The organism is Streptococcus sp. 2154, assembly GCF_013277255.1.
Taxonomy (GTDB): domain Bacteria; phylum Bacillota; class Bacilli; order Lactobacillales; family Streptococcaceae; genus Streptococcus; species Streptococcus pseudopneumoniae.
On the sequence record NZ_VMMK01000018.1, the window covers coordinates 1 to 55,127 of the forward strand.

Here is a 55,127-nt window from a genome sequence, read left to right on the forward strand (position 1 = left end):
TTTTGATTTTAGTCCAGTATAAATACATTCAATCACGGAATAATGGAAGGTAAGTATAGGATATTTTATGTGCCTATTCAATCATGGGCATCTTTATCGATTACCATTTCATTTTCGGCTTAGAAAAGAAAGGACAAGGTTAAAACAATTTCTTCAATAAAGGAGTCAAGATTGGCTCCTTTCCTTGTCTTCTCTAACCAAGCATGTTATAATGAATACTGCTCAAGCGACCTTCAATCGTTAAAGCACACACGACCTTCAATCGTGAACTAGTCATTTCGCTTATCTTTTATTACGTCGTTAACTCGAAATGAGATTCAAGCTGAGCTTGTCTGATTTATAACCTCAATCAGTCTCCCAGACTAATTGAGCGAACTCAAGTTATGCCTGCGACTCGTTGCCTAGTCCTAAAAGCAAACGAAAAGACTATACTCGAAGAAATTCTATTGAAAGTCATAGTAAATAGAATTTTGAGGGGTATAAATAAACGAATAGATGGGAGACTTACCATGAGTGATAACTCTAAAACACGTGTTGTTGTGGGGATGAGTGGTGGTGTTGATTCGTCGGTGACGGCTCTTTTGCTCAAGGAGCAGGGCTACGATGTGATCGGTATCTTCATGAAGAACTGGGATGACACAGATGAAAACGGCGTCTGTACGGCGACCGAAGATTATAAGGATGTGGCTGCGGTGGCAGACCAGATTGGTATTCCTTACTACTCTGTCAATTTTGAAAAAGAGTACTGGGACCGCGTTTTTGAGTATTTCCTAGCGGAATACCGTGCAGGGCGCACGCCAAATCCGGACGTTATGTGCAACAAGGAAATCAAGTTCAAGGCCTTTTTGGACTATGCCATGACCTTGGGGGCAGACTATGTAGCGACTGGGCATTATGCTCGAGTGGCGCGTGATGAGGACGGCACTGTTCACATGCTTCGTGGCGTGGACAATGGCAAGGACCAGACCTATTTCCTCAGCCAACTTTCGCAAGAACAACTTCAAAAAACCATGTTCCCACTAGGACATTTGGAAAAGCCTGAAGTTCGAAAACTAGCAGAAGAAGCAGGCCTTTCGACTGCTAAGAAGAAAGACTCGACAGGGATTTGCTTTATCGGAGAAAAGAACTTTAAAAACTTCCTCAGCAACTACCTGCCAGCTCAGCCTGGTCGCATGATGACTGTGGATGGTCGCGATATGGGCGAGCATGCAGGTCTTATGTACTATACAATCGGTCAGCGTGGCGGACTCGGTATCGGTGGGCAACACGGCGGTGACAATGCCCCTTGGTTCGTTGTCGGAAAAGATCTAAGCAAGAATATTCTCTATGTAGGACAAGGATTCTACCATGATTCGCTCATGTCAACTAGCCTAGAAGCCAGTCAAGTCCACTTTACTCGTGAAATGCCAGAAGAGTTTACGCTAGAATGTACGGCTAAATTCCGTTACCGTCAGCCTGACTCTAAGGTGACCGTCCATGTCAAAGGAGACAAGGCAGAGGTCATCTTTGCGGAACCACAACGCGCGATTACACCAGGACAGGCAGTTGTCTTTTACGATGGCGAAGAGTGTCTAGGTGGTGGTTTGATTGACAATGCTTACCGCGATGGACAAGTTTGTCAGTACATTTAGATTGACAAATTTTCTCAATTTGCTACAATAATAACAGCAATAGAAATGATGGTCAAAGCTCATGGATGTTGCAGGCTTTTTTGTCCTGCACTTCTTTGTAGTTTTGACTGTTTTTGTGTCGTTTAAGGGAAAGGACAAGAATGACTCAACAAGACTTTCGGACAAAAGTAGACAATACGGTTTTTGGTGTTCGGGCGACAGCTTTGATTCTTCAAAATCGCAAGCTTCTAGTCACCAAAGACAAGGGCAAGTATTACATTATCGGCGGTGCGATTCAAGTTAACGAAAAAACGGAAGACGCGGTAGTCCGTGAAGTGAAGGAAGAACTGGGTGTTAAATCTCAAGCTGGGCAGCTAGCTTTTGTGGTTGAAAATCGTTTTGAAGTGGACGGCGTTTCCTATCACAATATCGAGTTTCATTATCTGGTGGATTTGCTTGAAGATGCCCCGTTGACCATGCAGGAAGATGAGAAAAGGCAGCCCTGTGAGTGGATTGACTTGGATAAGCTCCAGAATATCCAGCTAGTTCCAGCCTTTTTAAAAACAGCCCTACCAGATTGGGAAGGCCAACTAAGACACATTCATCTTGAGGAATAGGAGAGAAACATGACTTATCATTTTACTGAAGAATACGATATTATTGTAATTGGTGCGGGACACGCTGGGGTTGAGGCTTCCTTGGCCGCTAGCCGTATGGGCTGTAAGGTCCTGCTTGCGACCATCAATATTGAAATGCTGGCTTTCATGCCTTGTAATCCCTCTATCGGTGGTTCTGCCAAGGGGATTGTCGTGCGTGAAGTCGATGCCCTCGGTGGCGAGATGGCCAAAACCATTGACAAGACTTACATCCAGATGAAGATGCTTAACACAGGGAAGGGGCCAGCCGTCCGTGCCCTTCGTGCGCAGGCTGATAAGGAACTTTACTCTAAGGAAATGCGCAAGACGGTTGAAAATCAAGAAAATCTGACCCTTCGTCAAACCATGATTGATGAGATTTTAGTGGAAGACGGCAAGGTTGTCGGTGTGCGTACAGCTACCCATCAAGAATATGCTGCTAAGGCTGTTATCGTGACGACAGGGACGGCCCTTCGTGGGGAAATTATCATCGGAGATCTCAAGTACTCATCAGGCCCTAACCACAGCCTAGCTTCTATTAACCTTGCTGATAATCTCAAGGAACTGGGACTCGAAATTGGTCGTTTCAAGACAGGGACGCCTCCACGTGTCAAGGCTTCTTCTATCAATTATGATGTGACAGAGATTCAGCCAGGAGACGAAGCGCCAAATCACTTCTCATATACTTCACGTGATGAGGACTATGTCAAGGATCAAGTGCCATGCTGGTTGACCTATACCAATGGTACCAGTCATGAGATTATCCAAAACAACCTCCACCGTGCGCCTATGTTTACAGGTGTGGTCAAGGGAGTGGGCCCTCGTTACTGTCCGTCGATTGAGGACAAGATTGTGCGCTTTGCAGACAAGGAACGCCACCAACTTTTCCTAGAGCCAGAAGGGCGCAATACAGAGGAAGTCTATGTCCAAGGCCTCTCAACCAGTTTACCTGAAGATGTGCAACGTGAGCTGGTTCATTCTATCAAAGGTTTGGAAAATGCAGAGATGATGCGAACAGGTTATGCCATCGAGTACGATATGGTCTTGCCACACCAGTTGCGTGCGACTCTGGAAACCAAGAAAATCTCCGGACTTTTCACTGCTGGTCAGACTAATGGAACGTCAGGTTATGAAGAGGCAGCAGGCCAAGGGATTATCGCTGGGATCAATGCGGCTCTGAAAATCCAAGGTAAACCTGAGTTGATTTTGAAGCGCAGTGACGGTTATATCGGGGTGATGATTGATGACTTGGTGACCAAGGGAACGATTGAGCCTTATCGCCTTTTGACCAGTCGTGCTGAATACCGCCTCATTCTCCGCCATGACAATGCTGATATGCGTTTGACTGAGATGGGCCGTGAGATTGGTCTTGTGGATGATGAACGCTGGACTCGCTTTGAAATCAAGAAAAATCAATTTGAAAATGAGATGAAACGCCTAGACAGCATCAAACTCAAGCCAGTCAAGGAAACCAATGCCAAGGTTGAGGAGATGGGCTTCAAGCCGTTGACAGATGCAGTGACAGCCAAGGAGTTCCTTCGCCGTCCAGAAGTTTCTTACCAAGATGTGGTGGCCTTCATCGGACCAGCTGCAGAGGACTTGGATGACAAGATTATCGAATTGATTGAAACAGAAATCAAGTACGAAGGCTATATTTCCAAAGCCATGGACCAGGTTGCTAAGATGAAACGTATGGAAGAAAAACGCATTCCAGCCAATATTGATTGGGATGACATTGATTCTATCGCAACCGAAGCTCGTCAGAAGTTCAAACTCATCAATCCAGAAACCATCGGTCAAGCCAGCCGTATTTCGGGAGTAAACCCAGCAGATATTTCTATTTTGATGGTGTATCTGGAAGGTAAAAATCGTAGTATTTCTAAAACTCTTCAAAAATCAAAATGATACGTCGTCGGCTTCTTACGAATGAGTTCAAAGCTTGGCTTTGATTCATCTCCAACCTCCCATAGTTCCCCGAACTATGGGAGCTAACTCAAGTTATGCATTTTCCTAGCCTTCTGGTCTGATTTTCATTGAGTTTTAATCTCAAAAGAAAGCATAGAGAAAAACAGCTCCGAAGACGGGGCTGTTTTGTTGACTTGTACTCAATGAAAATCAAAGAGCAAACTAGGAAGCTAGCCGTAGGTTGCTCAAAGCACTGCTTTGAGGTTGTGGATAGAACTGACGAAGTCAGTAACCATATATACGGCAAGGCGAAGCTGACGTGGTTTGAAGAGATTTTCGAAGAGTATTATTCTTCATCTGGTGTGAGGATCATCGGGATGATAATCGGTTCACGTTCGGTATTTTCATAGAGGAAGGGGCGAATAGCGTTGACAATGGCACCATTGACAGATTGCACGCTAGCATCCTTGTTTTTCAGTGCGATACGAATGGCATTGAAGAGGATACGCTGGCTTTGGCGAATCAGGTCGCCAGACTCTCTCATGTAGACAAAGCCTCGGCTGAGGATGTCTGGACCAGATAGAATCATCTGCGACTTGAAGTCAACAGTTGCGACTGCTAAAACGACACCGTCTTCAGATAGATCACGACGGTCTTTGAGGACAGCTGCGCCGATTTCACCGATACGATTTCCATCGACATAGATGTCTTGGGCGTTGAAATGACCTGCAATACGAGCTGAGTCAGCAGTAAGGGCAAGCACATCACCATTACTCATGATAAAGATATTGTCCTTCTCAACACCAGTATCCACTGCTAGTCCAGCATGGACTTTTTGCATGCGGTATTCACCGTGGACAGGCATGAAGTATTTTGGCTTAATCAAGCGGAGCATGAGTTTTTGCTCTTGCTGGCCACCGTGTCCAGATGTATGGATATTGTTCACTTTACCGTGGATAACTTCGACACCAGCTTCAGAAATGATGTTAATCAGCTTGTTGACGCTAGTCGTATTTCCAGGGATTGGGCTTGAAGAGAAGATAACGGTATCACCGGGTTGGAGTTGTACCTGACGGTGGGTTCCGTTGGCGATACGAGAGAGGGCTGCCATAGGCTCGCCCTGACTACCTGTACAGAGGATCAGAACCTCGCCAGCAGGGTAGTCTTTGATTTCATTTGGCTCGATAAAGGTTCCCTTAGGAGCTTTGATGTAGCCAAGGTCGATTCCGTTGACAATGGCCTTTTCCATAGAACGACCAAAGACCGCAATCTTACGTCCAGTCTTAACAGCAGCTTCAGTTGCTTGCTGGAGACGGAAGATATTTGAGGCAAAGGATGCAAAGATGATACGTCCTTCAATGCCTTGGATAATCTTCATGATGGACTGACCAACGACTTTTTCAGAGTTGGTAAAGGTTGGCACTTCTGCATTTGTTGAGTCAGACAGAAGACAAAGCACGCCTTCTTCACCAAGGGCAGCCATACGATGCAAGTCTGCAGGTTCTCCAACTGGAGTAAAGTCGAACTTGAAGTCGCCCGTACAGATGATTTTTCCTTGCGGAGTATGAATGACAATTCCCAAAGGCTCTGGAATAGAGTGAGTCGTTCTAAAGAAAGTTGCCTTGAGATTTTTAAAGGTCAACTCAGTGTTGTGGTTTATTTCGTAAAGTTTGGCGTTGCGCAAGAGGCCGTGTTCTTCGAGTTTCCCACGGATCAAAGCCAAGGCAAGTGGTCCAGCATAGATAGGGACATTTGCTTGCTTGAGCAGGAACGGAATCCCACCAATGTGGTCCTCGTGTCCGTGTGTGATTAAAACAGCCTTGACGCGGTCGATATTGTCCACGATGTATGAGTAGTCAGGAATGACATAGTCGATACCCAGCAAGTCATCTTCTGGGAATTTAATCCCAGCATCGACGATGATAATCTCATCTTGGTATTCAATTCCGTATGTATTTTTCCCGATTTCTCCCAGACCACCGATGGCAAAAACGCCGACTTCTTCAGGTTTAAGAGTGTAGGCCATATTAGAACTCCGTAATTTCGAAGGCGCCAGTTTCTTTTTCGTAATCTAGCAATTTGTCAGACAAGAGTTCGATATACTCGATATTGTACTCTGGGCGATTTTCTTCGACAAGTTGGCGAGCAGCGATACGGCCCTCAAGTTCTGAGTTGGCATCGATGTCTAGGTATAGTGCGCGTGTTGTTTCACGACGTGGGCTACGTTCTTTTGTTTCTTGATAAAAAACTTTGTAAATCATATAGTTCCTTTCTATTTTACAGGTCAGCTTATTCCAAACTTTTAGCATAGATTTGCTTGATTTCATTCCATTTTGTGTCTAGATTGACCTTGATTCGTTACAATTATTTCAATTATACCACAAAATGAAAAATTAGTAAAAGACGGAAACGAGAAAGTCATGGGACGATTTCTTTGGTAAACGCTTGCAATATCAAAAAGTATATGCTATAATAATAGAAAGAAATAGTATAAGCTGGAAAGGAAATAATTCGGAAACTATATTGTTTAGTGCTATTGATATTATGTTTAACTTTATAGATACTTCTGAATTGGATAAAGTTACCGAATTGAATGAACATGCTTTCCCTGTAGTTAGATTAGATAAAGCAGAGGAGCTTGGTTTAGATAATGAAGCTTTGGAGGTAGGGCGTGTTTTAAACGAAATCGTAACGGATATAGAGACTAACGGAGAGTCAACTGATTTGGCTAGAATGGATCGCTCTCTTTTTCCTATAGGCTCTTATGGTAATTATTGTGGTTATGGGAAATAATGGATATTCTATTCCAGCTATTGATGATTTAGATATGGCTTGTTTCTATCATGATAAGTGTTTTAAGGGATTTTTAGCAGATAATAGAAGTTGCAATGCCGCATTCCTAATAAGATTATCTCCTATTGTAGCAAATAATGCTTGGAATACAACTAAAGGAGCATATGCAAGAGCAGCTGTGGTTCTATTTTCTAGATTCGTATAAGACCAAGTTTTTGTAAAATATGAGTTGTTACGTAAAAGTGTTGATATGAGTATTGGTGTCTATGAACAGAATCTTATCTTATAAGTTTTAACTTATCTTTTAAGGTTTCTGTTTATAGGCGCTTGTAGATGTGTTTATGTCTTTAAAAAATATATTTGCGATATTAAAAATGGATACTTATGCAATATTTCACTTTACTTATTAAGATAAATTTAAACTAAGGAGGTTGCTCTATGTATAACTTATTTGCTTTTGCTATCGGAGCTCGCTTGGTAGCTTTTATTGTTTTTGTTGCTTGCGTTTATGCGGGTAATCTTCTATTTACCAAACTGGAACGACGACAAACCAAGTTCTTGTGGAAAATTACCTTTGTGACTCTCTACTCGCTTTTTCTCCTCCTTGTAACCTATGTCGTTTGGTTTGTATTTTACTTTGGATTAAATGCTTAGATGCCCCGCTTATGCTGGGGCTTTTTGTTTGGTGGCAAAAGATAGTAAATTTATGACACGAAAATTCCACCCCATCTATCAAGATGAGGTGGTCTTTGCATTTTTCTAAAATGACATGACAATGGAATTTTCAGAGCTTATTATTTTTATGGGAGTCATTGTTCTGCTCAAAAATAGAGTTGAAGCATAAAAATAAAACAATACAAACAGATAGATCAATTGGTAAAGGGATAGTAGTCATGTTTAAATCATTGAGAATGCTGAGCAAACTGTAAGAGATGAAGACAATAAAATTTATCCTTCTAAAAATGTGTTTCTTATCTAGCATGACTTACCAAACTTTTTACGAAGGTCTTTTCCAATGGTATAACCTGCCATAAATAAAGCGATACCAACACCTACACCAAAGCCACCCTTTATTTCTTGCAATTCCTTAGTAGAAATTTCACAATAGTTGTTCAAATCTTTCATCATATTAATCTCCTCCTAAAAAATAACCAGCTGCCAAACCAGAACCTATAAGTGCTGTTCCACCTGCAATAGCTTTCCAAGATACTGCTACTCCAAAGATAACCAAGGGAGCGAGACCGCCATCAATATCTGATAATTCATTTTCAGATAAGGATAAAAATTGATTGTCAAGAACGTCAAAATTTGTCATTGAACTTTCCTCCTTTTTTCTTGTTCACTTTTATATTCGTAAAAGAAAAGGAAAAGTGAACATTTTTTTAAATTATTTTTAGTTAAGTGAGGGCACTCTTGTTTGAGGATAAAGAAAATTCCCATGTGCCAGCTTTTGTAGTATAATAGTAAGCAGACAAAAAGATAGGAATGTGTTATGAAAGTATTAGCTTTTGATACGTCTAGCAAGGCTCTTTCTCTGGCTATTTTAGAGGACAAGCAGGTTCTTGCCGAGACGACGATTAATATTAAGAAAAATCACAGTATTACCCTTATGCCTGCCATCGATTTTTTGATGGCAAGTTTGGATTGGACGCCCAAGGATTTGGACCGAATCGTGGTGGCGGAAGGGCCAGGTAGCTACACAGGCTTGCGAATTGCGGTAGCAACTGCCAAGACCTTAGCTCATACCCTGAACATCGAGTTGGTTGGTATGTCGAGTCTCTTGGCTCTGGTGCCCTACCAACAAGAAGGTTTGTTTGTCCCCTTGATGGATGCGCGTCGCAACAATGTTTACGCAGGATTTTATGAAAATGCCAAACCTGTCATGCCAGAAGCACACCTGCCCTTTGAGCGAGTGATTGAGCTAATCAAGGGTGCTAGCCAGGTAACCTTTGTCGGAGAAGTTGGCACCTTTGTGGAGCAGATTCAAGAACACTTGCCAAGGACTAATTTCAAAGAAACCCTGCCTAATGCAGCCAATCTTGCTCTTTTGGCCTGGGACAAGGAAGCAGACTCCTTACACGACTTTGTGCCTAACTACCTCAAGCGTGTCGAGGCTGAGGAAAACTGGCTCAAGAATCACACCGAGTCTGGCGAGTCTTACATTAAACGCCTATGATAGAAATCAAACGAATCCAACAACAGCCTGACTTGGCTCAAGCCATCTACGCTGTCATGGTAGCTGTTTACTCAGTCAGTCCTTGGGCACTGGAGCAAATCCAAGCAGACCTGGCTCAAGATCAGACTTGGTATGCTCTGGCTTATGATGGGGCAGAAGTGATTGGATTTCTAGCTGTGCAGGAAAATATCTTTGAGGCAGAAGTCTTGCAAATCGCTGTCAAAGGAGCCTATCAGGGTCAGGGAATTGCGTCAGCCTTGTTTGCTCAGTTGCCGACAGATAAGGAGATTTTCCTCGAAGTCAGAAAGTCAAATCAACGAGCGCAAGCATTTTACAAGAAAGAAAAGATGGCAGTCATCGCTGAGCGAAAGGCCTACTACCATGCCCCAGTCGAGGACGCCATTATCATGAAGAGAGAAATAGATGAAGGATAGATATATTTTAGCATTTGAGACATCCTGTGATGAGACCAGTGTCGCCGTCTTGAAAAACGACGATGAGCTCTTGTCCAATGTCATTGCTAGTCAAATTGAGAGTCACAAACGTTTTGGAGGCGTAGTGCCGGAAGTAGCCAGTCGTCACCATGTAGAGGTCATTACAGCCTGTATCGAGGAGGCGTTAGCCGAAGCAGGGATTACCGAAGAGGACGTGACAGCTGTGGCGGTTACCTATGGACCGGGCTTGGTCGGAGCCTTACTAGTCGGTTTGTCAGCTGCTAAGGCCTTTGCTTGGGCTCATGGACTTCCGCTGATTCCTGTTAACCACATGGCTGGTCACCTCATGGCCGCTCAGAGTGTGGAGTCTTTGGAGTTTCCCTTGCTAGCCCTTTTGGTTAGCGGTGGACACACAGAGTTGGTTTATGTTTCGGAGGCTGGGGACTACAAGATTGTTGGAGAAACACGAGATGACGCGGTTGGGGAGGCCTATGATAAGGTTGGCCGTGTCATGGGCTTGACCTATCCTGCCGGTCGTGAGATTGACGAGCTAGCTCATCAGGGACAGGATATTTATGATTTTCCTCGTGCCATGATTAAGGAAGATAATCTGGAGTTTTCATTCTCAGGTTTGAAATCGGCCTTTATCAATCTTCACCACAATGCCGAGCAAAAGGGAGAAAGCTTGTCCACAGAGGATTTGTGTGCTTCCTTCCAAGCAGCTGTCTTGGATATTCTTATGGCAAAAACTAAGAAGGCTTTGGAGAAATACCCTGTTAAAACCCTTGTCGTAGCAGGTGGGGTAGCAGCCAATAAAGGCCTCAGAGAACGCCTAGCGGCCGAAATCACAGATGTCAAGGTTATCATCCCACCTCTGCGCCTCTGCGGAGACAATGCAGGTATGATTGCCTATGCCAGCGTCAGCGAGTGGAACAAAGAAAACTTTGCAAGCTTGGACCTCAATGCCAAACCAAGTCTCGCTTTTGATACCATGGAATAAAATGGAGTCAGCTTAAGGCTGGCTTTTTCACCCTTTGAAATGTCAGAATATTTTGACAAAACTATAAAAATAATGATATAATATGCAAAAGCTAGGAGGTGGCAAGATGATTGAGAGAATGGAATTGGGAGAATTTTACAAGGAATTGCGCTTGGCTAGAAAGCTCAAGCAGTCAGATGTGGCTTGTGAGGGTCTAACAGCTTCTCAGCTATCCAAGTTCGAACTAGGGCAGTCTATGCTATCTGCAGATAAGTTGATCCTAGCCATCCAAGGTATAAATGTGACCTTTGATGAGTTTGGGCACAAGCTCAACAACTATCAAGAATCTCCACATATGCGAATCGGTCGAAAGGTTGTGGATCGCTTTGCCCACCAAGATATCGCTGGCTTAGAGCAACTATTGGAGAAAATCAAGCAAGAACAGATGGCAGAGACCTATCGTCGTTTGAATGCTATTGTAATCAAAGATGCCATCCACTCACTAGATAAAAGCTACCCACTAGCAGAGGAGGATAGCGAGTTTTTGACCACCTATCTCTATGCTATCGAGTCTTGGACCTGGTTTGAACTCTATCTCTTTTGCAATACTATGCCCTTCTTGAGCAATCAAGATCTGATCTTTTTATCAACCTCCTTACTCGAAAAATCCAAAGAATTTAAAGAGTTGGTACATAATAGACTGTATATGAAAAGTGGCTTTCTGAATATTATATCAGAGCTCATGGAGCGAAAACTTTTCTCATACATCCCAATCTTCGAAGCCGAGTTGGAGAGCATGTTGCGTCCGTACGATGTTTTTGAGAAAGTATCGTGGCAATTTTTAAAGAAAATGAGTATTTTTCTTCAAACCAAGGGAAGCAACCAAAAAGAGATTGAAAATTTTATCCAATCTCTGCAAGTATTAGAAAATCCACAATTGACAGCCCTTTTTGAATTGCGTTTGCAGCAATACAAAGAGTTTATCGATTAGTTAAAAACGGGATGACAATAACCCACTCCGAAATAAGCAGGAGTATCAGTTGTATTTTTCTTTTCTTCATCATTATATCCCTCCTTGTTAGTAATAACTTTATTATACCAGAGAAGTAATCAAATTCACCAAAATCGCAAATCTGAAATTTCTATAAGAAAAAATATCAAATATGCGATTTTCTAAAATAAGCCAATTTCCGTGTTATACTGTCCTTGTAAAACATTTGAAGCAAATCCTAGGTCGCAGAAGTGGTTTACAAATGAAGATAATTGAAGGAGTGTAAAAGATGTTAAATTTACAATTTGCAGAAACAATGGAATTGACAGAAGCTGAGTTGGAGACAGTTTATGGAGGGGAACTTGGGTATAATGCCGTTATCCCAGGTGGTAGTTGGGGAGGTTTAGGAACGTCTTGGTCAATCACTAATTTCTGGGAGAAATATTTTAACCATGATTCTTCCACTGTTAATCGTCGCCATTATTGATATTCAAAGTCCTTGCCTTTTTCTTGGGTAGGGGCTGTCTTTATTTCATAGTATAGGAGAAAATAAAATGGGAAAGATAACTTCAAGATACTACTTTTTTATAGCGATTCTACTCGTCCTTGCTTATCAGTACCTTAGTGGTCTGGTTTTATCTAGCGACTTTGCTCTTGTTCTATCTGACTTTGGTTATTATCTGTCGGATATGATGTTGCATTTTCTTGTCGTTTTTATTGCTTTTTTTGCTATGGTTAAGTCAGGCAAATGGCAGAAAATCAAGAGTAGAAAGTTTAAAGGATCCTATCTTTTCTATTCCTTCCTAGCTCTGCTTGCTTTTGTTGTTTGGAATTTCGTCACCTTTTTTCTTTTCCCTCCTACCAAAAATGAAATTGCTTATCAACTGGATGTTCCTACTTTTACAGGAGCTACAGCATTTTTGATGTATTTTTTCTATCCTGTTATAGCAGGTCCCATTTTTGAAGACATGATTTATCGGGGATTGGTGATGACAGCTCTGGAAAAAGGAAAGAAATGGGGACTAGATGTACTTGGTTCTGCTATTTTATTTGGGGTCTTGCACATTAGTAATCACGGTTGGGTTTTAACAGACTTTTTTGTATATATGGGTGGTGGCCTCATATTTGCCATCTTGTTTAGAGTAACCAAGTCCATTTATTGGCCTATTGGACTGCATATAGTCTACAATGGCATTGGTCAAATTTTACCGTTGCTGTAATTTTGGTTGTGAGTAGTATCGCGGTCTATTTCTGGGGAAAGATTCCCATTTGAACTTAAAAAGGAGTTATAATGAAAGTATTTCTTCAAAATAGAGATTTTAGGCAATTAACCATCAACCAGTGGATTTCAACGGTTGGGGATACGATTTTTTATCTGGCCTTTTTGAATTATGTGGCAGACGCCTCTTTTGCTCCTTTGGCGATTTTACTTATCACGATTTCAGAAACCCTGCCCCAAGTTCTACAAATCTTTCTGGGAGTTTTGGCGGATTTTCAACATCATCGTGTCTTGAAATATACAATTATTAGTTTTGCAAAATTTTTGCTTTACTCTATAGTGTCCTTATCGCTTTCAGGGCAGTCCTTTTCCTTAGTACTAGTAGCCTTTATTTGTCTGATTAACCTCTTGTCTGACACATTGAGTTATTTTTCAGGCGCCATGCTCACTCCGATTTTCATTAGAATTATTGGACAAGACCATCTGGCAGAAGCTATTGGATTTAAACAGTCAACTGTTAGTTTAGTGAAAACAATCAGTAATATTTTAGGAGGAGTCTTATTAGGTATTCTATCCATCCAGTTTATTTCCTTACTGAACGCTCTTACCTTTTTAATCGCATTTTTAGGTATCCTATTCATAAAAACTGACCTCTTGAAAGTAGAAAAAACGATTAGCTATCAAGAAGGACTCTCTGTAAAATCCTTTTGCCAGCATTTGCTCCAATCATCGAAATTGATATGGAATATGAATAAGGTGCTCTTAGTTTTGTTTATTATTTCTATTAGTCAAGCAGTGATAAATGTTACAGTTCCTGTTTCTACTCTGTTTTTGAGGAATCAACCCTTTTTGAATTTACAAACAGGTCAATCTCTTGCCTTGCTATCCACTTTTGAACTGTCAGCCCTGATTGTCGGAAGTCTTGTAAGTGGCTATCTGAAAAATACGATTTCTATAAAAACAGCTCTCTATGCCTCACTTGTCATCCAATTGCTTCTTCTAGTAGGATTTGCCACAGTTCGTTTTGACTGGATTCTTATCTTTAGTACCTTGGATGCCTTTTTCGCAGGTGTTCTCTCTCCTAGATTGCAAGAACTCGTCTTTAAACAAATACCTGAGGAGTCAATGGGAGCAGTTCAATCTTCTATCGGTGCTATTACGGTTGTTTTACCTAGCTTATTTACAATAGCTTTGGTAACCATTGCTACTAGCTTTGGAACTCTGGCAGTTAGCTTTGTTTTATTGCTATTTCTTCTAGTTGCCTTTGTCATGCTTCTGAATATCCGTGAAAGTATTTAGCGGAGAATTTGTTTAATATATGTTTGAGACTGGATTGCCAGTCTTTTTATGATGGTCAAAATCAGCAGACTTTTTTCTCTTTCCTGAATGTGTTATAATAGTCCATGCTGTGGCTGGAGCCTTTTCAGCCCATTTATTAAGACAATATGAGGAGAAAGATGAAAGAAAAAGGATTTTGGGAGGGGGCGCAGGCAGCCATGCCAACGGCCCTTGGTTATGTCAGTATCGGCCTGGCCTGTGGGATTATTGGTGCGCCCTATGTGACACCTGTAGAGATGGCCTTGATGAGCCTCTTTGTTTATGCTGGGAGTGCCCAGTTTGCCATGTTGGCACTGATTGCGGTTCAAGCTCCTGTGGCAGCTATTGCTATGACGGTTTTTCTAATCAATTTGCGTCTCTTTTTGTTGAGTTTGCATGCGTCGACCTATTTTCGTCATACCAGTCTTTGGCACAATATCGGTATGTCTAGTATCTTGACAGATGAGATCTATGGTGTTTTGATGGGAGAATTGGCCCATACAGACAAGGTCAATCCTATGTGGATGCACGGAAACAATCTCAACAGCTATGTGGCTTGGTTTGTGGGGACAGTAGCCGGAACGGCTCTGGGTGGTCTGTTACCAAATCCAGAAATCTTTGGTTTAGATTTTGCCCTAGTTGGGATGTTTATCGGTATTTTTGCTTCGCAATTTCAGATTATGCAAAGACGGATTCCTGTCCGCAATCTGCTCATTATCCTAGCAGTTGTTGCGGTGTCCTTCTTTTTACTCTTGACAGTGGTGTCTCAGTCGCTAGCTGTTCTCTTTGCGACGCTACTTGGTTGTAGCATGGGGGTGGTTTTAGATGGTCAGTAAGTATCTTTTATTAGCAGTTATTTTCTCTGGTCTTGTGACCTGGATTCCCCGTATGATTCCCTTCATCTTGGTCAAGTATAAGGGCTTGCCTGCGATCGTTGAGCGTTTTTTGAAGTTCTTGCCCGTCTCTATTATTTTTGCCTTGATTCTTTCAAGCGTAGTGGCAGGTAAGGTTGGAAGTTTGCCTCAAATCAAATGGCTGGACTTCTTAGCCGTCTTTCCAACAGCTTGGGTAGCCTTTCGCTACCGCAATCTAGTCGGAACAGTTCTCTTTGGAGTGGTCTTGATTGCCGTCTTGCGTTTGGTCTTTTAATACTCTCCGAAAATCTCTTCAAACCACGTCAGCTTTGCCTTTCCGTAGGTATATGTAACTGACTTCGTCAGTCTTATCTCCAACCTCAAAACAGTGTTTTGAGCAACCTGTGGCTAGCTTTCTAGTTTGCTCTTTGATTTTCATTGAGTATAAATCAGCCATAAAGAAAACTTATCACAGAGATAGATATCATATAATGGCGTAAATGGTCTTTTTCTGTTAAGATTATAAGGTATTCTATTTTGGAGGAAATGACATGAAAAAAATCGTTAAATACCCATCTCTTGCGGCCCTTGCTCTTGTTGCTGCAGGTGTGTTAGCAGCTTGCTCAGGTGGTGCTAAGAAAGAAGGAGAAGCAGCTAGCAAGAAAGAAATCATCGTTGCAACCAATGGATCACCAAAGCCATTTATCTATGAAGAAAATGGCGAATTGACTGGTTACGAAATTGAAGTGGTTCGCGCTATCTTTAAAGACTCTGACAAGTATGATGTCAAGTTTGAGAAGACAGAGTGGTCAGGAGTCTTTGCAGGACTTGATGCCGACCGTTACAATATGGCTGTTGCCAACATCAGCTACACTAAAGAACGTGCTGAAAAATACCTTTATGCAGCTCCAACTGCTAAAAACCCTAACGTTCTTGTAGTGAAAAAAGATGACCCTAGCATCAAATCGCTTGATGATATCGGTGGAAAATCAACAGAAGTTGTTCAAGGGACAACTTCTGCTAAACAGCTAGAAGACTACAACAAACAACATTCAGATAATCCAACTGTCCTAAAGTATACTAAAGCAGACTTCCAACAAATCATGGGACGCTTGAGCGATGGCCAGTTTGACTACAAGATTTTTGATAAAATCGGTGTTGAAACAGTCATCAAGGACCAAGGTTTGGACAACTTGAAAGTGATCGAACTTCCAAGCGACCAGCAACCTTACGTTTACCCACTTCTTGCTAAAGGTCAAGATGAGTTGAAAACGTTTGTGGACAAACGCATCCAAGAACTCTACAAAGATGGAACTCTTGAAAAATTGTCTAAACAATTCTTCGGAGGCACTTATCTACCAGCAGAAGCTGATATTAAATAATTTCTTGAAATCATCCATTCTGATTCAGATGGGTGATTTCTCAGTTCTTAGATATATAGTTTTAAACTATATATCTGACTATCTAATAACAATTTGTGAAATAAAACAAAGTATGAGATACTAGTACGGTATTATTTTTAAGGAGAAAGAATCATGAAAATCAAAAAATGGCTTGGCCTAGCAGCCCTTGCTACAGTCGCAGGTTTGGCTCTTGCAGCTTGCGGAAACTCAGAAAAGAAAGCAGACAATGCAACAACTATCAAAATCGCAACTGTTAACCGTAGCGGTTCTGAAGAAAAACGTTGGGATAAAATCCAAGAATTGGTTAAAAAAGACGGTATCACTTTGGAATTTACAGAGTTCACAGACTACTCACAACCAAACAAGGCAACTGCTGATGGCGAAGTAGACTTGAACGCTTTCCAACACTATAACTTCTTGAACAACTGGAACAAAGAAAACGGGAAAGACCTTGTAGCGATTGCTGATACTTACATCTCTCCAATCCGCCTTTACTCAGGTTTGAATGGAAGTGACAACAAGTACACTAAAGTAGAAGACATCCCAGCAAACGGAGAAATCGCTGTACCGAACGATGCTACAAACGAAAGCCGTGCGCTTTACTTGCTTCAATCAGCTGGCTTGATTAAATTGGACGTTTCAGGAACTGCTCTTGCAACAGTTGCTAACATCAAAGAAAATCCAAAGAACTTGAAAATCACTGAATTGGATGCTAGCCAAACAGCTCGTTCATTGTCATCAGTTGACGCTGCCGTTGTAAACAATACCTTCGTTACAGAAGCAAAATTGGACTACAAGAAAGCACTTTTCAAAGAACAAGCTGATGAAAACTCAAAACAATGGTACAACATCATTGTTGCGAAAAAAGATTGGGAAACATCACCTAAGGCTGATGCTATCAAGAAAGTAATCGCAGCTTACCACACAGATGACGTGAAAAAAGTTATCGAAGAATCATCAGACGGTTTGGATCAACCAGTTTGGTAATAAGAAACAGGGAGGTGGGAGAGAAAATTCCACCTCTTGCTTTTGTATAGAGCATGGATTGTCAGGAAGAGTAGTTCATAGAAAGGTAGAGAGAATATGGTTTTTCCTAGTGAACAAGAACAGATTGAAAAATTTGAAAAGGATCATGTAGCCCAGCATTATTTTGAGGTTTTGCGTACCTTGATTTCTAAGAAGTCGGTCTTTGCCCAGCAGGTTGGACTTAAGGAAGTCGCAAACTATTTGGGTGAGATTTTTAAGCGTGTTGGGGCTGAAGTGGAGATTGATGAGACTTATACAGCGCCCTTTGTCATGGCGCATTTCAAGAGTTCGCGTCCAGATGCCAAGACCTTGATTTTCTATAACCACTATGACACTGTGCCAGCGGATGGGGATCAGGTCTGGACAGAGGATCCCTTTACGCTTTCGGTCCGCAATGGCTTCATGTATGGGCGTGGGGTTGACGATGATAAGGGTCATATCACAGCTCGTTTGAGTGCTTTGAGAAAATACATGCAGCACCACGATGACCTGCCTGTCAACATCAGTTTTATCATGGAGGGAGCGGAGGAATCCGCTTCGACAGATCTGGATAAGTATCTGGAAAAACATGCGGATAAACTCCGTGGCGCAGATTTGTTGGTCTGGGAACAAGGGACCAAAAATGCCTTGGAACAGCTGGAAATTTCTGGTGGAAATAAGGGGATTGTGACTTTTGATGCCAAGGTAAAAAGCGCTGATGTCGACATTCACTCTAGTTATGGTGGGGTTGTGGAATCAGCTCCCTGGTACCTCCTTCAAGCCTTACAGTCTCTTCGCGCTGCAGATGGCCGTATCTTGGTTGAAGGCTTGTACGAAGAAGTTCAAGAACCAAATGAACGAGAAATGGCCTTGCTAGAAACTTATGGTCAACGAAACCCAGAGGAAGTTAGTCGGATTTATGGATTGGAGTTGCCTCTCTTACAGGAGGAGCGGATGGCCTTTCTAAAACGTTTCTTTTTCGAGCCGGCCCTTAATATAGAAGGAATCCAGTCTGGTTATCAAGGTCAGGGTGTTAAGACTATTTTGCCAGCAGAAGCCAGTGCCAAGCTAGAGGTTCGTCTGGTTCCGGGCTTAGAACCGCATGATGTTCTGGAAAAAATTCGGAAACAGCTAGACAAAAATGGCTTTGATAAGGTAGAATTATACTATACCTTGGGAGAGATGAGCTATCGAAGCGATATGAGCGCGCCAGCCATTCTCAATGTAATCGAGTTGGCCAAGAAATTCTATCCACAGGGCGTTTCAGTCTTGCCGACTACAGCTGGGACAGGGCCCATGCATACGGTCTTTGATGCCCTAGAGGTGCCAATGGTGGCCTTTGGTCTAGGAAATGCCAATAGCCGAGACCACGGTGGAGATGAAAATGTGCGAATCGCCGATTATTACACCCATATTGAATTAGTAGAGGAGCTGATTAGAAGCTATGAGTAGAGATATTATTAAGTTAGATCAGATCGATGTGACTTTTCATCAAAAGAAGAGAACCATCACAGCGGTCAAGGATGTGACCATTCACATCCAAGAAGGGGATATTTACGGAATTGTTGGATATTCTGGAGCAGGGAAATCAACCCTTGTACGGGTGATTAATCTCTTGCAAAAGCCATCTGCAGGGAAAATTACCATTGACGATGATGTGATTTTTGATGGCAAGGTGGCCTTGACGGCAGAGCAGTTACGTCGTAAACGTCAAGATATCGGGATGATTTTCCAGCATTTTAACCTGATGAGCCAGAAGACTGCAGAGGAGAATGTAGCCTTTGCCCTTAAACACTCTGGACTCAGCAAGGAAGAAAAGAAGGCTAAAGTAGCTAAGTTGTTGGACTTGGTTGGCTTGGCAGACCGTGCTGAAAACTACCCTTCACAATTATCTGGAGGGCAAAAACAGCGTGTGGCCATTGCGCGTGCCTTGGCCAATGATCCAAAAATCTTGATTTCAGATGAGTCAACGTCTGCCCTTGACCCTAAGACAACCAAGCAGATTTTGGCCTTGTTGCAAGATTTGAACCAAAAATTAGGCTTGACTGTTGTCTTGATTACGCATGAAATGCAGATTGTCAAAGACATTGCCAATCGTGTGGCAGTTATGCAGGACGGACATTTGATTGAAGAGGGTAGTGTCCTTGAAATCTTCTCAGACCCTAAACAACCTTTGACTCAAGACTTTATCTCAACAGCCACAGGTATTGACGAAGCCATGGTCAAAATCGAGAAGCAAGAAATCGTGGAATACTTGTCTGAAAATAGCATTTTGGTACAGCTCAAGTACGCAGGTGCTTCAACAGACGAGCCACTTTTGAATGAATTGTATAAGCATTACCAAGTAACGGCTAATATCCTCTATGGAAATATCGAAATTCTCGATGGTACTCCTGTTGGAGAATTAGTTGTGGTCTTGTCAGGTGAAAAAGCAGCGTTGGCAGGTGCCCAAGAAGCCATTCGTCAAGCAGGCGTACAGCTAAAAGTATTGAAGGGAGGACAGTAAGATGGAATCATTGATTCAAACCTATTTGCCAAATGTCTATAAAATGGGCTGGGCTGGTCAAGCAGGCTGGGGAACAGCCATCTACCTAACCCTTTATATGACAGTTCTTTCCTTTATCATCGGAGGGCTCTTGGGACTGGTGGCAGGTCTTTTCCTTGTCTTGACAGCGCCAGGTGGTGTCTTGGAAAATAAGGTCGTCTTCTGGATTTTAGATAAGATTACCTCTATTTTCCGTGCGGTTCCTTTCATCATTCTCTTGGCAGTCTTGTCACCCTTCTCTCATCTAATCGTAGGAACAAGCATTGGTCCAAATGCAGCTATCGTACCCCTATCTTTTGCGGTCTTTGCCTTCTTTGCCCGTCAAGTGCAGGTTGTCTTGGCTGAATTGGATGGTGGTGTCATTGAGGCGGCTCAAGCGAGCGGAGCGACTTTCTGGGACATCGTGGGTGTTTACCTATCAGAAGGTCTTCCAGATTTGATCCGTGTGACGACTGTGACCTTGATTTCCCTTGTTGGGGAAACAGCTATGGCGGGTGCGGTTGGAGCTGGTGGTATCGGTAACGTAGCCATCGCTTATGGATTTAATCGCTACAATCACGATGTGACCATCTTGGCAACCATCATTATCATCTTGATTATCTTTACAATCCAATTCTTGGGAGACTTCTTGACCAAGAAATTGAGCCATAAATAAAAAAGGGCTAGGCAATCTGTACATCATTCATAGGAGTTGTCGTTATCGTCAAGACTTGAAATTTTCTGTACTGGTTGCTATCAATCATCACTTTTATGAGTTAGAGAGTTAAGCATTGTGGGGAGTCAATATGCAAAATCTGGGAGAAGTTTTTAAAGAATTGAGAAAGAGTCGGAATGTATCCCTACAGGAGGCGACGGGAGGAGAGTTTACTTATTCCATGCTGAGCAAATTTGAGCGTGGAGAAGCAGACTTATCATCTATGAAATTGATTACTGCCTTAGATAACATCCATTCTGATTTGAATGAATTTATGTACTTGGTACGTGGTTTTTCTCAGAAAAAGGTTTTGGCTTTTCAAGAAAATATCTGGGATTTATATGACAGAGAAGGGATTGATTCTCTCCATTCCTTGTATGAAGAGACGACTCAAAAGTATAGATCAAGTGGTGAAAAAAGCTATCTTTTACAAATGATTCGTATCAAAAGCCTTCTTGTGTTTTTTGATTCAGAAATAAGGGCAACGGATGAAGAACTGACTTTTCTCTATGACTATTTTTTTACTATTGATATCTGGGGAAATTATGAATTGGAACTATTTTCAACGATTTCTACTTTGTTTCCTCTGCCCCTCTATTTTAAATATTCTAGGGAGATGTTGCAAAAGACGGATTTATTAGGCTCTTTACCTAGTAACAAAGTTGGTATTGACACCATTTTAATTAATGGACTCTTTAAAGCGATAGAGGAAAAGGATAAATTAAAAGCAGATTATTTTATCTTTCAGATTGAAAAACGAGAATTGCCAGAATCTCAAGCTTATCTTAAAATCATTTATATGATTGCTAAAGGGTATTATGATACTATTTTTAATGTAAAAAATAAGGGTCTTGAAAAAATCCAGAGAGGCATTACAATCTTACAAGATTTAGAGTATGTAGATGGTGCAAGATACTATGAAAACTATTTTGCAAATCAGCTTTCAAATAAAGATTTGTAATATATTCTCGTTACATCGACTGATGAAAAATAAATGGATTTGTAGATGGAGTGATAAATAGCAGTATCTAGGAGCTAGAGTTCCTATTTTCAGAAAAAATATATTACAAAAAAGTGGGGAGTCCCGCTTTTTTTGTTATACTGGCTTCAATAGAATACTCTTTGAAATATGGAGAAAGGCCTGTTATGAAACTATTCTTAAGACATCATTTATTTAGAATACTGACCTTATCGAGGTTTTTGAGCTCAAGTGGAGCTTATATTTATAATCTGGTATTTATCGTTTATGCTGCGAGTCTACCCTTTAAAAATATAGCTGTATTTATGGCGAATATGATTACGATTTTACCTTTCCTATTTACTTTTTATGTTGGGATTAAGGCTGATCATACTCGGAATAAAGCAGGGACAATTATCTGGGTTGGTTGTGTGCAAAGTCTCCTATTTCTTTTGATTGCTAGTGTGATTCATGATCAGAACTTCGTAACGTTTGCTGTTATCTGTATGGTTAATATCTGTTCGGATATTTTATCAGATTATACAGCAGGCCTTCGTATGCCGATTATCCAGCATAATATTTCGGAAGATAAGCTCTATGAAGCTTATTCCTTTACTCAGTTTGTCTCCTATTTATCAAATCTAGGAGGTCAAGCCTTAGGAGTGTGGTTACTCACAACCAGCAATCAAAATTTTTCTTTTGTTGCAATTGTGAATGCTGGCTTCTTTTTACTATCTTCTCTTATGTTGTTCAAAAATAGAAGAGAATTGACGTATTTGTCTGTAACGGTAGAGAATGAGTCGATTAGTTTACTTCAACAAGTTAAGGCAATCTATGCGGACATGGATGATATCTTTAGGCAAAGAGAAAGTAAATCTTTGTTTAAAATGATCCTTGTCATTTTGGTAATGAATACTTTTGGAGGAGCTGTTGGAGGTATTTATCACTTTTACTTATTAGACCATACTATCTATCATCTCAGCTATGCTCAAGCCCTATTTTTAATTGAATGTGTTAGCTTGGGAGGAGCTATTCTTGGTAGCCTAACCCCCAATGATTATTTTGGTAAATGGTCGTTTTCAAGTTTGCTATCGCTCAATGCAAGTCTGTTTGTCTTGCTTGCTACTGCTAATATTTTAGATTTTTCTCCTCTAGTAGGTGTTGCCTGCTTAACCTTTGTCATGTATTTGATGTCGAAATCAATGCCTAAATTAGATACTCTGTTATTGTCTAATTTGAGCGCGGATGTATTAGCTCGAAGTAATAATCTCTTGAGTATGATTGTTTCCCTAACATTACCTTTGGGGATGTCTGTATTTTCCTTCTTAGCTTTGCAAGATATCAGGCTTTGTTGGTGGGTATTTTTGGTAGTGAGTGTGATAGGGTTGATTTTATCACTAGAAAAAAGAAGTTTTTCAGGTAAAAAAGTTTAATCTAGGCAAATCAGGCTTACTAGAAGGTCTTCCAGATTTGATTCGTGTGACGACTGTAACCTTGATTTCCCTTGTTGGGGAAACAGCTATGGCTGGTGCGGTTGGAGCTGGCGGTATTGGTAACGTAGTCATCGCTTATGGATTTAACCGCTACAATCACGATAAAACTATCTTGGCAACCATCATTATCATTTTGATTATCTTTAAATTCATACTCAATGAAAATCAAAGAGCAAAGTAGGAAACTAGCCGCAGGTTGCTCAAAACACTGTTTTGAGGTTGGAGATAAGACTGACGAAGTCAGTTACATATACCTACGGCAAGGCGACGTTGACGTGGTTTGAAGAGATTTTCGAAGAGTATCAATTCTTGGGAGACTTCTTGACTAAGTCTTGAGCCATAAATAAAATAGGCTCCATAAGATCTATAGGGGATTTACCCACTACAAATATTATAGAGCCAAATAAAAAAGAGCCGCCTGGCTCTTTTTAACTAATCAGATTTTCTGGGCAAATTTTTTACTCAAGGCTTGTCCAATTAAGGCACCCACTAGGGCTCCGATGACAATACTTGCGATAAATAGAAGGACAGTTCCAGGGTTTGGAGCGACCATGATACGGTCGATATATTCTTGGGATTTTCCTCTTGCTAGAAGGGTTGCCATATAGGCTTTGGGGGCAATCCACATAAGCAAGATTGGTCCTGTTGTACTAAAGGCAAAAATAAGGAAAGAAAGGAAGTTCTTTGTTTGGTCCTTGTATTTTCCGAGGTTAGCTACTCCATCTGCTAGCAGCCCACAGATAATTCCAGGAAGGAAGGCACCGGCACCGTGTTTAGTTCCCAAGAAAAAGAGAGCAATGACAAGGCCGATAGTGGTAATGGCTCCAAAGCGTGGAACTTTTGCGACCAGAATCATATAGACGCTACCGCCTACAAGGGCAGTAAAGGCAGGCGCATAAAACATATTTCCAGTTTGGTCAAGGAGATTGCCCAAAAGGACACCAATCCCCATGCTGAGGAAGTAAAGAACTGCAAAAAGCAGTGTAGTTAAGATAGATTTTTTCATGAATTGTCTCCTGATAATTTTTTCACAATTCTCATTTTACCATGGTTTGGTGGGATTGTAAATGGATACTAGAAGTTTTTGAAAACGCTTGAAATATGATATAATGGTTTCATAGTTATTTTTAGGAGGGTATCATGGGGAGATTTTTAGACTTTGTCTTTAATCGTTTCTTTTTAGGGATGATTGCGACAGCCTTCTTTTGGCTATTAACTTTAGCAGGAGGGATTATCCTTGGTCTAGCGCCGGCTAGTGCCACCTTGATGAGCTTGTATGCAGAACATGGTTATAGCTTTCGGGAATACAGTTTGAAGGAGGCTTGGTCTCTTTATAAGCAAAATTTTGTATCAAGCAACCTGATTTTCTATAGCTTTTTAGGAGTGGATTTAGTTTTGGTCTATGGCTTGTATCTCTTGGTGCAATTGCCTCATCAGACTATCGTTCATTTGATTGCGACCTTTTTGAATGTCCTAGTAGTTGCCCTGCTCTTTTTAGCCTATACAGTATCTTTGAAATTACAAGTTTATTTTGACTTGTCTTATCGAAATAGTCTCAAACTATCCTTGATTGGCATCTTTATGAGTCTAGCAACTGTGGCCAAGGTTCTCCTTGGGACCGTGCTACTTGTGGCAATTGGTTACTATATGCCTGCCCTACTTTTCTTTGTAGGAATTGGGATATGGCATTTCTTTATCAGTGATATGTTGGAACCGGTCTATGAAAGTATCCATGAAAAATTGGCGACAAAGTAGGATGAAGCAGTTTTGGCTACATACACTTCTAAGAACCTACAGTTCAGTGATGATCATTATTATTGCGAGTTTTGCAATCTTACTCTCTTACGCTGACTGGGATTCACGGGAAAAGGAAGCTCAGAGAGTGGCCCAGCGTGTAACTGCTAGAACAGTGAGTGAAATTGAATATTACCATAGAGAGTCAACCCAGATAGCTCAGGCTTTAGTTGAAAATCAAGCTCGTATTGAGGGAATCTATAAATACTTTAGCCTCAGCATGCCAGACTATTTTTACTGGCAATTAGAGCGGAAAGCTTCGCCTTATGTATCAGTCTCTCTGCATGAAAATGTTGATGATCTCTATGTTCGAAATGATTTTGTAACTGGAGTGGCCATTGCTTTTCAAGATTACAAGGAAGTCTATGTTTCTACTAAAGACAAACGTAGTGGAGAAAAAATCAGGGCTGAGGATTTCAAACCAGCAGGAAATAGTTTTGCCATTCCGGTGTCAGATCCAGTGTCAGATCAAGATTTAGGAGTGATTTACATCTCCTTGGATCCTGCTGTTTTATACCATGCCATTGATAATACTAGAGGTCATACTCCGATGGTAGTAACAGTGACCTCACCTTTTGATACGGAGATTTTTAATATTGGTGAGACAGTTGATAAGGAGAGTGAAAATTGGCTAGTTGGCTTAACTTCTCATGGTTATCAGGTTCAGGTGGCAGTTCCAAAAAACTTTGTTTTACAAGGAACAGTGACTAGCTCTGCTTTGATTGTGAGCTTGAGCCTTCTCTTTATTGTCATTCTTTATCTGACTTTGAGGCAGACTTTTGCTAATTACCAAAAGCAGGTAGTGGATTTAGTAGAATCCATTCAAGTCATTGCTCAAGGCGAAGAGGGGCGTCGGATTGACATTTCCGAAAAAGATCAGGAATTACTCCTAATCGCGGAGACGACCAATGATATGTTGGATCGATTGGAAAAGAATATCCATGATATTTACCAGTTAGAGCTTAGTCAAAAAGATGCCAATATGCGAGCCCTGCAGGCGCAAATCAACCCTCATTTTATGTATAATACGCTGGAGTTCTTGCGCATGTATGCAGTTATGCAGAGTCAAGATGAGTTGGCAGATATCATTTATGAGTTCAGTAGTCTCTTGCGTAACAATATTTCTGACGAAAGAGAAACACTCCTCAAACAGGAATTGGAATTTTGCCGTAAATACAGCTATCTCTGCATGGTTCGCTATCCCAAGTCCATTGCCTATGGTTTCAAGATAGATCCAGAGTTAGAGAATATGAAGATTCCCAAGTTTACCTTGCAACCGCTGGTAGAAAACTATTTCGCGCATGGTGTTGACCACAGGCGGACAGATAATGTGATTAGCATCAAGGCTCTTAAACAGGATGGTTTTGTGGAAATTTTGGTGGTCGATAATGGTAGAGGAATGTCGGCTGAAAAGTTGGCAAATATCCGAGAAAAATTAAGTCAGAGATATTTTGAACACCAAGCCAGCTACAGTGATCAAAGGCAGTCTATCGGGATTGTCAATGTACACGAGCGTTTTGTGCTCTATTTTGGAGACCGCTATGCCATTACTATAGAGTCTGCAGAGCAAGCCGGTGTTCAGTATCGTATTACAATTCAAGATGAGTAGAAAGGGAGAAAATGTATAAAGTATTATTAGTAGATGATGAGTACATGGTGACAGAAGGTCTGAAGCGTTTGATTCCCTTTGATAAGTGGGATATGGAGGTCGTCGCAACAGCCAGTCATGCCGATGAAGCTCTAGAATATGTTCAGGAAAATCCTGTCGATGTCATCATTTCCGATGTCAATATGCCAGACAAAACAGGGCTTGATATGATTCGGGAGATGAAAGAGATCTTACCAGATGCTGCCTATATCCTGCTCTCAGGTTATCAGGAGTTTGATTATGTAAAAAGAGCAATGAATCTTAGTGTGGTGGACTATTTGGTCAAGCCTGTTGATAAGGTAGAGCTGGGAAATCTGCTGGAGAAGATTGCAGGTCAGCTCGGCGAGAGAGGGAAGAAAAGTCAGACTCTTAGTCAAGAATTAGACGAGGCTGGATTTGTTAGTTATTTAGGGGATAAGGAGAATTGGTGGATAGGTCTATCCAAGGAAAAACAAGGTTCCTTCACCATTCCCTACTATGTCTTGGGTCAAGACTGGCAGATTTTTATTTCTGACCAACCCCTAGATGGCTTAGTTGTTACACCTTTTGAAGCTCCTTATCAAGAACACTTTGAACGCTGGAAGCTGAATGCTGAGAAAACCCTCTTTTACGGTTCTGTAAATTTGCAGCAGTATGAGAGTCTCTTTGCCTATTACGAACCGATTTATAGGGTTATCATTCAGGGAAATCTCAATCAAATCGTAGAAGAGTTAAATCTCTTGGAGAAGGTAGTTCTTGAAAATACACCGCGTGTTCCGATTACTAAACAGCTTTTTATTCAGTTTGTCATGGATGTTTTCCATTTATTTGAGCATCTCAAAGCTGATGACCTGACAGACATCGTCAAAACCATTCATGCTATTCAATCCTTCGATGAATTGGTTTCTTATATCAAGGAAACTCTGACCAGCTTTTTCGGTCAATACCGTATGAATGAAAATGTGGTCAGTGTGCTGGAAGTCATTGGTCGTGATTACCAAAAAGAGCTTTCCCTCAAGGATATCAGTAAGGCTCTCTTTATCAATCCTGTCTATCTAGGGCAGTTGATTAAGCGAGAAACCGATTCGACCTTTGCAGAGTTACTAAACAAACAACGTATTAAGGCTGCCCAGCAGCTCTTGCTTTCAACCAGTGACAGTATCGAAGATATTTGTTATGCTGTTGGTTACAGTAACCTTGGATATTTCTATAAAGTGTTCCGAAAATTGTGCGGAAAATCGCCAAAAGCTTACCGAAAACAGGTAGAAACGATACTATAAGATTTGTATTCCTTTGCAAAAAGTGCTATAATATGAATAATATTATCAGGAGGTTCTATTATGAAAAAGAAACCAATTTATCTATGGGTCTTGCTAATCTTGTCTGCCCTTATTTCAGCTATGTCTCTGTTTGGAATGTTGAGTCCCTTACCTAGCAAAGAAGCCCTTCGTGCCGCTCAGAAACAAGTTGCAGGGGTCAGTGCTCAGCAATTAGAAGACAACATCAATTACAGCTATAGAGTAGCAGAATCAACTCATTCTATTTTTAATATGGCCTTGATTGTGCTATCTGCTATTTTAGTTGTAGTAGCGATTGTCTTCCTTGTTCGTAAGAATTTGCAATATGCAAACTATACTTATGTCGGCTATGTTTTGCTAGCCATTATTGGTTCGATTTATGGCTATGTTAGTTTACAGGACGCTGTGCAGTTAGTTCACGATGAGACCATGCGTTTAGGGATAAGTGTTATTTCACAAGCCGTTAGCATTCTCTCTATCGTCATCAATGTTCTCTTCCTAGCCCTTGTCTTCTATAAGATGTGGCGACAACAGAAAGCCTTGGCAGAAGAAGAGGAAGCAGAAAATCTTGCCTAAGTATTGACAAAAAAGAACTATCAAGATACAATCTTGGTAGTTCTTTTTCGATTAAAAATAAAATCATGGAGGTACATATGAAGACAATTTCTTTAGTTTATATTAGTCTGAGTGGCAATACTGAAAGTTTTGTGACGCGCTTGAAAGACTATCTCTTGTCCCAGTACGAGGGGATTGAGGTCCAAAAGATTCATATCAAGGATTTGGTCAAGGAAGGTCACGATTTCTATGAAATGGACCACCCTTACGTCGCCTTTCTACCGACCTACCTTGAAGGTGGGAATGGCGTGGATAATGGAGATGTAGAGATTTTGACGACACCAGTAGGGGATTTTATCGCCTATGGTGACAATGCTAGTAAGTGTTTTGGCGTGGTTGGCTCAGGAAATCGTAACTTTAATAACCAATACTGCCTGACAGCTAAGCAATACAGTCAACGTTTTGGTTTCCCTGTCTTGGCTGACTTTGAAATGCGAGGCATGCTGGAAGATATCAAACGTGTCGCAGCGATTATCGCAGATTTGTATGAGTTGGAAAAATAGAATTAAAGTCAATATAAGAGGCGCTTGGGATTTTTCAACTGTTTTTTTGAGTATAAACAGTCTGTGAGAACGTAAAAAAGCATAAGTTCAGGTCTTCAAAACCTTGTTCTTATGCTTTTTATCATAGAAATATTTGCTGCATTTTCTCTTGAAATGAAACCTTATCTTCATCTCGCGCTTTGTCGATTATCCTGCTTTTCCGATTGCGAGTGCGTAGATAAAGAAGATGGCGAAGCCAAAGAGGAAAATCAATCCCGCAATGGCAAGGTGTTTGAGCCAAGAAGGAAGATTTTTGTTTTCACGTGTTACCAAGGCGTAATTCAAAAGAGCAAAGAAAGGTGTTGTCAGGAAAGAGCCAATCATGGCAAAGCGGAGCATGGTTGAAACCTGACCAGCGAAGAACTTGATAATGATGATACCAATGATAGCAGTGATGGTCATCCAGATGTTCAAAGATTTACGATTGTCCTCTTTTTGACTGATTAGCAGTCGGAGAGATTCCTGATTAACGCGAGAATAGCCATCGATAACAGTTATAACTGTTCCAAAGATACAGAGGAAGGCAATAAAAGTAATCAAGTAACGGGACCATTCGCCAAGAACAGAGGCATACATGCCCACGAATTGAGAGATGTATTTGACTGAAGCAGCTTCAACCGCCTGCCCTGTAGGATACTGAATCAGTGCTCCCAGTGCTACAAAGAAGACGGCTAGGATAGCTGTTCCAATATAACCAGTGTTAAAGTCAAACAGAGCATCTTCTGTGTTAAAGTTGACGGTCTTTCTCTTTTCAGCTGACCAAAGCGAATTGATAGCTGAAATTTCAATAGGAGCCGGCATCCATCCTAGGAGGGAGACGATGAAGGGCAGAGCTGCCATTTGCCAAGGTGTCTTCTCGACAAAATCAGAACTGTATTCTGGATGCTTGACCGCTGCGATGATAACTGCAAGAACAGTTGCAATGGTTAAGGCAGACATAATCCATTTGACCATGCCGTCTAAAAGTTTGTAGCCTCCAAAGAGTAGCATAGCCCAAATGATTGCAACGAGAATGAGGGACCACTGAGTAATGCTAAGTCCAATCATTGGGAAGGCACTGGCGATGATAGCTGAGCACAGAATGGCAACACCAGCCGTGTTGACCATAGCCGAAAAGACATTGAGGATAAAGAAAATCCAGAGATAGAGTTTTCCTTTTTCGGCATAACCTTCAACCAAAGTCTTTCCAGTATCAGCTGTGTATTCAGCACCAAAACGGAAAAATGGATATTTAAAGACATTGGCTAAGATGACCAAGAGAAGTAGAGACCAACCGTAAGAACCGCCAGCTTGAGTTGAGGATACAATGTGGGAACCTCCAACAGCGGCAGTTGCCATTAGGATTCCAGGTCCCATTGCTTTTAGCTTGCTTGCCCAGGTTGATTGATTTAAGGAAATAGCTTGCGACATGATAAATACTCCTTTTTGAATTTTCAGAATAATCTGTATATGTAATCTATATTCTACAAAAAATTTTTGGAAAATGCAAGAATATTTTGAAAAAAGATAGAAAATTTACAAAGAAGATCTGAAAATAACTGTTATGATAGTAAGGTGCAGCAGGATAAAGCAAAACCGAGAAGTTTCTTTCTCGGATTTGCTTATTATGAGGTTCCTATTTTCTATGCTCCAAGAGTTGATTGATGTGATCTACTTTTTTAGCCTCTCTTTTATAGAGAATAGCCCAGATGATGAGATAGACAATCGCAAACTCGATAATGAGCTGGAGGTAGAAAATCCAGTGGAAAGGGAACCAACCAGCAAGAGTTGCTAGTGGGACAAAGCCAGCCAGCATAAGGAAGAAATGAGTCAGAGTGGCACGAAGCATGCTCCAGTCACGGCTGAATAAGCGGTTGCCAAAGTTGAAGAGCATACCGATGGCTGCCCAGATAAGTGTGCAGTAGAGCAAGACCAGGGCACCGTGAACCTGATGCTGATCCATCACTTGGCCGATGAGAGAGTAGGGATTTAGTGGTGCGTAGGTATTTGGTGCATAAATGAGTGAAAAGAGGATGGAGAGGATGAGGCCGATAAGAACACCGGCAGCTGCATCGTGAAATACTTGTTTTTTCATAGTTCTAATTTCTCCTTGATGGTTTTTAGATAACGGCGTGAAGAGTAGGTGAAGCTTTCGTTTTTTAGAAAGATTTCTACCAGACCGTTGGGTGTGAGCTTGAGATGAGAGATGGAGTCGATATTGACGATTTCTGATTGGGAAATTTGGATAAAATTGCTTGGCAGAATTTCAAGGACCTGATAGAGCCGTAAATCAATGTTGTAGGTCTGACTTGCTGTTTCTGCTAGAACCTTCCGATTTTCGATATAGAAGCGTTGAATCTTGCCAATCTTAACGAGATAGACCTGACTATCGATTTTCCCTTTGATTTTTTCTGTTATATCCAGATTTTCTGCGAACTCGATGACTTTCTGGACTTTTTCGGTCTCTTGAGGTGCTTGGACAATCAATTTTTCCTCCTCGTAAGTTTCACTAATCTGTAGTTCTACTTTCATAAATTTCTCTCCTTGTTTTTCATACAAAATTGTGATCACTTCTTGTACACCTTTATTAAACACTATTTTACAGCCTATGGCAAGGGCCTTTGTCTATGTGGAGGAATTTGGCTCCTATGTGGCGCTTGCTTTTCTGTCCTTTCTGAAATATGGTATAATAGCACTATCAATTTCTAGGAAAACAGATACAGAAAGGGGCTGAAAGATGTCTCATATTATTGAATTGCCAGAGGTGCTGGCAAACCAAATCGCGGCTGGAGAGGTCATTGAACGTCCTGCCAGTGTGGTCAAAGAGTTGGTAGAAAATGCCATTGACGCGGGCTCTAGTCAGATTATCATTGAGATTGAGGAAGCTGGTCTCAAGAAAATCCAAATCACAGATAATGGTCATGGAATTGCCCACGATGAGGTGGAGCTGGCTCTGCGTCGTCATGCGACTAGTAAGATAAAAAATCAAGCAGACCTCTTTCGGATTCGGACGCTTGGTTTTCGTGGTGAAGCCTTGCCTTCTATTGCGTCCGTCAGCGTTTTAACTCTTTTGACAGCAGTTGAGGGCGCAAGTCACGGAACCAAGCTCGTCGCGCGTGGGGGTGAAGTTGAGGAAGTCATCCCAGCGACTAGTCCTGTGGGAACCAAGGTTTGTGTGGAGGATCTCTTTTTCAACACGCCTGCCCGTCTCAAGTATATGAAGAGCCAGCAAGCAGAGTTGTCTCATATCATTGATATCGTCAACCGTCTGGGCTTGGCCCATCCTGAGATTTCTTTTAGCTTGATTAGTGATGGCAAGGAAATGACGCGGACAGCAGGGACTGGTCAACTGCGTCAAGCTATTGCAGGGATTTACGGTTTGGCGAGTGCCAAGAAGATGATTGAAATTGAGAATTCTGACCTTGATTTCGAAATTTCAGGTTTTGTGTCCTTGCCTGAGTTAACTAGAGCCAACCGCAACTATATCAGTCTCTTCATCAATGGCCGTTATATCAAGAACTTTTTACTCAATCGTGCTATTCTTGACGGCTATGGTAGTAAGCTCATGGTAGGCCGTTTTCCACTGGCTGTCATTCACATTCATATCGACCCTTATCTAGCGGATGTCAATGTGCATCCAACCAAGCAAGAGGTGCGGATTTCTAAGGAAAAAGAACTGATGACGCTGGTCTCAGAAGCTATTGCAAATAGTCTCAAGGAACAAACCTTGATTCCAGATGCCTTGGAAAATCTTGCCAAATCGACCGTGCGCAATCGTGAGAAGGTGGAGCAAACTATTCTCCCACTCAAAGAAAATACGCTCTACTATGAGAAAACTGAGCCGACAAGACCTAGTCAAGCTGAAGTAGCCGATTATCAGGTAGAATTGACTGATGAAGGACAGGATTTGACTTTATTTGCCAAAGAAACCTTGGAGCAATTGACCAAGCCAGCAAAACTGCATTTTGCAGAGAGAAAGCCTGCTAACTACGACCAGCTAGACCATCCAGAGTTAGATCTTGCTAGCATCGATAAGGCTTATGACAAACTGGAGCGAGAAGAAGCATCCAGCTTCCCAGAGTTGGAATTTTTCGGGCAAATGCATGGAACCTATCTCTTTGCCCAAGGGCGAGATGGACTCTACATCATAGACCAGCATGCGGCTCAGGAACGGGTCAAGTACGAGGAGTACCGTGAAAGTATTGGGAATGTTGACCAGAGCCAGCAGCAACTCCTAGTACCTTACATCTTTGAATTTCCTGCGGATGATGCCCTGCGTCTCAAGGAAAGAATGGCACTTTTAGAGGAAGTGGGCGTCTTTCTAGCAGAGTACGGAGAAAATCAATTTATTCTACGTGAACATCCTATTTGGATGGCAGAAGAAGAGATTGAATCAGGCATCTATGAGATGTGCGACATGCTCCTTTTGACCAAGGAAGTTTCTATCAAGAAATACCGAGCAGAGCTGGCTATCATGATGTCTTGCAAGCGATCTATCAAGGCCAATCATCGTATTGATGATCATTCAGCTAGACAACTCCTCTATCAGCTTTCTCAATGTGACAATCCCTATAACTGTCCTCACGGACGTCCTGTCTTGGTGCATTTTACCAAGTCGGATATGGAAAAGATGTTCCGACGCATTCAGGAAAATCACACCAGTCTCCGTGAGTTGGGGAAATATTAAAAGTATAAAAAAGTCTGGGAAAAATTTTCAAAATCAGAAAAACGCATAAAATCAGGTGTTCAAAAACCTTGATTTTATGCGTTTTATCATAGAAATATTTACTTCATTTTTTCCTAATTCTTTTCGAAACTCTTTTTAAACCACGTCAGTTTTATCAGTAATCTCAAAACAGTGTTTTGAGCTAATTTTGCCAGTTTTGTCTGTAACATCGAAGTTGTGTTTGACCACTCTGCGACTGGTTTCCTAGTTTGCTCTATGATTTTCACAGAGTATTAAATTGCGATTTTGCCAAGTTTCTTTATTCGTCTAAAAGTAGAGTCTGTTCTATGCGTCTAATGTACGAATTAGGTTGACCATTTCAATAGCCCCTTGTGCACACTCAGAACCCTTATTTCCTGCTTTAGTACCAGCTCGTTCTATGGCTTGTTCAATTGTATCTGTCGTTAGCACACCAAACATAACAGGAATTTCGCTATTTAAACTGATTTGGGCGATTCCCTTAGATACCTCGCTACATACATAATCATAATGACTTGTATTCCCTCTAATGACAGCTCCCAAGCAGATAATTGCATCATATTTTTTACTTTTTGCCATTTTTGATGCAATCAGTGGTATTTCAAAAGCTCCTGGAACCCAGGCTACCTCGATATCTTTCTCGTTTACATTCTCTCTTTTGAGATTATCTAGTGCTCCAGATAATAATTTTGAAGTTATAAATTCATTAAATCTCGCTACAACAATACCTATTTTAATATTGTTTGCTACTAAATTACCTTCATAAGTGTTCATTTATTTTTCCTCCATATTTAAAATGTGACCCATTCGATTTTTCTTTGTTTCTAAATAAAAACTATCGTAAGGATTGGCTTCTATTTCGATTGATATTCTACTGGAAATGGTAATTCCATATTTTTCTAACTGTTCAACCTTGTCAGGATTATTTGTCAGTAAATGAAGTGACTGAAGTCCCAGATCTTTAAGCATTTGTGCTCCAATATGATATTCTCTTAAATCACCTTCAAAGCCTAATGCAAGATTGGCATCAAGCGTATCCATGCCTTGATCTTGTAAATGATAGGCTTTTAATTTATTGATAAGTCCAATTCCTCGTCCCTCCTGTCGCAAGTAAAGTAAGACACCCGAACCATTCTCAACAATCATTTTCATAGCTTTATCGAATTGCTGTCCACAATCGCAACGTAAAGAGCCTAAAACATCCCCTGTTAAACATTCGGAGTGGACCCGACATAATACATTGGCTTCATCCTCTATGTTTCCCATAATAAGAGCAAGATGATGTTCCCCATTTAGTTTATCTATATAGCTAATTGCTTTGAAATTACCGTATCTAGTAGGCATATTGATAGTTGAAACTCGTTCTACCAGCTGATCATATACTTTTCTATATTCTTGTAATTCTTTGATGGTAATTAGTGGAATGTTGTGTTTCTTCGAGAACTGAATTAAATCATCTGTTCTCATCATTTTGCCATCATGATTCATTATTTCACAACATAGGCCACACTCTTTTAGTCCAGCTAATTTTAATAAATCAACAGTTGCTTCTGTGTGTCCATTTCTTTCTAGAACACCACCTTTTTTTGCAATTAAAGGAAACATGTGTCCTGGCCTGCGAAAATCAGAGGGTGTTATATCTTCAGCTACACACATACGTGCGGTCAGTCCTCTTTCCTCGGCAGAAATACCTGTGGTCGTTTCTTTATAATCAATTGAAACTGTAAAAGCAGTCTTATGATTATCTGTATTGTTTTCAACCATAGGTGAAAGCATTAATTGATTAGCTAAACTTTCGCTCATGGGCATACAAATTAATCCTTTGGCATAAGTAGCCATAAAATTAACATTTTCTGTTGTAGCTGCTTGTGCAGAACAAATTAAGTCTCCTTCATTTTCTCTATCCTTGTCGTCTATAACAAGAACAAGTCGTCCCTTCTGCAATGCTTCTAATGCTTCTTGTATTTTTCGATATTCCATTGACTGATTATCCTTTCTGCTAAAATCCATTTTGATATAATAGTTCCTTAGATATTTCTGATTTTGGAGAGTTATCCATCAGTTTTTGCACATATTTACCTAAGATATCATTTTCAAGATTTACTGTACTCCCGACTTGTTTACTCTTAAGAATGGTTTGTTCCAAGGTATGAGGGATAACAGATACTGAAAAGTTTACTTTGGAGACTTTAGCGACAGTCAGACTAATGCCGTCAATTGTAATAGATCCTTTTTCAACTATTAAATCTAAAATTTCTTTTTGTGTGTTGATTTGATACCATACAGCATTATCATCTTTTTTTATTGACGAGATTTTTCCTGTACCATCAATGTGTCCTGTAACGACGTGACCCCCAAGTCGACCGTTGACAGATAAGGCTCTTTCTAGATTCACCTCACTTCCATGTTTTAATAGAGTAAGAGCTGTTCGACTCCATGTTTCATTCATTACATCAACTGTAAAGGATTGATGATTGAAATGAGTAACTGTAAGACAGATACCATTTACTGCTATACTATCGCCTAAATGGATATCCGTTAATATTTTTGAGGCTTTAATTGATAGTTTACAATTACGAGAGTCTTTCTGTATTCTTTCAACTTTTCCGATTTCTTCAATTATTCCTGTGAACATGGATAAATCACTTCACTTTCTATGAGATAGTCATTTCCTATTTGAGAAAAAGCATAAGGTTTCAATCTAATAGCGTCATTTGGCAAAGAAATGCCTTCACCTCCGACAGGAAACTTGGCACTGCCTCCAAAAATTTTTGGTGCAATATATATTTTCAGCTCATCAACAATTTGTTGTTCCAAAGCACTCCAATTCATTAGACTGCCCCCTTCTAGAACTAGGCTATCAATCTGCATGTTTCCTAGATGTTGCATTAAACTCGATAAGTCTATATGATTGCCTTTTTTCTTTATGGAAAGTATTTCACAGCCATGATTTTGATATAGCTTCATTTTATTTTTGTCTTCAGAGGAAGTGGCAATGTAAGTTTTAATATCATTTGCTGTTTTTACGATTTTAGAGGTAAGAGGAGTTCGTAAATGTGTATCGCATATGATACGGATAGGATTTTTCCCTTCCTCCAATCTACATGTCAGCAAAGGATCGTCTTGAATAACAGTATTGACTCCCACCATAATTGCACTAACATGGTGTCGTAACTGATGCACATGCTTTCTTGCTTCTTCTTCAGTAATCCATTTGGATTGATTTGTTTTAGTGGCTATTTTTCCATCCATTGACATTGCATATTTCATAAAAACATAGGGTACATGCTGGGTAATATACTTTCTAAAACTTTTTATTAAGTTAAGACACTCATTTTCTAAAATTCCAACAGTAACTTGAAGATTATTTTCCTCAAGTATCTTTACTCCTTTTCCAGATACAATAGGATTACAGTCTAGGCTTCCAATGACTACTCTTGTAATACCACTATCGATTATAGCATCTATACAGGGAGGTGTTTTCCCGAAGTGACAACAGGGTTCAAGTGTTACATAAAGCGTCGCTCCGACAGGGGATTCTCTACAGTTTTTAAGAGCATTTCTCTCAGCATGTGGGCCACCAAAAAACTCATGATAACCTTGTCCGATGATGTGATTATCTTTTACAATAACTGCGCCGACCATAGGATTGGGATTGACGTAACCAGCCCCTTTTTGTGCCAGTTTTATTGCTAATTTCATATATTTTGAATCGCTCATCTCACTACCTCCAAAAAAAATATACCTTGAATAGGGGACTACTCAAGGCATACAAAAGAAAACTTATGCGATTAACAAAAATACTCTGAAATGACAAGTAATCATTTCAGAGCACGCAAAAAGCACAAATATACTTTTATCTTCTTTCATCCAGACTATACTGTCGGCTTTGGAATTTCACCAAATCATGCCTTTCGGCTCGTGGGCTATACCACCGGTAGGGAATTGCACCCTGCCCTGAAGATAGTTATTCAATTACAGATGATTATAGTACTTAATTTTGAATATGTCAACAGATAAATACCGATTGTTTTTGATATACTGTATTTGTGATAATCGATTCTCGCTCCTCGGATAAAGAAAATATGATATACTAGATAAACGAAATAAGAGAGAAGGAATACTATGTACGCATATTTAAAAGGAATCATTACCAAAATTACTGCCAAATACATTGTTCTTGAAACCAATGGTATTGGTTATATCCTGCATGTGGCCAATCCTTATGCCTATTCAGGTCAGGTTAATCAGGAGGCTCAGATTTATGTGCATCAGGTTGTGCGTGAGGACGCCCATTTGCTTTATGGATTTCGCTCAGAGGATGAGAAAAAGCTCTTTCTTAGTCTGATTTCGGTCTCTGGGATTGGTCCTGTATCAGCTCTTGCTATTATCGCTGCTGATGACAATGCTGGCTTGGTTCAAGCCATTGAAACCAAGAACATCACCTACTTGACCAAGTTCCCTAAAATTGGCAAGAAAACAGCCCAGCAGATGGTGCTGGACTTGGAAGGCAAGGTAGTAGTTGCAGGAGATGGCCTTCCTGCCAAGGTCGCAGTGCAAGCAAGTGCTGAAAACCAAGAATTGGAAGAAGCTATGGAAGCCATGTTGGCTCTGGGCTACAAGGCAACAGAGCTCAAGAAAATCAAGAAATTCTTTGAAGGAACGACAGATACAGCTGAGAACTATATCAAGTCGGCCCTTAAAATGTTGGTCAAATAGGAGCAGAGAATGACAAAACGTTGTTCGTGGGTCAAGATGACCAACCCACTCTACATCGCCTATCATGATGAGGAGTGGGGCCAGCCCCTCCATGATGACCAAGCGTTGTTTGAGTTGTTGTGTATGGAAACCTATCAGGCAGGCCTGTCTTGGGAAACGGTACTCAACAAACGCCAAGCTTTCCGAGAAGTCTTTCATAGCTATCAAATTCACTCAGTCGCAGAGATGACTGACACTGAATTGGAAGCCATGCTGGAGAATCCAGCTATCATTCGAAATAGAGCCAAGCTTTTTGCTACACGCGCTAACGCCCAAGCCTTTCTACAGTTACAGGCAGAGTACGGCTCTTTTGATGCCTATCTTTGGTCTTTTGTTGAGGGGAAAACTGTCGTTAACGATGTTCCTGATTATCGCCAAGCCCCAGCTAAAACACCCTTATCTGAGAAATTAGCCAAAGATCTCAAAAAACGAGGCTTCAAGTTCACAGGCCCAGTCGCCGTATTGTCTTTTCTACAGGCTGCAGGGCTAGTTGATGATCACGAGAATGATTGTGAGTGGAAAGGTCTTAAATGATGTCTAACAAAAATAAGGGAATTCTGATTTTTGCGATTCTCTATACAGTCCTCTTTGTGTTTGATGGCGTTAAATTGCTGGCTTCTTTAATGCCATCTGTCATTGCAAATTATCTTGTTTATGTAGTTTTAGCTTTATATGGCTCCTTCTTGTTCAAGGATAGATTGATCCAACAATGGAAGGAGATTAGAAAGACTAAAAGAAAATTCTTCTTTGGCGTCTTAACAGGATGGCTCTTTCTCATTCTGATGACTGTTGTCTTTGAATTTGTATCAGAGATGTTGAAGCAGTTTGTGAGACTAGATGGACAAGGTCTAAATCAGTCTAATATTCAAAGTACCTTTCAAGAACAACCACTACTGATAGCTGTTTTTGCTTGTGTCATTGGACCTCTGGTAGAAGAATTATTTTTCCGTCAGGTCTTATTGCATTACTTGCAGGAACGGTTGCCAGGTTTACTAAGCATTATTCTGGTAGGACTTGTTTTTGCTCTGACTCATATGCACAGTTTGGCCCTATCAGAGTGGATTGGTTCAGTTGGTTACTTAGGTGGAGGCCTTGCCTTTTCTATTATTTATGTGAAAGAAAAAGAGAATATCTACTATCCCCTACTTGTTCACATGTTAAGCAACAGCCTCTCCTTAATCATTTTAGCTATCAGTATAGTAAAATGAAATAAGAACAGGACAAATCAATCAGGACAGTCAAATCGATTTCTAACAATGTTTTAGAAGTAGAGGTGTACTATTCTAGTTTCAATACACTGTAACATGTGATGAAAATGCCAGTAATGATACCGAGAAAAAAGCTGAGAAACTTTTCCCAGCTTTATTTGTTATAGTCAAAGCGAATGACTTGTTCCTGTGCATCTACATGAGCATGGACCCCAAAGGGTACAATTGCTCTTGGAGTTGCGTGGCCGACATTCAGATTATAGACAATCGGGATATTGTTGTCAATGATATCCAATAGTGCCTCTTTATAGTCGTCATGGAAAGTTTCATCCATAGGTTTTCCGACCAAGAGTCCATTGATGACCGCGAATATGCCAGTGTCCTTTAAAGTTAGCAACATCTTTTTGAAGTCTTCTGGCTTAGGCTTTTCTTCGCTTGTTTCGAGCAAGAGGATTTTCCCTTCCCAGTCTGACAAGTCAGGGAAAAGTTTGTATTTTTGGCAGAGCTCCGTGCTATCTGCGTATCGAGAGTTGTCAAAGATATCGTAGAGGGATTCGAGGCAACCACCGAGGATTTTCCCCTCGAATTGGGCCCTTCCTTGCAACAAGTCAAAACCTGTATTTGTATGACTGACACGAGGTGTTCCCAGGGCCGTGGGACTAAAATCAGTTCGTTCCTCATACCAAACGTCACTAGGGCGGATTTCTGAAATTCTTCCCGTCTCAATCAATTCTTTAAAGTAGTGAAGGCTATAGGCTAGCATTTCTTTGTCTAATTCACAAATGTCTGCTAAAAAGGATTGACCATAAAAAGTCTTGATTCCTAATTTATGCAACATGAGGTGGTTCATGGTTGTATCCGAGAAGCCAAGAAAAATTTTTTGCTTGATAACCTTTTGGAGTTGGTCATTTTCAAAAAGATAAGGTAGCAAGCGATAGGTATCGTCTCCACCGATGGCACATAGGATCATGTCGATGCTATCATCAGAAAAGGCATGAATCAAATCCTCTGCACGAGCTTCAGGATGGTCCTTGATAAAGTCTAATCCTTTTAACGAATGGGGCAAAAAGATGGGATTGAGTCCCAGATCCTTGAGACGTTGGATACCCAAGTCCACTTCGTGTTTGACAAAATCCTCTCCGATAATGCCACTAGATAAACTAACAATACCAATAGTAGAAACCATATCTCATCCTCCTAGAAATAGATTGAGCCTATTTTATCACAAAATATAAGAGAAAGCTATGTGGGATTTCAGAAGAATACTTTTAATACTCTTCGAAAATCTCTTCAAACCACGTCAGTTTTATCTGCAACCTCAAAGCTGTGCTTTGAGCAACCTGCAGCTAGCTTCCTAGTTTGCTCTTTGATTTTCATTGAGTATGAGCCTATTTTATCACAAAAGATTAGATAGAGCTATGTGGATGTCAGAAGAATACTTTAAAATCAAAAAAGTAAGTGAAAAAGCAACCGCACCTGCAGTTGCTTTTATCGTTTTCTTATTCTTGATAGCGTGTTGGTCCTGCACTTGCACTACGGATATTCAAGCGTTTCTTGAGATAGAAGCGAAGGGCTAGGAGGGCTGCTCCAATAATAGCTAGTGGCAATGGATCCAGTACTGGGTTAAGGCTAGCTGGTAGGAAGCTTGTTGCAAAGAAGACAAGCAACCAAAGGAACATAGAAGCTAGGATAACTAGTACAGATTTCCAGAAAGGTGGACGTTGACTGCGATCCATATCTGGTCCATAGTATTGGTAAACAAAGTAGTACATCAAGTAGAAGGCAAATCCACCAACCAGTCCAACTAATAGAAGAGTAATCAATCCATAGCCGAAAGCTTGATCTGCCGCAAAGAAGGTTGTGAGGGCGCTGACAAGGGCAAAGAGGCTAGTGATGAAAAGAGCTGAGTCCATAATCATCAGTTTTGGATCATCATTTTCTTTTGGATGCTCTTTTTCGTACTGCTCTTTGACAGTGAAGCTATGAGCCCAATGAGTTGGTGCGCCGTATAGGGAACGGGCAGTTGTACCTTTAGATTGCTCCTCAAGGATTTGGGGAATGACTTCCTCAAAAATAGTCTGGATTTCAGCGTCTGTTTTCCCATCTTTGATGAATTGTTGGGTAGCAATGTGGACAAACTCTTGGTTTTTCTTAGTTAATTTTTGTAGATCAATTTGAGACATAGGAACTCCTCTTAGAACCATTTTTTATGGATGAGATAGAGAATGAGCGAGACACTCATAGCAAAGGCGATAAAGACGATTAACCAGAAGGCATTTGGCTCTCCGTTTAGGGGGATTTCATTATCCTTAAAGTTCATACCGTAGGCAGAAAAGACCATGGTTGGGATGGACATGACGATGGTCACAAGGGCCAAGGTTTTCATGATGTTGTTCTGGTTGTTAGAAATGATAGAGGCAAAGGTCTCTGTCATAGAATGCAAGACGTTTCCATAAATATCTGCCATCTCGATGGCCTGTTGGGTTTCAATCAGGGTGTCTTCAAGCAGGTCTTCGTCCTCAAGGTATTTCTTGATATTGCTGGTTGAACTGGTCAATTTCTTAATCACGCGCTCATTTGTTTTGAGGGAGGCCTTGAAATAGACGATAGTTTTTTCCAATTCCATGAGCTCAATCAATTCTTCATTACGAGTTGATTGATGCAGTTGACTTTCGATTTGTTCACTCTTGCGGTCGATTGAACGAAGGGCTGTTAGGTAAAGCTCTGCATTGCGATAAAGAATTTGAAAGATAAAACGTGAACGCATGAAGGTATAGAAATTACGCAAACGACGGTTGATAAAGACATCAAGGACTGGTAATGGTTCCAAACACGTAGTGATAATGGTTTCCTCGGTGATGATAATACCAAGCGGGATGGTGACGTAGTAGGTGCGGTTATTTCTTTCTTCTGTGACCGGCACGTCAACGATAATCAGGGTGTACTCGTCTTCAATCGTAATACGAGACATTTCTTCCGCATCGAGCGGTGCTCGAAGGTCGGCAATATCGATATCGAAGGCGTTAGCGATTTCGAGTGATTCATTTTGAGTCGGATTGACGAGATTGATCCAAGTACCCGGTTCAAGCGTATCGATCTCTTTAAATTCAGTTGTTGTAGAGAGAAAAACTTGTTTCATATCCCTTATCCTTTCTCATTTTTCAGATTTTTTCACACCGTACTATTATACTACAAAATCGGCCTTTTTCAAAATAAATCTAACAAAAATCCTGTTACTATTGGATTTTTACTTTGTCTTGAAATGTTGATTTTTAAATTTGCTCCCCTTTTTGCTCCCCCTATAGTGCTTTTAGTGCAGTTTCGTAGAATGATACTGCTTTTTTTGCGTTCTCTTTTGAGAGGTGGCTATATATATCCATGGTCATTGATAAAGTGGAATGACCTAGGCGGTACTGGAGTTCTTTGTATGGTATTCCAGAGTTAAGCAAGAGACTAGCGTGAGTGTGACGGAATCCGTGAAATCCAATGTTAGGAACATCAGCACGCTTAAAATGTGTTTGCAATCTTCTTTTAAGTCTTGAACTGCTAGGATACTCATGAATGAAATCAGAAAATACCACGCTTTCACGTTGCCCTATCTTCCAGGCCTCTTTAGTTTGGCGCAGTTTGTACTGCTTTAGCATGCTAACAGTCGCTTGATCTATATCTATATCCCGATAACTAGCCTTAGATTTTGGGCTATTAATTTCTAAATCACGATTTAGTGTTTTGGTAACATGTACCACGGCATTATCTAAATCTATATCAGACCAGGAAAGAGCTAAAGCTTCATTGATACGGCAACCAGTAGCCAATAGGAACTTATAGAGCGTTGTCTCATAGTAGTAACGATATCTATCGCTATCTAAATTATCGAGATAACCAAGAAACTTTTTTAGTTCTTGATTTTCAAAGTGCTTTACTTTTTTCCGCTTTGCTTTCTGAGTGTTACGAGGTAAAACCACATCACGCGCAGGATTGGACGGTATAGCCTGCATGGTTACGCCATACTGTAAGATACGTTTGTTTAAAGCGTGTATCTTGTCATAATGTAGAAAAGCCCCTTTTTCCCCTCTATTAGTCTTGTCAGCAAGTTCGTTGATAATTGACTGGATAAGTGGAGTAGTGAGCTTATCGAGCTTGTAAGCCCCAAAAATAGGCAATATATGATTATCAATTAGCTTTCTAACATTGCCTTGAGTGTTTGGCTTAACCGTGTTCTTATAACTTTCTAACCAGAGATTGGCTAATTCTTGATAGTTTTTTATGGTGCTAGCCTTTTGTCTAGTGGATCCTGCTTTTTGAAAAGCTATTTTTTCTTGATTGGCTTTCTGCTTAACTTCCTTTTGTGTCCGACCTGTTACTTTGGTTTTTACTTTCTTTCCTGTTACCTGGTCAACTCCTAGATATACATTAGCACGATAGACTTTACTACCGTCTTTTTTTATAACTTCAGTTATTTTCATGATGATAAACCTTTCTAAAATACATCAGCAGGCAAGCCATTATCAAAAAGGTTTTATATCATGCTAGGGCTTCATAGTTTGCCCTGTATTCGATTTTAAAGAGTCAGACGGTAAATAATACCAGAGTTGGAAACAAGGCGGATATGGGGCTAATATGGGCTTGTTTATAGTAAACAGGCTTGTATTTAAAGTTTTTTATCGTCAGTTAGCTGTTTTAAAGTTTTTTCAAAGTCCGAGTTTATCTTTTGAGTTTTGTTGAATAGTTGGTATTCTGCTTTTGCTTTATCTTTCGCAACCTTGGAAGTGATTTTCCCATGACCTTCTAAAATATCGTATTCTTGGAAAGTCAAAAAGCGGCCAATACTTTGGGCTAGTTGTTGCATTGTCTGAGCTTTTCGCTGTTCTATCTGTCTTTCCAGGTAATCAAAATAGCTAGATATTCCTCTTTCAAGGGAACGGATTTCTGTTTCTGAAAGGTAATTCTTTGCTATTTGAGTATCTGCTTGCAGTATGCGGCCATTAGGGGAGTTTTTCCATGTTGTAAGTCCCATGTTGTCTTTTGTGTGGTCAGCTTTCGTGTAGATAATTTCTGCAGCAGTTTGGCCAGTGATTGCATAATGAAACTTATTCTGTACATCAGCATAGAATTGCTTAGTCAACGTACTTTGTGGGTCATAGTCGATAGAGATTTCAGCAAAAATATCTGTAATCTGTAACCATATACGGCGTTCACTAGCCCGGATAGAGCGCACGCGCTCCAACAGCTCACGGAAATAGTCTTTTTCCAGCAAGTTTTCGCCTTGTTTCAGACGGTTGTCATCCATGGCGAACCCTTTTATCATGTACTCACGAAGTACCGAAGTAGCCCACTGTCTAAATCTCGTAGCTTTTTGGGAATTGACACGGTAACCAACTGAAATGATGGCATCAAGATTGTAGAAATCAACTTGGCGGACAACTTCACGACTACCCTCTATTTGAACTGTTTCCATTTTGGAAATAGTTGCTTTTTCTTCTAATTCGCCCTCTTCAAAGATATTTTTTAGGTGTTTACTAATTGCAGGAACACCGACGTCAAAAAGTCTAGCCATTTCTTTCTGACTAGTCCAGATAGTTTCGCCTTTGATGATGACACTAGCTGTCTCGCTATCGTTATCAGCGGTATAGATTAAGAATTGTAATTCGTTCATGAGATCCTTTCTAAAATATTGTGAGTAGTTGACATTTGTTGACATCAACAAAATGCTCAACAATGGGGTTTTTAGTTGAAGCACGAGCGAACCACGAGAAAGCACGCGCTTCAGGATTGTTGAACATTGTGGCGCGTGGGTTAGTCTTTCTTTTCAATATCAATCATTATTTGAATATCTTCATCATTCACTTTGTAATCCTGAGTACCTTCACCAATCCACCAATTTAATGATTTTAAAAATCCATATTCTTCTTTACTAACTTTTCCATATTGATTTTCGAACCAATCGAAATAATTGGATTGAATTTTTGAAATTATTTCACGCTTAATTATTTTAAATAATTCGCCCTTATCATATGGTGCAATGTATTTTTTTAGAAAGCCTATACTATCATCATCAATATCTATGCTAACAGTAAATGAATTATAATCCAAATCATAAAAGTAAGCTGAAATATACCAGATACTAAAATTATCTCCCATTGGGGTATTCATAAAATTAACTTCTAACCCAAAATCACAACTAACTTCAATATCTATATTATCTGCTTGATGCTGATAAAAATCCAAACTCTCTATTTGAGAACTGTTAGGCTTTTCATCTAATTCAAATGATTTTAGAGAAACTTTTATATCTTTATTATCGTATATACTTTCTACTTCGTAATCATAGGGTAAAAAGTCAAAAAAATCCTTTGGTTCTATTTTTAGCGCCAAACAAATTTTATTTAATGTTATGTAATCTATTTTTGTACTGCTGTTATTAACAATTTTAGACAAGGCTGCTGGAGTTATTCCAGTTTTAACTGATAGCCATGCAGCTGTTTTTTCTTTTGTCTTCAAGATATTTGCTAAATTATTTTTTATCACAACCATCCCTCCTTAGATACATTTTACAATTATCTTCTGAAATACACAATAAAAAATTATCGCAAAGAATAATTTTTTTGTTGACAATTTATTTTTTATTGGTTATTATTATTCTATGCGATAATTATTGCATAGAATAATAACGAGAGGGGTTGACGATATGAACAATAATTTTCGTGTCATATTAGCAAAACAACGTAAAAAAGTTAGTGACGTTCACAAGGCAACAGGCATATCAAAAAGCGCACTCATATCACTATACTATGAACGCACAAAGCGCCCAGATATTGAAACCTTGCAAAAGGTAGCCGAGTATCTAGGCGTTACCATTGACGAACTACTTACCGTTGAAGATTAGGAGGGACACCATGAACATTGTTTACATGGACGGCAAGAAAGAGCCGTATACTACAAGCGAGATCATTGCTGAATGCGCTGAGGTTAAACACGATACAGTACAAAGCTTAATAAGAAATCATCAAGAGGATTTTGAAAGCTACGGAATAATCGGATTTGAAATCCGTAAATTAGATGGGCGAGGGCGACCAATGAAAATCTATCGCTTAAATGAACAACAAGCTACTTTGCTGATCACTTACTTAAAGAACACCGAACCAGTAAGGCGTTTTAAGATGAACCTAGTCAAAGCATTCTTTGAAATGCGTGAGGAACTTTCTAAGTTTCGTATGCAGAGGGCGCTAGAAAAGCCAAAAAGAAAAACACTGCATGACAGTATAGAGACTTGGAGGAATGCACCCAAACATGCACACAGCACCATGAACAACTTGCTACTGAAAGCAGTAACTGACAGGAACGCTAAGCAGTTAAGGGAAGAACGTGGGGGCTATAATGGCATCGATAGCTTGACCAGTGACGAGCTAGAGCAATACCAGGCATTTGAGGATATGGTAATAGCCATGATTGGCTTGAATATGAGTTATCAGGAAATCAAAGCTATGGCATTCAGAAATAAAAAAACACGCCAAAGAAGCGCGTGAGAGCAACAAAAAAGGCTTACCGAGACCAATCAGCAAAGCCTTTCACACTAACACTAAAACGAATTTAACAAAAAGCAGGCAAGCTATTATCAAAGAGGTTTTAGTAAAGATTTATACCTAGATTATAGCATATTTAGGGCAATTTGACCATACGGAGAGCGCCAACTCTTAAAACTGGTACTTTCTCACGCTTTCAATTTGGCTACTCAGAGCGTGAGGATTAACGTTATAAGAAACAACTCAAAAATCCCCACACTCTCCGACGGCAATCTTGAGTGTGAGGATATCCTGGATAGTAAACGACAATTAAAAGGCCAACGGAGGAAAAAACAATGACAAAAGAAGATTTGAGAAATATTTTAGATGAACTAGATAACTTAACTTTAGGACTTAACACCGCTGAAAACGCCTTGGACGCTACTTTTCACTTTTTCAATAAAAATATAAGCACCAAAGAGAAGACTATGCTTTTAACCTTGGAATACGACACACAGAGCGCCATTTTTAATCTCGCTTATGATTGTCTTATAAAAACAAGAGAAAGTCTAAACGAGGCTATCGGGATGTACCAAAGAGAATTGGAGCAAGAGAAAGATGAAAATAGATAATATAACACTGGAGATTGAGGACTTATACGGAACTGGTTTATATCGTCATGCTGAGGAATTGGAACGAATCCGTAAAAGCTATGCCCTAGATGGAAGCGAAACCTATCATGAAATAGATGAAAAATACAAGGGGATTTTAAGAGAGATAGATCTTTTAGTGGTATCAACCAATAGTGAAGCATCCAACTGGAAAAAAGTAACAGAAAGCCATGACGAACTTATCAGAGCGAACATTCATAACTTGCTTTATCGGTTGGATGGTGTTGATTTTAATATATCTATTGGGAAACATTTCCAAAGAGTAGGACGGTTTTTAAATACCAGATACACAGTATTAGAACAAGCCTTATATAAGACCATGAAAACTATAAACCATAAAGCAACTTACATGGCAGTTAGTGAGTATGTGCTGGAGTTGATAAAGCAAGACTTGGCAAGATTGGAAAATGAAGATGATAGCTTACTTTATAGAATGGCTAAGGAATGGAGAGAAGAGCAATGAATGAACTTGATTTAAGCAATACACAAGCGGTTGTCTTTATGGTGGTACTGATTGGCTTACTGGTCTATCTAAACCACCGAGACCGCAAAAAAAGCGCCCAATTTGAGCGAGAAAACCAACAGACGATAGAAACACCTAGCGAGGATTTAAACCGTGATTATGGGCGATATATCCAGCTTGCAGGGGTAAGAGTTTACGGAGGAATGAAATGAGTTACACAGTGAAGATATACCTTGATAGTGAAAAAATACCAGATGAACCTTATTTTACTAAAGATATTTTTCTAGCTACGTGTATGGACAATGCAACAAAGTTAGCTGTAACTATGGGCTTGTTGACAAAACAAACGCTGGATTTAGAGAGTAAGACAGCTATTTTGAAAACCTTGGATACAATCATAGAAACTCAAAAAGATATTTTGCAAGGGGTAGCGAGCGGACAAATAACCTTTTTGAATAAAAGCAAAGGAGAGGAGGAACAGAATGAGTCTATCAGAGAATGACAAACGAGTATTAAGACTAATCAAGGTAGGGGCTGAGAACTCCATAACAGGGGCAGAAATCAGCCTTATAACTAAGCTAACAGAAAGAACAGTACGTGACATCATCAAGCGCCTAGTAGTCAAGCATAACATCCCTATTGTGGGGGTTAGATGTGGTATTTTTAGTGGGTACTTTATCCCAGCGAATAAAGGCGAACTACTAGATGGCGCTAAGGCATTTTACAACCAAGTACAGGAGGAGAGCAAGCGACTAGCAGTGTTGATGAACAGCGACCTAGAAAGCTACAAAGAAACCTTGAAGGAGGTGGGCGGATATGTTTAGCCTAAGCCGAGAAAGTGAGCAAGACTTAGCGCATGGCATTCTGGAGGTAGTGGAAAGATACCTTGAAGCGCGTGACAGACTCAAACCACGACTGACAGGCTTAATATCAGCTCAGGAAGTCATGGACGAGTTAGATATAAAATATTTGACGCTCCAAAAGTGGGAAAAAGCAGGGCTAAGACGATACCAGCCCCCACTAGAAGATACTAGGAAAATCTATTACAAAGTTACGGACATCTGGAAGTTTCTGGGGGTGGAGAATGGCAAAAACTAAAATATATTTTTGGCTAAAAATTGATAAGAAATTTTTTGATAATATTTTTATCAAGAGACTAAAAACGGTACCTGGTGGGTACACTATGACGGTGATTTATATTAGGCTCATGCTAGAGAGCTTAGAAAGTGACTGTATTTTATACTATGAGGGTTACTTTGACAATCTCAAGGAAGAGTTAGCCCTAAAATTAGACGTATCGGAAGATGATATAGATATGACCATGGCATACTTTACTAAGTGTGGTCTAATACAAGTTGATGAAGATAAAAACGCAGAACTACCGCAGGCAAAAGCCTTGGTACAGCAGGAAACCAACCAAGCAGCATACATGCGAGAATATCGGAAACAGCAACGAGAACAAAAGGAAAATCTTACAATGTCATCTGACAATCTTACATTGTTAACTACATGTAAGACAGAGATAGAGATAGAGATAGAGAAAGAGTTAGAGGTAGAAGTAGATAAAGAACAATCACCCACACCCTCTACCCTCAATCAAGACTTTATAAATATCTATAAATCTTTTGAAGCTGAGATAGGTAAAGCATTATCACCGTTACAGATTCAAGACTTGCAGTATATGCTAGAAGATTTTAGCCCCGAGCTTATTCATGAGGCGTTAAAAGAGGCTGTCAGTCAGGGAAAAGCTAACTTTGCATATATCAAGGCAATTCTTAACCGTTGGAAACAGGACAACTTATTGACGGTTGAACTTGTTAGAAATAGCTTTGCAGTGCGTGAAGCTAGGAAACAATCTCCTAAGCAAGCGGAGCCTGTTAACCGTGAGGAATGGCTTAAAACACGAACAGAAGAAAACCCATTCTAGGAGGTGGAGCCATGGAAAATAATTTTGAGCAATATAACAACAGGAAAATTAGCGACAAAGTGTGTGAAATACACAAAGTCAATTATTGGAAAATATCCACACCGATAAGAGGCAGTAAGGAACGAAGTATACAAGAGTTTTGTCCTGAATGCACAAAGGAACTAATAGAGAGACAGGATAGGGAAGGAGTAGATAATAGCTTGAATGCTGAGATCTACCTAAAGACCTATAATGTACTTATGCGAGATAGTACAATCCCTAGAGAGCTTAAAGAGGCTAGCTTTGAGAATTTCATAGCTGAAACAGCCGAGGAAAAGCAACTATTAGCATTTGCTAGGGAGCAGGTAGATAAATACCTGGACGGTGTGACAGGGAATACCCTTTTTACAGGATCTACAGGCATAGGGAAAAGCCATTTGAGCGTAGCTATTGCTAAAGCTATAAACGAGGGCTACAAGGCCAAAGGAGAGCCTAAAAGCGTGTTATTTGTCAATCTAACAGAAATCCTTAGACGAGTTAGAGAGAGCTTTAACTCTCCTACTAGTCTAGAGGGGTACTACTCAAGAATGCTAAAAGAGGTTGATTACCTGGTACTTGATGATTTAGGTATAAAATCGGACAACGCTAGTAGTAAAGGTAAATCATTCTGGGAAGAAGAGTTTATTTTTGATATTCTCAGTAATCGAGACAAGACTATTATTACTACAAATTTGAGTAACTCAGAAATTACTAGTATGTATAGTGACAGAGTGGCCAGCCGTGTTAGAACAGGCCTAGAGGGTAATTTTTTCAAGTCATTTACTATCAAGGATAAGCGATACTCAATTAAAAGATTGAAAGAAAAACAACATGACATTACAACTTTTTAAGTATACTGAACGATATTGGAACAAAGAAGATTTTGAGAAAGAGGTCAACGACTTCATGGCGACTGTTGAAGTGGTGGATATTAAAATCTCTGGTAATACCACCAGTGAACCGTTCGCTTCGGTGGCTGTCGTATTGGTATTGTACAGATAACAAAATGGGGTAGATAGTACCGACCCCCTTGCAATGGTGTAACTACTAGTGACACCCTTAAAACAGAAAGAGGAAAAACAACATGACATTAAAAACATTTTCAGATAAAGCCAAAACATTTACTTTCACTTACGAATTTAAAGACCTAGATACTGCTATGGTAGCAGGTCACGCGCTACTGGGATATATGACTGGGACTTATGAAGTACCATCTATTTCAATAACTCACAAGGATAAAGGGACGCTTGTCGCTGAGTATGTGGAGGATAAGAAACTAAACAAGACCTTCAAGCGTATTTGTGACAGTTTTAAAGACTACTACAACCAACCAGTGGACGATGAAGCATTTGAGGAACGTTACAAACGGGAGCGCGTGCTTCAACTCAAAGAGTCAGAGGACTTTGAAAGTTTACTGAATAAGGTCACAAACTACGAGCTGGAACTATTAGACTATGCTGATCGCTTGCTTTCTGATAAGCCTATTCCTATGGACTCTATGACTGCTTTTGGTACGCTGGAAAAGCTAGGCGATGAAAGTATTAGCCTACTCCAAAAGTTGGACGTAGAGGGCGAATATAAAGGCCTTGCTGGTTATACAGAGCATTTGAAGTAGAACACAGGGGAGCAATCCCCTTTTTGCTATCAAGTCAATAGTTTTGGGTTTTTCCATATAGGGGGAAATAATGAAGCGGTTAGCAATAGAAACAATCACTAAACCAATGAAGCTGAGAGGAATATCTAAGGGTATAGCTGAGTTGGACGGTCAACGTTTAGAGATTGATTTGGATAATTTAATGATTGATTTTGGTGGAGAGTCATTTGAATTAGACAGAATGGCAGGAACTAAGGGAGGTAATCGCTATTTCTTTCTTTGCCCTGATTGTGGTAGACGGTGCAGGTTGCTTTATAAACGGTATTTATATTTTAGTTGCGGTACTTGTCTAGATATCCACAAGAGCACTCTGAACCGCAGTAAAACGGATTGCCAATATTACTGGGAGCTTGCGCTTAGGGAAGCTAGAAAGGTAGAACCAGGGTGGAGTCCTAGACGTGGTGGATATATGTTTGATAGTTTCCCTGAAAGACCAAAGTATATGAAGCGTGACAGGTATCATAAGCACTATAAGAAGTTTTTGAAGTATACTAAAAAAGGGGATAGATTTTGGCTGAATGGTTCGAGATTGTGAGACAATATGAAGTAGTGTGTAATTTACCAAACGAACACCGTATAAGGGGGAAATATGGAGCGCGATAGCCAAGGGAGGTTTTTGCCGGGCAATCAAGTAGCAAAAGGCAACAAGGGCAATAGAAAGCCCAAATATGGCAATAGCAACGCTTTGAAGCATGGACTACGCAGAGGATATACTGGACTGTTACCAAGCCGAGAAGGTGGGGTATCTATATATAAAAATGGTGCATATCTTGGAACACTACCAGACAAGTATTTTAACCATTCTGAAGATGGAGCGCTTTGGGTAGATTATAGCGCGTGTCAGTATCTTGTATTAGTTTGTGGCTTGCCTGAAAGTATGTTTAGCGAACCAGAGGAATGGTAAGGGTGTATATACTTGAACTCCGAGCGAACGCCGAGAAAGTGGCTATATCCCCCTATCATTTATCAAGCAGATAAGAGCAATAAAAACCCTCCTTAACTCCCTGAGAAATGACAAGCAGATAAGCGAAGTTTTTAGCCCTCTTATTTCGGATCTACTCCTTGCAGAATGATAGGCAGATAAGGACGACAATAAGCCTTCTTAATTGCTTGCAGAATGACAAGGAGATAAGAGAGATAAAAACGTCCCTTAATTGCCTATCAAATGGAATGGAGAATAGGCTTGAACTAAGAGCGAACATAGAGAAAACGAAAAAAGCCAAGGCGCTCCGCCTCAGCTATAATCTCAATAATATTATATCACACAGGAGACCAAGGCATGACACCAGAGCAGGTAAAAGAAAAACTAGAGGGCGTTAAGTGGATCAATAAAGAAATAGAAGGCTTATATTTGGAGCTTGCAGCTTTAGAAAGTGGTATTATCAAAAAGCAAGAACTGAGCACTACTAGAGTACAAACAAGCAGGGTAAATACAGCAGAGAATAACCTTATAAGCGTTCTAAAACTAAAAGAGGACACTTTACAGAGAATTGAGCGACTTACTGAAGAGAGAATGGAAATATCTAGGCTGATCGATAAGCTGGCCAATCCGCTTGAGCGTTCTGTTCTCAGGCTGTTCTACTTGAATATTCTTGACGCTTGGCAAGTTGCTGAGGAAATAGGTGTATCTACAGCCTCGGTATATCGAGTAAGGCAAAAAGCCATAGAACACTTAGCAAATGTGGGGTAATAGGTGAGCACAAAAAAACGCCTAGAACAATCTAAGCGCTAAAGAGTAGTGGACGGTGTGCCTGTCCCGTCATCTCATACTATGAAGTTGCGTAGCGACACTATCATCTCTACCTCACTTCTCTTTAGACTAATTATACCACAAAGGAGCGAACTAATGGAGCTGGATAAGTTTAAAACGATGATGAACGTCAGAAAGCGGATGACTTACTTTCTACGATTCCAGAGGATGGCAGGAAGTGAAAACCAAGTTACGATAGATGAAGAGGCTTGGGAACTTATCTTACCTGATCAGTGGAATTTGAGCGGTGAGCATGAAAAAGCAATCCGTGAGGGATTGGAGATATTCGCCCAAGACATCAACAGTATAGAGAACAAACGAGCCAGAAAATACTTTATTATCCATTATTGCTACATGAGGAAGAAAACAATGAGTGAATGCGTAGAGATGGCAGGTACTAGCTCCACTAGCTACCACCGATACAAACAGATGGCCGTCTTAAACTTTGCGAGAATCCACCAGAACGGAGAACTAGAAGTATATAGGTAGGCGTTTGTGGTGTTTTGTTGAGAAATGTTGAGATTTAAGTGAGGGGGAATGACATGATTGAAGATTTTTTGATTGATTTGGAGAATATCCAATTAGAGGATATGGAGATAGATTTAAACATGGATATAGACATAGATTTAAACATAGATTTAAACATAGATTTTGAAATAGATGTTGACCTTGATGATTTAGATTTAACCTTACTACAAGAATTAGAAGCGTAAATGTTGGCAAATGTAGGCTGAGGCTTCATATTCGCCCCCTATTTCGCTTGGTTTCGTACTGGACAACTAAAACACCACGGATAAACTAGAAGCCCTTAGAAACAAATCTAGGGGCTTTTGTGAGGTCATAATCTTATAAACCACGCGCTTCATGGTATAATATACCTATCAGCAACCAGCAATAAAAAAAGCACGTTTGACCGTGCTAGTTTCTTGCCTGCTGAACTCGTCAAATCTTAGCCCTTTTGTGGGGCTTTTTTGCTCCCCTTTTTGCGTACTTTGGGGGAGCAAGTAGTAAAAAGTAATGTTAGTAATTTTTATTAAAAAGCGCGTGATATAAGGGTTAGGAAGCCCTAAGGAAACATAAAATAAGAAGTTTTTTATTATACTACAAATTCAGCCTTTTGGGTAATAGAATCTCACTTTTTTTGGTATAATGGTAAGCAATAATGGACTAGAAAGAACAAAGATGCAAGATAAAATTGTCATTCATGGGGCGCGTGCCCATAATTTAAAAAATATTGATGTGGAGATTCCGCGGGACAAGCTGGTTGTAGTGACTGGTTTGTCAGGTTCAGGGAAATCCAGTCTGGCCTTTGACACCCTTTATGCAGAGGGACAACGTCGCTATGTGGAGAGTTTGTCAGCCTACGCTCGCCAGTTTTTGGGAAATATGGAGAAGCCTGATGTAGATGCCATTGATGGCCTCAGCCCAGCTATTTCCATCGATCAGAAAACGACTAGCAAAAACCCTCGCTCGACGGTGGGGACCACGACTGAAATCAATGACTATCTGCGTCTCCTCTACGCACGTGTGGGGACGCCTTACTGTATCAACGGTCATGGAGCTATTAAAGCTTCTTCTGTGGAGCAAATCGTGGATAAGGTCTTA

Annotated in this window: 65 protein-coding genes, 2 pseudogenes and 1 riboswitch (1 of these 68 running past the window's edge); of the genes and pseudogenes, 49 read left to right on the forward strand and 18 right to left on the reverse strand. The window is 40.4% G+C overall.

The annotated features are described in order from the left end of the window. The first annotated feature begins 509 nt into the window (after nt 1–509). The 3 genes from mnmA (at nt 510) to mnmG (ending at nt 4,150) form a co-directional block, all read left to right on the forward strand. On the forward strand, nt 510–1,631 hold the full coding sequence (mnmA, locus tag HT693_RS01735) for a tRNA 2-thiouridine(34) synthase MnmA (protein ID WP_001282951.1): 1,122 nt from the start codon (nt 510–512) through the stop codon (nt 1,629–1,631). Nucleotides 1,632–1,771: 140 nt separating this feature from the next. Beyond that, the gene (locus HT693_RS01740) at nt 1,772–2,227 is read left to right on the forward strand and encodes an NUDIX hydrolase (RefSeq protein WP_000193612.1); all 456 of its coding nucleotides are present in this window, start codon (nt 1,772–1,774) and stop codon (nt 2,225–2,227) included. A gap of 9 nt (nt 2,228–2,236) precedes the next feature. Then, nucleotides 2,237–4,150: a tRNA uridine-5-carboxymethylaminomethyl(34) synthesis enzyme MnmG gene (gene mnmG / locus HT693_RS01745; protein ID WP_000220961.1), complete on the forward strand. Its 1,914-nt coding sequence runs from the start codon at nt 2,237–2,239 to the stop codon at nt 4,148–4,150. Between the two features lie 346 nt (nt 4,151–4,496). On the opposite strand, the gene HT693_RS01750 is transcribed toward mnmG, so the two are convergent. Together HT693_RS01750 and HT693_RS01755 are read right to left on the reverse strand one after the other, a co-directional pair. After that, a complete protein-coding gene (locus HT693_RS01750; protein WP_000331962.1) occupies nt 4,497–6,176 on the reverse strand; it encodes a ribonuclease J in 1,680 nt (559 codons plus the stop codon). 1 nt (nt 6,177) lies between these two features. Next, nucleotides 6,178–6,411, reverse strand: a complete 234-nt coding sequence (locus HT693_RS01755) for a DNA-dependent RNA polymerase subunit epsilon (RefSeq protein ID WP_000639571.1) — start codon at nt 6,409–6,411, stop codon at nt 6,178–6,180. A 502-nt stretch (nt 6,412–6,913) separates the two neighbouring features. Between HT693_RS01755 and HT693_RS12340 the strand changes: the two are divergent. Together HT693_RS12340 and HT693_RS01770 are read left to right on the forward strand one after the other, a co-directional pair. Continuing rightward, nucleotides 6,914–7,007: pseudogene (locus HT693_RS12340) on the forward strand (phospholipase); the annotation flags it as partial. 374 nt (nt 7,008–7,381) lie between these two features. Then, the gene (locus HT693_RS01770) at nt 7,382–7,597 is read left to right on the forward strand and encodes a hypothetical protein (RefSeq protein ID WP_000282480.1); all 216 of its coding nucleotides are present in this window, start codon (nt 7,382–7,384) and stop codon (nt 7,595–7,597) included. Between the two features lie 321 nt (nt 7,598–7,918). Here the strand turns inward: HT693_RS01770 and cibB are convergent, their stop codons facing one another. Both cibB and cibA read right to left on the reverse strand, forming a co-directional pair. Further along, complete coding sequence (cibB, locus tag HT693_RS01775; RefSeq protein ID WP_000974046.1) at nt 7,919–8,071, reverse strand: fratricide two-peptide bacteriocin subunit CibB; 153 nt, start codon at nt 8,069–8,071, stop codon at nt 7,919–7,921. 1 nt (nt 8,072) lies between these two features. Continuing rightward, nucleotides 8,073–8,258 carry a fratricide two-peptide bacteriocin subunit CibA gene (gene cibA, locus HT693_RS01780; RefSeq protein WP_000180841.1) on the reverse strand — a complete coding sequence of 62 codons (186 nt, stop codon included), beginning with the start codon at nt 8,256–8,258 and terminating at the stop codon, nt 8,073–8,075. Between the two features lie 177 nt (nt 8,259–8,435). On the opposite strand from cibA, the gene tsaB reads away from it, so the two are divergent. The 17 genes and pseudogenes from tsaB to HT693_RS01865 form a co-directional block, all read left to right on the forward strand. Beyond that, nucleotides 8,436–9,119 carry a tRNA (adenosine(37)-N6)-threonylcarbamoyltransferase complex dimerization subunit type 1 TsaB gene (gene tsaB, locus HT693_RS01785; RefSeq protein ID WP_138699715.1) on the forward strand — a complete coding sequence of 228 codons (684 nt, stop codon included), beginning with the start codon at nt 8,436–8,438 and terminating at the stop codon, nt 9,117–9,119. Continuing rightward, the gene (gene rimI, locus HT693_RS01790) at nt 9,116–9,553 is read left to right on the forward strand and encodes a ribosomal protein S18-alanine N-acetyltransferase (RefSeq protein ID WP_138699714.1); all 438 of its coding nucleotides are present in this window, start codon (nt 9,116–9,118) and stop codon (nt 9,551–9,553) included. The genes tsaB and rimI overlap by 4 nt, the downstream gene beginning before the upstream one ends. After that, nucleotides 9,543–10,553, forward strand: a complete 1,011-nt coding sequence (gene tsaD / locus HT693_RS01795; RefSeq protein WP_023935530.1) for a tRNA (adenosine(37)-N6)-threonylcarbamoyltransferase complex transferase subunit TsaD — start codon at nt 9,543–9,545, stop codon at nt 10,551–10,553. Before rimI ends, tsaD begins: the two co-directional genes overlap by 11 nt. A 106-nt stretch (nt 10,554–10,659) precedes the next feature. Further along, on the forward strand, nt 10,660–11,523 hold the full coding sequence (locus HT693_RS01800) for an XRE/MutR family transcriptional regulator (RefSeq protein ID WP_023935532.1): 864 nt from the start codon (nt 10,660–10,662) through the stop codon (nt 11,521–11,523). Nucleotides 11,524–11,812: 289 nt separating this feature from the next. Then, complete coding sequence (locus tag HT693_RS01805; protein WP_000933471.1) at nt 11,813–12,010, forward strand: peptide pheromone VP1; 198 nt, start codon at nt 11,813–11,815, stop codon at nt 12,008–12,010. Nucleotides 12,011–12,077: 67 nt separating this feature from the next. Then, the gene (locus HT693_RS01810) at nt 12,078–12,743 is read left to right on the forward strand and encodes a CPBP family intramembrane glutamic endopeptidase (protein ID WP_023935534.1); all 666 of its coding nucleotides are present in this window, start codon (nt 12,078–12,080) and stop codon (nt 12,741–12,743) included. 71 nt (nt 12,744–12,814) lie between these two features. Next, nucleotides 12,815–14,041 (forward strand): MFS transporter, encoded by a 1,227-nt coding sequence (locus tag HT693_RS01815; RefSeq protein ID WP_023935536.1) that lies wholly within the window; start codon nt 12,815–12,817, stop codon nt 14,039–14,041. Between the two features lie 158 nt (nt 14,042–14,199). Next, on the forward strand, nt 14,200–14,895 hold the full coding sequence (locus tag HT693_RS01820) for an AzlC family ABC transporter permease (RefSeq protein ID WP_172924716.1): 696 nt from the start codon (nt 14,200–14,202) through the stop codon (nt 14,893–14,895). After that, a complete protein-coding gene (locus tag HT693_RS01825; protein WP_000253927.1) occupies nt 14,885–15,208 on the forward strand; it encodes an AzlD domain-containing protein in 324 nt (107 codons plus the stop codon). The genes HT693_RS01820 and HT693_RS01825 overlap by 11 nt, the downstream gene beginning before the upstream one ends. Before the next feature lie 256 nt (nt 15,209–15,464). Beyond that, nucleotides 15,465–16,295, forward strand: coding sequence for an amino acid ABC transporter substrate-binding protein (locus HT693_RS01830; RefSeq protein WP_172924718.1), 831 nt, complete (start codon nt 15,465–15,467; stop codon nt 16,293–16,295). A 153-nt stretch (nt 16,296–16,448) separates the two neighbouring features. Then, nucleotides 16,449–17,303: a MetQ/NlpA family ABC transporter substrate-binding protein gene (locus tag HT693_RS01835; protein WP_172924721.1), complete on the forward strand. Its 855-nt coding sequence runs from the start codon at nt 16,449–16,451 to the stop codon at nt 17,301–17,303. 96 nt (nt 17,304–17,399) lie between these two features. Then, complete coding sequence (locus HT693_RS01840) at nt 17,400–18,773, forward strand: M20/M25/M40 family metallo-hydrolase (protein WP_000231811.1); 1,374 nt, start codon at nt 17,400–17,402, stop codon at nt 18,771–18,773. Then, nucleotides 18,766–19,827, forward strand: a complete 1,062-nt coding sequence (locus HT693_RS01845; RefSeq protein ID WP_000085652.1) for a methionine ABC transporter ATP-binding protein — start codon at nt 18,766–18,768, stop codon at nt 19,825–19,827. Before HT693_RS01840 ends, HT693_RS01845 begins: the two co-directional genes overlap by 8 nt. A 1-nt stretch (nt 19,828) precedes the next feature. Continuing rightward, the gene (locus tag HT693_RS01850; protein ID WP_000444653.1) at nt 19,829–20,521 is read left to right on the forward strand and encodes a methionine ABC transporter permease; all 693 of its coding nucleotides are present in this window, start codon (nt 19,829–19,831) and stop codon (nt 20,519–20,521) included. A 130-nt stretch (nt 20,522–20,651) separates the two neighbouring features. Then, nucleotides 20,652–21,521 carry an Rgg/GadR/MutR family transcriptional regulator gene (locus HT693_RS01855; RefSeq protein ID WP_166727335.1) on the forward strand — a complete coding sequence of 290 codons (870 nt, stop codon included), beginning with the start codon at nt 20,652–20,654 and terminating at the stop codon, nt 21,519–21,521. Between the two features lie 185 nt (nt 21,522–21,706). Next, nucleotides 21,707–22,951: an MFS transporter gene (locus HT693_RS01860; protein ID WP_166727336.1), complete on the forward strand. Its 1,245-nt coding sequence runs from the start codon at nt 21,707–21,709 to the stop codon at nt 22,949–22,951. Between the two features lie 22 nt (nt 22,952–22,973). Next, nucleotides 22,974–23,192, forward strand: a pseudogene (locus tag HT693_RS01865) (hypothetical protein); the annotation flags it as partial. A gap of 255 nt (nt 23,193–23,447) precedes the next feature. Here HT693_RS01865 and HT693_RS01870 read toward each other — a convergent pair. After that, entirely contained in the window at nt 23,448–24,017 is a 570-nt protein-coding gene (locus HT693_RS01870) for an MptD family putative ECF transporter S component (RefSeq protein ID WP_166727337.1), read from the reverse strand. 134 nt (nt 24,018–24,151) lie between these two features. On the opposite strand from HT693_RS01870, the gene HT693_RS01875 reads away from it, so the two are divergent. The 5 genes from HT693_RS01875 to nrdI all read left to right on the forward strand — a co-directional run bounded on the left by HT693_RS01875 (nt 24,152) and on the right by nrdI (nt 28,848). After that, complete coding sequence (locus tag HT693_RS01875) at nt 24,152–24,766, forward strand: YesL family protein (RefSeq protein WP_119946711.1); 615 nt, start codon at nt 24,152–24,154, stop codon at nt 24,764–24,766. After that, nucleotides 24,744–26,414 (forward strand): sensor histidine kinase, encoded by a 1,671-nt coding sequence (locus HT693_RS01880; protein WP_318971829.1) that lies wholly within the window; start codon nt 24,744–24,746, stop codon nt 26,412–26,414. The genes HT693_RS01875 and HT693_RS01880 overlap by 23 nt, the downstream gene beginning before the upstream one ends. 11 nt (nt 26,415–26,425) lie before the next feature. Next, a complete protein-coding gene (locus tag HT693_RS01885) occupies nt 26,426–27,712 on the forward strand; it encodes a response regulator transcription factor (protein ID WP_050261263.1) in 1,287 nt (428 codons plus the stop codon). 60 nt (nt 27,713–27,772) lie between these two features. Then, on the forward strand, nt 27,773–28,306 hold the full coding sequence (locus tag HT693_RS01890) for a hypothetical protein (RefSeq protein WP_023932471.1): 534 nt from the start codon (nt 27,773–27,775) through the stop codon (nt 28,304–28,306). A 77-nt stretch (nt 28,307–28,383) separates the two neighbouring features. Beyond that, nucleotides 28,384–28,848, forward strand: a complete 465-nt coding sequence (gene nrdI, locus HT693_RS01895; RefSeq protein ID WP_138705952.1) for a class Ib ribonucleoside-diphosphate reductase assembly flavoprotein NrdI — start codon at nt 28,384–28,386, stop codon at nt 28,846–28,848. 186 nt (nt 28,849–29,034) lie between these two features. Here nrdI and HT693_RS01900 read toward each other — a convergent pair whose 3' ends face one another. The 3 genes from HT693_RS01900 to HT693_RS01910 all read right to left on the reverse strand — a co-directional run bounded on the left by HT693_RS01900 (nt 29,035) and on the right by HT693_RS01910 (nt 31,398). Then, a complete protein-coding gene (locus HT693_RS01900) occupies nt 29,035–30,297 on the reverse strand; it encodes an NRAMP family divalent metal transporter (RefSeq protein ID WP_100104346.1) in 1,263 nt (420 codons plus the stop codon). A 205-nt stretch (nt 30,298–30,502) separates the two neighbouring features. Further along, nucleotides 30,503–30,961 (reverse strand): DUF3021 domain-containing protein, encoded by a 459-nt coding sequence (locus HT693_RS01905; RefSeq protein ID WP_000745054.1) that lies wholly within the window; start codon nt 30,959–30,961, stop codon nt 30,503–30,505. Next, nucleotides 30,958–31,398 (reverse strand): LytTR family DNA-binding domain-containing protein, encoded by a 441-nt coding sequence (locus HT693_RS01910; protein WP_172924723.1) that lies wholly within the window; start codon nt 31,396–31,398, stop codon nt 30,958–30,960. The genes HT693_RS01905 and HT693_RS01910 overlap by 4 nt, the downstream gene beginning before the upstream one ends. Nucleotides 31,399–31,603: 205 nt before the next feature. Between HT693_RS01910 and mutL the strand changes: the two genes are divergently transcribed. Beyond that, complete coding sequence (gene mutL / locus HT693_RS01915) at nt 31,604–33,553, forward strand: DNA mismatch repair endonuclease MutL (protein ID WP_172924724.1); 1,950 nt, start codon at nt 31,604–31,606, stop codon at nt 33,551–33,553. Nucleotides 33,554–33,877: 324 nt separating this feature from the next. Here mutL and ribE (HT693_RS01920) read toward each other — a convergent pair whose 3' ends face one another. Genes ribE (HT693_RS01920) through ribD form a run of 4 tightly spaced genes read right to left on the reverse strand, consistent with a single transcriptional unit; the run spans nt 33,878 to nt 37,291 of the window. Then, nucleotides 33,878–34,345 (reverse strand): 6,7-dimethyl-8-ribityllumazine synthase, encoded by a 468-nt coding sequence (gene ribE / locus HT693_RS01920; RefSeq protein ID WP_001099502.1) that lies wholly within the window; start codon nt 34,343–34,345, stop codon nt 33,878–33,880. Beyond that, complete coding sequence (locus HT693_RS01925; protein WP_138704593.1) at nt 34,346–35,551, reverse strand: bifunctional 3,4-dihydroxy-2-butanone-4-phosphate synthase/GTP cyclohydrolase II; 1,206 nt, start codon at nt 35,549–35,551, stop codon at nt 34,346–34,348. It abuts the gene before it with no gap. Between the two features lie 19 nt (nt 35,552–35,570). Then, on the reverse strand, nt 35,571–36,206 hold the full coding sequence (gene ribE / locus HT693_RS01930; RefSeq protein ID WP_000493842.1) for a riboflavin synthase: 636 nt from the start codon (nt 36,204–36,206) through the stop codon (nt 35,571–35,573). Continuing rightward, nucleotides 36,191–37,291 (reverse strand): bifunctional diaminohydroxyphosphoribosylaminopyrimidine deaminase/5-amino-6-(5-phosphoribosylamino)uracil reductase RibD, encoded by a 1,101-nt coding sequence (ribD, locus tag HT693_RS01935; RefSeq protein ID WP_001284096.1) that lies wholly within the window; start codon nt 37,289–37,291, stop codon nt 36,191–36,193. Before ribD ends, ribE (HT693_RS01930) begins: the two co-directional genes overlap by 16 nt. Before the next feature lie 134 nt (nt 37,292–37,425). Further along, a riboswitch (FMN riboswitch) is annotated at nt 37,426–37,540 on the reverse strand. A gap of 156 nt (nt 37,541–37,696) precedes the next feature. On the opposite strand from ribD, the gene ruvA reads away from it, so the two are divergent. Genes ruvA through HT693_RS01950 form a run of 3 tightly spaced genes read left to right on the forward strand, consistent with a single transcriptional unit; the run spans nt 37,697 to nt 39,537 of the window. Further along, nucleotides 37,697–38,290, forward strand: a complete 594-nt coding sequence (gene ruvA / locus HT693_RS01940) for a Holliday junction branch migration protein RuvA (RefSeq protein WP_000271489.1) — start codon at nt 37,697–37,699, stop codon at nt 38,288–38,290. Nucleotides 38,291–38,299: 9 nt separating this feature from the next. Continuing rightward, nucleotides 38,300–38,863, forward strand: coding sequence for a DNA-3-methyladenine glycosylase I (locus HT693_RS01945; RefSeq protein WP_138704594.1), 564 nt, complete (start codon nt 38,300–38,302; stop codon nt 38,861–38,863). After that, nucleotides 38,860–39,537 (forward strand): type II CAAX endopeptidase family protein, encoded by a 678-nt coding sequence (locus HT693_RS01950; protein WP_138704595.1) that lies wholly within the window; start codon nt 38,860–38,862, stop codon nt 39,535–39,537. Before HT693_RS01945 ends, HT693_RS01950 begins: the two co-directional genes overlap by 4 nt. A 154-nt stretch (nt 39,538–39,691) precedes the next feature. Here the strand turns inward: HT693_RS01950 and HT693_RS01955 are convergent, their stop codons facing one another. From HT693_RS01955 to HT693_RS01980, 6 genes are all read right to left on the reverse strand, one after another. Continuing rightward, nucleotides 39,692–40,723 (reverse strand): S66 peptidase family protein, encoded by a 1,032-nt coding sequence (locus HT693_RS01955; protein ID WP_044727680.1) that lies wholly within the window; start codon nt 40,721–40,723, stop codon nt 39,692–39,694. Nucleotides 40,724–41,036: 313 nt separating this feature from the next. Further along, nucleotides 41,037–41,720, reverse strand: a complete 684-nt coding sequence (locus HT693_RS01960; protein ID WP_000078022.1) for a DUF1129 domain-containing protein — start codon at nt 41,718–41,720, stop codon at nt 41,037–41,039. 11 nt (nt 41,721–41,731) lie between these two features. After that, nucleotides 41,732–42,676 (reverse strand): magnesium transporter CorA family protein, encoded by a 945-nt coding sequence (locus HT693_RS01965; RefSeq protein ID WP_172924726.1) that lies wholly within the window; start codon nt 42,674–42,676, stop codon nt 41,732–41,734. 160 nt (nt 42,677–42,836) lie between these two features. After that, the gene (locus HT693_RS01970; protein WP_138704596.1) at nt 42,837–44,003 is read right to left on the reverse strand and encodes a site-specific integrase; all 1,167 of its coding nucleotides are present in this window, start codon (nt 44,001–44,003) and stop codon (nt 42,837–42,839) included. A gap of 185 nt (nt 44,004–44,188) precedes the next feature. After that, on the reverse strand, nt 44,189–45,193 hold the full coding sequence (locus tag HT693_RS01975; RefSeq protein WP_138704597.1) for a virulence RhuM family protein: 1,005 nt from the start codon (nt 45,191–45,193) through the stop codon (nt 44,189–44,191). A 140-nt stretch (nt 45,194–45,333) separates the two neighbouring features. Then, nucleotides 45,334–46,071: a helix-turn-helix transcriptional regulator gene (locus HT693_RS01980; protein ID WP_049531948.1), complete on the reverse strand. Its 738-nt coding sequence runs from the start codon at nt 46,069–46,071 to the stop codon at nt 45,334–45,336. A gap of 154 nt (nt 46,072–46,225) precedes the next feature. Between HT693_RS01980 and HT693_RS01985 the strand changes: the two genes are divergently transcribed. The 18 genes from HT693_RS01985 to uvrA all read left to right on the forward strand — a co-directional run. Then, nucleotides 46,226–46,423 carry a helix-turn-helix transcriptional regulator gene (locus HT693_RS01985; RefSeq protein ID WP_084889433.1) on the forward strand — a complete coding sequence of 66 codons (198 nt, stop codon included), beginning with the start codon at nt 46,226–46,228 and terminating at the stop codon, nt 46,421–46,423. Between the two features lie 10 nt (nt 46,424–46,433). Continuing rightward, on the forward strand, nt 46,434–47,063 hold the full coding sequence (locus tag HT693_RS01990; RefSeq protein ID WP_138704598.1) for a Rha family transcriptional regulator: 630 nt from the start codon (nt 46,434–46,436) through the stop codon (nt 47,061–47,063). Between the two features lie 332 nt (nt 47,064–47,395). Continuing rightward, entirely contained in the window at nt 47,396–47,671 is a 276-nt protein-coding gene (locus HT693_RS01995) for a hypothetical protein (RefSeq protein ID WP_050222793.1), read from the forward strand. After that, entirely contained in the window at nt 47,658–48,173 is a 516-nt protein-coding gene (locus tag HT693_RS02000) for a hypothetical protein (protein WP_138704599.1), read from the forward strand. The genes HT693_RS01995 and HT693_RS02000 overlap by 14 nt, the downstream gene beginning before the upstream one ends. Continuing rightward, entirely contained in the window at nt 48,170–48,385 is a 216-nt protein-coding gene (locus HT693_RS02005; RefSeq protein ID WP_138704624.1) for a hypothetical protein, read from the forward strand. The genes HT693_RS02000 and HT693_RS02005 overlap by 4 nt, the downstream gene beginning before the upstream one ends. Continuing rightward, nucleotides 48,382–48,675 (forward strand): hypothetical protein, encoded by a 294-nt coding sequence (locus HT693_RS02010; protein ID WP_138704600.1) that lies wholly within the window; start codon nt 48,382–48,384, stop codon nt 48,673–48,675. The genes HT693_RS02005 and HT693_RS02010 overlap by 4 nt, the downstream gene beginning before the upstream one ends. Further along, nucleotides 48,656–48,997, forward strand: a complete 342-nt coding sequence (locus tag HT693_RS02015) for a DNA-binding phage protein (RefSeq protein WP_049543979.1) — start codon at nt 48,656–48,658, stop codon at nt 48,995–48,997. The genes HT693_RS02010 and HT693_RS02015 overlap by 20 nt, the downstream gene beginning before the upstream one ends. Beyond that, entirely contained in the window at nt 48,990–49,271 is a 282-nt protein-coding gene (locus tag HT693_RS02020) for a hypothetical protein (RefSeq protein WP_050222797.1), read from the forward strand. The genes HT693_RS02015 and HT693_RS02020 overlap by 8 nt, the downstream gene beginning before the upstream one ends. Beyond that, complete coding sequence (locus HT693_RS02025) at nt 49,258–50,100, forward strand: DnaD domain protein (protein WP_138704601.1); 843 nt, start codon at nt 49,258–49,260, stop codon at nt 50,098–50,100. The genes HT693_RS02020 and HT693_RS02025 overlap by 14 nt, the downstream gene beginning before the upstream one ends. Before the next feature lie 11 nt (nt 50,101–50,111). After that, nucleotides 50,112–50,969: a DnaA/Hda family protein gene (locus tag HT693_RS02030; RefSeq protein ID WP_050222799.1), complete on the forward strand. Its 858-nt coding sequence runs from the start codon at nt 50,112–50,114 to the stop codon at nt 50,967–50,969. Further along, complete coding sequence (locus HT693_RS02035) at nt 50,950–51,120, forward strand: hypothetical protein (protein ID WP_078929750.1); 171 nt, start codon at nt 50,950–50,952, stop codon at nt 51,118–51,120. The genes HT693_RS02030 and HT693_RS02035 overlap by 20 nt, the downstream gene beginning before the upstream one ends. An 82-nt stretch (nt 51,121–51,202) precedes the next feature. Continuing rightward, a complete protein-coding gene (locus HT693_RS02040) occupies nt 51,203–51,733 on the forward strand; it encodes a hypothetical protein (protein WP_050222800.1) in 531 nt (176 codons plus the stop codon). 70 nt (nt 51,734–51,803) lie between these two features. Beyond that, a complete protein-coding gene (locus HT693_RS02045) occupies nt 51,804–52,307 on the forward strand; it encodes a hypothetical protein (RefSeq protein ID WP_050222801.1) in 504 nt (167 codons plus the stop codon). 54 nt (nt 52,308–52,361) lie between these two features. Beyond that, nucleotides 52,362–52,676: a hypothetical protein gene (locus tag HT693_RS02050; protein ID WP_045605141.1), complete on the forward strand. Its 315-nt coding sequence runs from the start codon at nt 52,362–52,364 to the stop codon at nt 52,674–52,676. Between the two features lie 375 nt (nt 52,677–53,051). Beyond that, nucleotides 53,052–53,462 (forward strand): DUF1492 domain-containing protein, encoded by a 411-nt coding sequence (locus HT693_RS02055; RefSeq protein ID WP_050222802.1) that lies wholly within the window; start codon nt 53,052–53,054, stop codon nt 53,460–53,462. Between the two features lie 156 nt (nt 53,463–53,618). Further along, complete coding sequence (locus tag HT693_RS02060) at nt 53,619–54,011, forward strand: transcriptional regulator (RefSeq protein ID WP_138704602.1); 393 nt, start codon at nt 53,619–53,621, stop codon at nt 54,009–54,011. Nucleotides 54,012–54,064: 53 nt separating this feature from the next. Then, nucleotides 54,065–54,235 carry a hypothetical protein gene (locus HT693_RS02065; RefSeq protein ID WP_171035922.1) on the forward strand — a complete coding sequence of 57 codons (171 nt, stop codon included), beginning with the start codon at nt 54,065–54,067 and terminating at the stop codon, nt 54,233–54,235. Between the two features lie 469 nt (nt 54,236–54,704). Continuing rightward, nucleotides 54,705–55,127: the 5' end (the start) of an excinuclease ABC subunit UvrA gene (gene uvrA / locus HT693_RS02070; protein WP_172924728.1), read on the forward strand. It continues 2,409 nt past the right edge of the window; the window shows 423 of its 2,832 coding nt (coding positions 1–423); it begins with the start codon at nt 54,705–54,707; its stop codon lies beyond the right edge, outside the window.

Bases quoted from the DNA above. Each gene is read 5' to 3' on its own strand.
- HT693_RS02010 (WP_138704600.1), top strand. From the start codon at position 48,382: ATGAGTTACACAGTGAAGATATACCTTGATAGTGAAAAAATACCAGAT.
- HT693_RS01840 (WP_000231811.1), top strand. From the start codon at position 17,400: ATGGTTTTTCCTAGTGAACAAGAACAGATTGAAAAATTTGAAAAGGAT.
- HT693_RS01845 (WP_000085652.1), top strand. From the start codon at position 18,766: ATGAGTAGAGATATTATTAAGTTAGATCAGATCGATGTGACTTTTCAT.
- HT693_RS01755 (WP_000639571.1), bottom strand. From the start codon at position 6,411: ATGATTTACAAAGTTTTTTATCAAGAAACAAAAGAACGTAGCCCACGT.
- mutL (WP_172924724.1), top strand. From the start codon at position 31,604: ATGTCTCATATTATTGAATTGCCAGAGGTGCTGGCAAACCAAATCGCG.
- tsaD (WP_023935530.1), top strand. From the start codon at position 9,543: ATGAAGGATAGATATATTTTAGCATTTGAGACATCCTGTGATGAGACC.
- HT693_RS01980 (WP_049531948.1), bottom strand. From the start codon at position 46,071: ATGGTTGTGATAAAAAATAATTTAGCAAATATCTTGAAGACAAAAGAA.
- HT693_RS02065 (WP_171035922.1), top strand. From the start codon at position 54,065: ATGATTGAAGATTTTTTGATTGATTTGGAGAATATCCAATTAGAGGAT.
- HT693_RS01995 (WP_050222793.1), top strand. From the start codon at position 47,396: ATGACAAAAGAAGATTTGAGAAATATTTTAGATGAACTAGATAACTTA.
- HT693_RS01770 (WP_000282480.1), top strand. From the start codon at position 7,382: ATGTATAACTTATTTGCTTTTGCTATCGGAGCTCGCTTGGTAGCTTTT.
- HT693_RS02000 (WP_138704599.1), top strand. From the start codon at position 47,658: ATGAAAATAGATAATATAACACTGGAGATTGAGGACTTATACGGAACT.
- HT693_RS01910 (WP_172924723.1), bottom strand. From the start codon at position 31,398: ATGAAAGTAGAACTACAGATTAGTGAAACTTACGAGGAGGAAAAATTG.
- HT693_RS01820 (WP_172924716.1), top strand. From the start codon at position 14,200: ATGAAAGAAAAAGGATTTTGGGAGGGGGCGCAGGCAGCCATGCCAACG.
- HT693_RS02045 (WP_050222801.1), top strand. From the start codon at position 51,804: ATGAAGCGGTTAGCAATAGAAACAATCACTAAACCAATGAAGCTGAGA.
- HT693_RS01805 (WP_000933471.1), top strand. From the start codon at position 11,813: ATGTTAAATTTACAATTTGCAGAAACAATGGAATTGACAGAAGCTGAG.
- HT693_RS01900 (WP_100104346.1), bottom strand. From the start codon at position 30,297: ATGTCGCAAGCTATTTCCTTAAATCAATCAACCTGGGCAAGCAAGCTA.
- HT693_RS01945 (WP_138704594.1), top strand. From the start codon at position 38,300: ATGACAAAACGTTGTTCGTGGGTCAAGATGACCAACCCACTCTACATC.
- HT693_RS01890 (WP_023932471.1), top strand. From the start codon at position 27,773: ATGAAAAAGAAACCAATTTATCTATGGGTCTTGCTAATCTTGTCTGCC.
- HT693_RS02060 (WP_138704602.1), top strand. From the start codon at position 53,619: ATGGAGCTGGATAAGTTTAAAACGATGATGAACGTCAGAAAGCGGATG.
- HT693_RS02015 (WP_049543979.1), top strand. From the start codon at position 48,656: ATGAGTCTATCAGAGAATGACAAACGAGTATTAAGACTAATCAAGGTA.
- HT693_RS01925 (WP_138704593.1), bottom strand. From the start codon at position 35,551: ATGGAATATCGAAAAATACAAGAAGCATTAGAAGCATTGCAGAAGGGA.
- ribE (WP_001099502.1), bottom strand. From the start codon at position 34,345: ATGAACACTTATGAAGGTAATTTAGTAGCAAACAATATTAAAATAGGT.
- HT693_RS01985 (WP_084889433.1), top strand. From the start codon at position 46,226: ATGAACAATAATTTTCGTGTCATATTAGCAAAACAACGTAAAAAAGTT.
- HT693_RS01830 (WP_172924718.1), top strand. From the start codon at position 15,465: ATGAAAAAAATCGTTAAATACCCATCTCTTGCGGCCCTTGCTCTTGTT.
- cibB (WP_000974046.1), bottom strand. From the start codon at position 8,071: ATGATGAAAGATTTGAACAACTATTGTGAAATTTCTACTAAGGAATTG.
- HT693_RS01860 (WP_166727336.1), top strand. From the start codon at position 21,707: ATGAAACTATTCTTAAGACATCATTTATTTAGAATACTGACCTTATCG.
- mnmA (WP_001282951.1), top strand. From the start codon at position 510: ATGAGTGATAACTCTAAAACACGTGTTGTTGTGGGGATGAGTGGTGGT.
- HT693_RS01870 (WP_166727337.1), bottom strand. From the start codon at position 24,017: ATGAAAAAATCTATCTTAACTACACTGCTTTTTGCAGTTCTTTACTTC.
- HT693_RS01950 (WP_138704595.1), top strand. From the start codon at position 38,860: ATGATGTCTAACAAAAATAAGGGAATTCTGATTTTTGCGATTCTCTAT.
- HT693_RS01955 (WP_044727680.1), bottom strand. From the start codon at position 40,723: ATGGTTTCTACTATTGGTATTGTTAGTTTATCTAGTGGCATTATCGGA.
- HT693_RS02040 (WP_050222800.1), top strand. From the start codon at position 51,203: ATGACATTAAAAACATTTTCAGATAAAGCCAAAACATTTACTTTCACT.
- HT693_RS01740 (WP_000193612.1), top strand. From the start codon at position 1,772: ATGACTCAACAAGACTTTCGGACAAAAGTAGACAATACGGTTTTTGGT.
- HT693_RS01975 (WP_138704597.1), bottom strand. From the start codon at position 45,193: ATGAACGAATTACAATTCTTAATCTATACCGCTGATAACGATAGCGAG.
- HT693_RS01800 (WP_023935532.1), top strand. From the start codon at position 10,660: ATGATTGAGAGAATGGAATTGGGAGAATTTTACAAGGAATTGCGCTTG.
- mnmG (WP_000220961.1), top strand. From the start codon at position 2,237: ATGACTTATCATTTTACTGAAGAATACGATATTATTGTAATTGGTGCG.
- ruvA (WP_000271489.1), top strand. From the start codon at position 37,697: ATGTACGCATATTTAAAAGGAATCATTACCAAAATTACTGCCAAATAC.
- HT693_RS01810 (WP_023935534.1), top strand. From the start codon at position 12,078: ATGGGAAAGATAACTTCAAGATACTACTTTTTTATAGCGATTCTACTC.
- ribE (WP_000493842.1), bottom strand. From the start codon at position 36,206: ATGTTCACAGGAATAATTGAAGAAATCGGAAAAGTTGAAAGAATACAG.
- HT693_RS02020 (WP_050222797.1), top strand. From the start codon at position 48,990: ATGTTTAGCCTAAGCCGAGAAAGTGAGCAAGACTTAGCGCATGGCATT.
- HT693_RS01905 (WP_000745054.1), bottom strand. From the start codon at position 30,961: ATGAAAAAACAAGTATTTCACGATGCAGCTGCCGGTGTTCTTATCGGC.
- rimI (WP_138699714.1), top strand. From the start codon at position 9,116: ATGATAGAAATCAAACGAATCCAACAACAGCCTGACTTGGCTCAAGCC.
- HT693_RS01965 (WP_172924726.1), bottom strand. From the start codon at position 42,676: ATGAAACAAGTTTTTCTCTCTACAACAACTGAATTTAAAGAGATCGAT.
- HT693_RS01835 (WP_172924721.1), top strand. From the start codon at position 16,449: ATGAAAATCAAAAAATGGCTTGGCCTAGCAGCCCTTGCTACAGTCGCA.
- HT693_RS02050 (WP_045605141.1), top strand. From the start codon at position 52,362: ATGGAGCGCGATAGCCAAGGGAGGTTTTTGCCGGGCAATCAAGTAGCA.
- HT693_RS01750 (WP_000331962.1), bottom strand. From the start codon at position 6,176: ATGGCCTACACTCTTAAACCTGAAGAAGTCGGCGTTTTTGCCATCGGT.
- nrdI (WP_138705952.1), top strand. From the start codon at position 28,384: ATGAAGACAATTTCTTTAGTTTATATTAGTCTGAGTGGCAATACTGAA.
- cibA (WP_000180841.1), bottom strand. From the start codon at position 8,258: ATGACAAATTTTGACGTTCTTGACAATCAATTTTTATCCTTATCTGAA.
- HT693_RS01960 (WP_000078022.1), bottom strand. From the start codon at position 41,720: ATGTCTCAAATTGATCTACAAAAATTAACTAAGAAAAACCAAGAGTTT.
- HT693_RS01850 (WP_000444653.1), top strand. From the start codon at position 19,829: ATGGAATCATTGATTCAAACCTATTTGCCAAATGTCTATAAAATGGGC.
- HT693_RS02055 (WP_050222802.1), top strand. From the start codon at position 53,052: ATGACACCAGAGCAGGTAAAAGAAAAACTAGAGGGCGTTAAGTGGATC.
- HT693_RS01885 (WP_050261263.1), top strand. From the start codon at position 26,426: ATGTATAAAGTATTATTAGTAGATGATGAGTACATGGTGACAGAAGGT.
- HT693_RS02035 (WP_078929750.1), top strand. From the start codon at position 50,950: ATGACATTACAACTTTTTAAGTATACTGAACGATATTGGAACAAAGAA.
- HT693_RS02030 (WP_050222799.1), top strand. From the start codon at position 50,112: ATGGAAAATAATTTTGAGCAATATAACAACAGGAAAATTAGCGACAAA.
- HT693_RS01825 (WP_000253927.1), top strand. From the start codon at position 14,885: ATGGTCAGTAAGTATCTTTTATTAGCAGTTATTTTCTCTGGTCTTGTG.
- tsaB (WP_138699715.1), top strand. From the start codon at position 8,436: ATGAAAGTATTAGCTTTTGATACGTCTAGCAAGGCTCTTTCTCTGGCT.
- HT693_RS01875 (WP_119946711.1), top strand. From the start codon at position 24,152: ATGGGGAGATTTTTAGACTTTGTCTTTAATCGTTTCTTTTTAGGGATG.
- HT693_RS01970 (WP_138704596.1), bottom strand. From the start codon at position 44,003: ATGAAAATAACTGAAGTTATAAAAAAAGACGGTAGTAAAGTCTATCGT.
- HT693_RS01990 (WP_138704598.1), top strand. From the start codon at position 46,434: ATGAACATTGTTTACATGGACGGCAAGAAAGAGCCGTATACTACAAGC.
- ribD (WP_001284096.1), bottom strand. From the start codon at position 37,291: ATGAGCGATTCAAAATATATGAAATTAGCAATAAAACTGGCACAAAAA.
- HT693_RS02005 (WP_138704624.1), top strand. From the start codon at position 48,170: ATGAATGAACTTGATTTAAGCAATACACAAGCGGTTGTCTTTATGGTG.
- HT693_RS01880 (WP_318971829.1), top strand. From the start codon at position 24,744: ATGAAAAATTGGCGACAAAGTAGGATGAAGCAGTTTTGGCTACATACA.
- HT693_RS02025 (WP_138704601.1), top strand. From the start codon at position 49,258: ATGGCAAAAACTAAAATATATTTTTGGCTAAAAATTGATAAGAAATTT.
- HT693_RS01815 (WP_023935536.1), top strand. From the start codon at position 12,815: ATGAAAGTATTTCTTCAAAATAGAGATTTTAGGCAATTAACCATCAAC.
- HT693_RS01855 (WP_166727335.1), top strand. From the start codon at position 20,652: ATGCAAAATCTGGGAGAAGTTTTTAAAGAATTGAGAAAGAGTCGGAAT.